The organism is uncultured Roseovarius sp. (assembly GCF_947489715.1).
Taxonomy (GTDB): domain Bacteria; phylum Pseudomonadota; class Alphaproteobacteria; order Rhodobacterales; family Rhodobacteraceae; genus Roseovarius.
On sequence record NZ_CANLER010000014.1, the window covers coordinates 1 to 57,671 of the forward strand.

At 53.9% G+C, this 57,671-nt stretch carries 54 protein-coding genes (1 of these 54 running past the window's edge); 28 read left to right on the top strand and 26 right to left on the bottom strand.

Going from position 1 to position 57,671, the window contains the following annotated elements:
- The first annotated feature begins 35 nt into the window (after positions 1-35).
- The 3 genes from Q1B27_RS22755 (at position 36) to Q1B27_RS22765 (ending at position 2,826) form a co-directional block, all read left to right on the top strand.
- Complete coding sequence (locus tag Q1B27_RS22755) at positions 36-887, top strand: DUF1403 family protein (RefSeq protein WP_299851988.1); 852 nt, start codon at positions 36-38, stop codon at positions 885-887.
- Between the two features lie 2 nt (positions 888-889).
- The gene (locus Q1B27_RS22760) at positions 890-1,483 is read left to right on the top strand and encodes an SMC-Scp complex subunit ScpB (protein WP_299851806.1); all 594 of its coding nucleotides are present in this window, start codon (positions 890-892) and stop codon (positions 1,481-1,483) included.
- A 170-nt stretch (positions 1,484-1,653) separates the two neighbouring features.
- Positions 1,654-2,826, top strand: coding sequence for an ATP-binding protein (locus Q1B27_RS22765; RefSeq protein ID WP_299851809.1), 1,173 nt, complete (start codon positions 1,654-1,656; stop codon positions 2,824-2,826).
- A 325-nt stretch (positions 2,827-3,151) separates the two neighbouring features.
- Here Q1B27_RS22765 and Q1B27_RS22770 read toward each other — a convergent pair whose 3' ends face one another.
- From Q1B27_RS22770 to Q1B27_RS22805, 8 genes are all read right to left on the bottom strand, one after another.
- Entirely contained in the window at positions 3,152-5,023 is a 1,872-nt protein-coding gene (locus tag Q1B27_RS22770) for a hypothetical protein (protein WP_299851812.1), read from the bottom strand.
- Between the two features lie 63 nt (positions 5,024-5,086).
- The gene (locus tag Q1B27_RS22775; protein ID WP_299851815.1) at positions 5,087-7,015 is read right to left on the bottom strand and encodes a hypothetical protein; all 1,929 of its coding nucleotides are present in this window, start codon (positions 7,013-7,015) and stop codon (positions 5,087-5,089) included.
- Positions 7,012-7,653, bottom strand: coding sequence for a hypothetical protein (locus Q1B27_RS22780; protein ID WP_299851818.1), 642 nt, complete (start codon positions 7,651-7,653; stop codon positions 7,012-7,014). The genes Q1B27_RS22775 and Q1B27_RS22780 overlap by 4 nt, the downstream gene beginning before the upstream one ends.
- A gap of 294 nt (positions 7,654-7,947) precedes the next feature.
- Positions 7,948-8,970, bottom strand: a complete 1,023-nt coding sequence (locus Q1B27_RS22785; RefSeq protein ID WP_299851821.1) for a reverse transcriptase family protein — start codon at positions 8,968-8,970, stop codon at positions 7,948-7,950.
- Positions 8,971-9,153: 183 nt separating this feature from the next.
- Entirely contained in the window at positions 9,154-9,507 is a 354-nt protein-coding gene (locus Q1B27_RS22790; RefSeq protein ID WP_299851824.1) for a hypothetical protein, read from the bottom strand.
- Entirely contained in the window at positions 9,474-10,286 is an 813-nt protein-coding gene (locus Q1B27_RS22795) for a hypothetical protein (RefSeq protein WP_299851827.1), read from the bottom strand. Before Q1B27_RS22795 ends, Q1B27_RS22790 begins: the two co-directional genes overlap by 34 nt.
- A gap of 150 nt (positions 10,287-10,436) precedes the next feature.
- Positions 10,437-12,218, bottom strand: coding sequence for an AAA family ATPase (locus Q1B27_RS22800; protein ID WP_299851830.1), 1,782 nt, complete (start codon positions 12,216-12,218; stop codon positions 10,437-10,439).
- Between the two features lie 274 nt (positions 12,219-12,492).
- A complete protein-coding gene (locus Q1B27_RS22805) occupies positions 12,493-13,383 on the bottom strand; it encodes an AraC family transcriptional regulator (RefSeq protein ID WP_299851834.1) in 891 nt (296 codons plus the stop codon).
- Positions 13,384-13,544: 161 nt separating this feature from the next.
- Here Q1B27_RS22805 and Q1B27_RS22810 point away from each other — a divergent pair, with 161 nt between their 5' ends.
- Both Q1B27_RS22810 and Q1B27_RS22815 read left to right on the top strand, forming a co-directional pair.
- On the top strand, positions 13,545-14,414 hold the full coding sequence (locus tag Q1B27_RS22810; protein ID WP_299851837.1) for an SDR family oxidoreductase: 870 nt from the start codon (positions 13,545-13,547) through the stop codon (positions 14,412-14,414).
- Between the two features lie 12 nt (positions 14,415-14,426).
- On the top strand, positions 14,427-15,239 hold the full coding sequence (locus Q1B27_RS22815; protein ID WP_299851841.1) for an SDR family oxidoreductase: 813 nt from the start codon (positions 14,427-14,429) through the stop codon (positions 15,237-15,239).
- Between the two features lie 402 nt (positions 15,240-15,641).
- On the opposite strand, the gene Q1B27_RS22820 is transcribed toward Q1B27_RS22815, so the two are convergent.
- Both Q1B27_RS22820 and Q1B27_RS22825 read right to left on the bottom strand, forming a co-directional pair.
- On the bottom strand, positions 15,642-15,914 hold the full coding sequence (locus tag Q1B27_RS22820; RefSeq protein ID WP_299851844.1) for a hypothetical protein: 273 nt from the start codon (positions 15,912-15,914) through the stop codon (positions 15,642-15,644).
- Between the two features lie 301 nt (positions 15,915-16,215).
- Positions 16,216-17,082 carry a LysR family transcriptional regulator gene (locus Q1B27_RS22825; protein WP_299851847.1) on the bottom strand — a complete coding sequence of 289 codons (867 nt, stop codon included), beginning with the start codon at positions 17,080-17,082 and terminating at the stop codon, positions 16,216-16,218.
- Between the two features lie 111 nt (positions 17,083-17,193).
- Here Q1B27_RS22825 and Q1B27_RS22830 point away from each other — a divergent pair, with 111 nt between their 5' ends.
- The 3 genes from Q1B27_RS22830 to Q1B27_RS22840 all read left to right on the top strand — a co-directional run bounded on the left by Q1B27_RS22830 (position 17,194) and on the right by Q1B27_RS22840 (position 19,956).
- Entirely contained in the window at positions 17,194-18,213 is a 1,020-nt protein-coding gene (locus tag Q1B27_RS22830; RefSeq protein WP_299851850.1) for a DMT family transporter, read from the top strand.
- A gap of 110 nt (positions 18,214-18,323) precedes the next feature.
- Positions 18,324-19,046, top strand: coding sequence for a DUF1194 domain-containing protein (locus Q1B27_RS22835; RefSeq protein WP_299851853.1), 723 nt, complete (start codon positions 18,324-18,326; stop codon positions 19,044-19,046).
- 205 nt (positions 19,047-19,251) lie between these two features.
- Positions 19,252-19,956 (top strand): methyltransferase, encoded by a 705-nt coding sequence (locus tag Q1B27_RS22840; protein ID WP_299851856.1) that lies wholly within the window; start codon positions 19,252-19,254, stop codon positions 19,954-19,956.
- A gap of 206 nt (positions 19,957-20,162) precedes the next feature.
- Here Q1B27_RS22840 and Q1B27_RS22845 read toward each other — a convergent pair whose 3' ends face one another.
- Positions 20,163-20,678, bottom strand: a complete 516-nt coding sequence (locus Q1B27_RS22845) for a hypothetical protein (RefSeq protein WP_299851859.1) — start codon at positions 20,676-20,678, stop codon at positions 20,163-20,165.
- Positions 20,679-20,732: 54 nt separating this feature from the next.
- Positions 20,733-21,236 carry a VPLPA-CTERM sorting domain-containing protein gene (locus Q1B27_RS22850; protein ID WP_299851861.1) on the bottom strand — a complete coding sequence of 168 codons (504 nt, stop codon included), beginning with the start codon at positions 21,234-21,236 and terminating at the stop codon, positions 20,733-20,735.
- A gap of 189 nt (positions 21,237-21,425) precedes the next feature.
- Between Q1B27_RS22850 and Q1B27_RS22855 the strand changes: the two genes are divergently transcribed.
- Together Q1B27_RS22855 and Q1B27_RS22860 are read left to right on the top strand one after the other, a co-directional pair.
- Complete coding sequence (locus tag Q1B27_RS22855; RefSeq protein ID WP_299851864.1) at positions 21,426-22,973, top strand: winged helix-turn-helix domain-containing protein; 1,548 nt, start codon at positions 21,426-21,428, stop codon at positions 22,971-22,973.
- 494 nt (positions 22,974-23,467) lie between these two features.
- Positions 23,468-24,280 carry an SDR family oxidoreductase gene (locus Q1B27_RS22860; RefSeq protein WP_299851867.1) on the top strand — a complete coding sequence of 271 codons (813 nt, stop codon included), beginning with the start codon at positions 23,468-23,470 and terminating at the stop codon, positions 24,278-24,280.
- 162 nt (positions 24,281-24,442) lie between these two features.
- Here the strand turns inward: Q1B27_RS22860 and Q1B27_RS22865 are convergent, their stop codons facing one another.
- Positions 24,443-24,898 (bottom strand): PACE efflux transporter, encoded by a 456-nt coding sequence (locus Q1B27_RS22865; RefSeq protein ID WP_299851870.1) that lies wholly within the window; start codon positions 24,896-24,898, stop codon positions 24,443-24,445.
- Between the two features lie 85 nt (positions 24,899-24,983).
- Here Q1B27_RS22865 and Q1B27_RS22870 point away from each other — a divergent pair, with 85 nt between their 5' ends.
- Positions 24,984-25,880 carry a LysR family transcriptional regulator gene (locus Q1B27_RS22870; RefSeq protein ID WP_299851873.1) on the top strand — a complete coding sequence of 299 codons (897 nt, stop codon included), beginning with the start codon at positions 24,984-24,986 and terminating at the stop codon, positions 25,878-25,880.
- Positions 25,881-26,447: 567 nt separating this feature from the next.
- On the opposite strand, the gene Q1B27_RS22875 is transcribed toward Q1B27_RS22870, so the two are convergent.
- From Q1B27_RS22875 to Q1B27_RS22900, 6 genes are all read right to left on the bottom strand, one after another.
- The gene (locus Q1B27_RS22875) at positions 26,448-27,569 is read right to left on the bottom strand and encodes an alanine/ornithine racemase family PLP-dependent enzyme (RefSeq protein ID WP_299851876.1); all 1,122 of its coding nucleotides are present in this window, start codon (positions 27,567-27,569) and stop codon (positions 26,448-26,450) included.
- Complete coding sequence (locus Q1B27_RS22880; RefSeq protein ID WP_299851879.1) at positions 27,566-28,765, bottom strand: DUF1611 domain-containing protein; 1,200 nt, start codon at positions 28,763-28,765, stop codon at positions 27,566-27,568. The genes Q1B27_RS22875 and Q1B27_RS22880 overlap by 4 nt, the downstream gene beginning before the upstream one ends.
- An 88-nt stretch (positions 28,766-28,853) precedes the next feature.
- A complete protein-coding gene (locus Q1B27_RS22885; RefSeq protein ID WP_299851882.1) occupies positions 28,854-29,720 on the bottom strand; it encodes a hypothetical protein in 867 nt (288 codons plus the stop codon).
- The gene (locus Q1B27_RS22890; protein ID WP_299851885.1) at positions 29,695-30,048 is read right to left on the bottom strand and encodes a hypothetical protein; all 354 of its coding nucleotides are present in this window, start codon (positions 30,046-30,048) and stop codon (positions 29,695-29,697) included. Before Q1B27_RS22890 ends, Q1B27_RS22885 begins: the two co-directional genes overlap by 26 nt.
- A 1,217-nt stretch (positions 30,049-31,265) precedes the next feature.
- Positions 31,266-31,490, bottom strand: a complete 225-nt coding sequence (locus Q1B27_RS22895) for a hypothetical protein (protein ID WP_299851888.1) — start codon at positions 31,488-31,490, stop codon at positions 31,266-31,268.
- An 89-nt stretch (positions 31,491-31,579) separates the two neighbouring features.
- Complete coding sequence (locus tag Q1B27_RS22900; RefSeq protein WP_299851891.1) at positions 31,580-31,969, bottom strand: hypothetical protein; 390 nt, start codon at positions 31,967-31,969, stop codon at positions 31,580-31,582.
- A gap of 237 nt (positions 31,970-32,206) precedes the next feature.
- Here Q1B27_RS22900 and Q1B27_RS22905 point away from each other — a divergent pair, with 237 nt between their 5' ends.
- From Q1B27_RS22905 to Q1B27_RS22970, 14 genes are all read left to right on the top strand, one after another.
- Positions 32,207-32,383: a hypothetical protein gene (locus Q1B27_RS22905; RefSeq protein WP_299851894.1), complete on the top strand. Its 177-nt coding sequence runs from the start codon at positions 32,207-32,209 to the stop codon at positions 32,381-32,383.
- 280 nt (positions 32,384-32,663) lie between these two features.
- Entirely contained in the window at positions 32,664-33,296 is a 633-nt protein-coding gene (locus tag Q1B27_RS22910) for a tyrosine-type recombinase/integrase (protein WP_299851897.1), read from the top strand.
- A gap of 1,220 nt (positions 33,297-34,516) precedes the next feature.
- Positions 34,517-34,798: a hypothetical protein gene (locus Q1B27_RS22915; protein WP_299851900.1), complete on the top strand. Its 282-nt coding sequence runs from the start codon at positions 34,517-34,519 to the stop codon at positions 34,796-34,798.
- A gap of 113 nt (positions 34,799-34,911) precedes the next feature.
- Entirely contained in the window at positions 34,912-35,136 is a 225-nt protein-coding gene (locus tag Q1B27_RS22920; RefSeq protein ID WP_299851903.1) for a hypothetical protein, read from the top strand.
- A gap of 341 nt (positions 35,137-35,477) precedes the next feature.
- Positions 35,478-36,467 carry a glycosyltransferase family 2 protein gene (locus tag Q1B27_RS22925; RefSeq protein WP_299851905.1) on the top strand — a complete coding sequence of 330 codons (990 nt, stop codon included), beginning with the start codon at positions 35,478-35,480 and terminating at the stop codon, positions 36,465-36,467.
- Positions 36,460-38,130: a hypothetical protein gene (locus Q1B27_RS22930; protein ID WP_299851908.1), complete on the top strand. Its 1,671-nt coding sequence runs from the start codon at positions 36,460-36,462 to the stop codon at positions 38,128-38,130. Before Q1B27_RS22925 ends, Q1B27_RS22930 begins: the two co-directional genes overlap by 8 nt.
- Entirely contained in the window at positions 38,127-39,311 is a 1,185-nt protein-coding gene (locus Q1B27_RS22935; RefSeq protein WP_299851911.1) for a glycosyltransferase, read from the top strand. Before Q1B27_RS22930 ends, Q1B27_RS22935 begins: the two co-directional genes overlap by 4 nt.
- 13 nt (positions 39,312-39,324) lie before the next feature.
- A complete protein-coding gene (locus tag Q1B27_RS22940) occupies positions 39,325-40,158 on the top strand; it encodes a class I SAM-dependent methyltransferase (RefSeq protein ID WP_299851991.1) in 834 nt (277 codons plus the stop codon).
- A gap of 4 nt (positions 40,159-40,162) precedes the next feature.
- On the top strand, positions 40,163-41,080 hold the full coding sequence (locus Q1B27_RS22945; protein ID WP_299851914.1) for a hypothetical protein: 918 nt from the start codon (positions 40,163-40,165) through the stop codon (positions 41,078-41,080).
- Between the two features lie 1,319 nt (positions 41,081-42,399).
- Entirely contained in the window at positions 42,400-44,121 is a 1,722-nt protein-coding gene (locus Q1B27_RS22950; protein ID WP_299851917.1) for an ATP-binding protein, read from the top strand.
- On the top strand, positions 44,118-45,455 hold the full coding sequence (locus Q1B27_RS22955) for a sigma-54 dependent transcriptional regulator (RefSeq protein WP_299851920.1): 1,338 nt from the start codon (positions 44,118-44,120) through the stop codon (positions 45,453-45,455). Before Q1B27_RS22950 ends, Q1B27_RS22955 begins: the two co-directional genes overlap by 4 nt.
- A 129-nt stretch (positions 45,456-45,584) precedes the next feature.
- A complete protein-coding gene (locus Q1B27_RS22960; RefSeq protein WP_299851923.1) occupies positions 45,585-46,577 on the top strand; it encodes a TAXI family TRAP transporter solute-binding subunit in 993 nt (330 codons plus the stop codon).
- Positions 46,578-46,651: 74 nt separating this feature from the next.
- Positions 46,652-48,835, top strand: a complete 2,184-nt coding sequence (locus Q1B27_RS22965) for a TRAP transporter fused permease subunit (RefSeq protein ID WP_299851926.1) — start codon at positions 46,652-46,654, stop codon at positions 48,833-48,835.
- Positions 48,832-49,266, top strand: a complete 435-nt coding sequence (locus tag Q1B27_RS22970; RefSeq protein ID WP_299851929.1) for an acyl-CoA thioesterase — start codon at positions 48,832-48,834, stop codon at positions 49,264-49,266. The genes Q1B27_RS22965 and Q1B27_RS22970 overlap by 4 nt, the downstream gene beginning before the upstream one ends.
- A 255-nt stretch (positions 49,267-49,521) precedes the next feature.
- On the opposite strand, the gene Q1B27_RS22975 is transcribed toward Q1B27_RS22970, so the two are convergent.
- Positions 49,522-50,910, bottom strand: coding sequence for a HAMP domain-containing sensor histidine kinase (locus tag Q1B27_RS22975; RefSeq protein WP_299851932.1), 1,389 nt, complete (start codon positions 50,908-50,910; stop codon positions 49,522-49,524).
- Complete coding sequence (locus Q1B27_RS22980) at positions 50,897-51,571, bottom strand: response regulator transcription factor (RefSeq protein ID WP_299851935.1); 675 nt, start codon at positions 51,569-51,571, stop codon at positions 50,897-50,899. The genes Q1B27_RS22975 and Q1B27_RS22980 overlap by 14 nt, the downstream gene beginning before the upstream one ends.
- A gap of 179 nt (positions 51,572-51,750) precedes the next feature.
- Here Q1B27_RS22980 and Q1B27_RS22985 point away from each other — a divergent pair, with 179 nt between their 5' ends.
- The 3 genes from Q1B27_RS22985 to Q1B27_RS22995 all read left to right on the top strand — a co-directional run bounded on the left by Q1B27_RS22985 (position 51,751) and on the right by Q1B27_RS22995 (position 53,331).
- Entirely contained in the window at positions 51,751-52,200 is a 450-nt protein-coding gene (locus Q1B27_RS22985; protein WP_299851938.1) for a CBS domain-containing protein, read from the top strand.
- Between the two features lie 22 nt (positions 52,201-52,222).
- Positions 52,223-52,474: a hypothetical protein gene (locus Q1B27_RS22990; RefSeq protein WP_299851942.1), complete on the top strand. Its 252-nt coding sequence runs from the start codon at positions 52,223-52,225 to the stop codon at positions 52,472-52,474.
- A 101-nt stretch (positions 52,475-52,575) separates the two neighbouring features.
- Positions 52,576-53,331, top strand: coding sequence for a carbonic anhydrase (locus tag Q1B27_RS22995; protein ID WP_299851946.1), 756 nt, complete (start codon positions 52,576-52,578; stop codon positions 53,329-53,331).
- Between the two features lie 97 nt (positions 53,332-53,428).
- On the opposite strand, the gene Q1B27_RS23000 is transcribed toward Q1B27_RS22995, so the two are convergent.
- The 5 genes in view from Q1B27_RS23000 to acdA are tightly spaced (at most 8 nt apart) and all read right to left on the bottom strand, a layout consistent with a single transcriptional unit that may run on beyond the window.
- On the bottom strand, positions 53,429-53,638 hold the full coding sequence (locus Q1B27_RS23000; RefSeq protein ID WP_299851949.1) for a hypothetical protein: 210 nt from the start codon (positions 53,636-53,638) through the stop codon (positions 53,429-53,431).
- The gene (locus Q1B27_RS23005) at positions 53,635-54,807 is read right to left on the bottom strand and encodes a CaiB/BaiF CoA-transferase family protein (protein WP_299851951.1); all 1,173 of its coding nucleotides are present in this window, start codon (positions 54,805-54,807) and stop codon (positions 53,635-53,637) included. Before Q1B27_RS23005 ends, Q1B27_RS23000 begins: the two co-directional genes overlap by 4 nt.
- Positions 54,804-56,024 (bottom strand): pyridoxal phosphate-dependent aminotransferase, encoded by a 1,221-nt coding sequence (locus Q1B27_RS23010; RefSeq protein WP_299851954.1) that lies wholly within the window; start codon positions 56,022-56,024, stop codon positions 54,804-54,806. Before Q1B27_RS23010 ends, Q1B27_RS23005 begins: the two co-directional genes overlap by 4 nt.
- Complete coding sequence (locus tag Q1B27_RS23015) at positions 56,011-57,633, bottom strand: thiamine pyrophosphate-binding protein (RefSeq protein WP_299851959.1); 1,623 nt, start codon at positions 57,631-57,633, stop codon at positions 56,011-56,013. Before Q1B27_RS23015 ends, Q1B27_RS23010 begins: the two co-directional genes overlap by 14 nt.
- 8 nt (positions 57,634-57,641) lie before the next feature.
- On the bottom strand, positions 57,642-57,671 hold the end of the coding sequence (gene acdA, locus Q1B27_RS23020; protein WP_299851962.1) for a 3-sulfinopropanoyl-CoA desulfinase. 1,188 nt of this gene lie beyond the right edge of the window; the window shows 30 of its 1,218 coding nt (coding positions 1,189-1,218); the start codon falls outside the window, past its right edge — the gene reads right to left on this strand; its stop codon occupies positions 57,642-57,644.

Below are 57,671 nucleotides of genomic sequence, written 5' to 3' on the forward strand. Positions count from 1 at the left end.
CAGCCATCTCGAACGGTCAAATCACCCTACCGCACTTGCCGGATTGGGTCACCTCGGGCCGTGCGGAAACCCCTGAAACTGTGGCGTTTTTGTCAGGCGCGGCGCTGGCCCACCTGCATCTAGTGGTACGCCGGGACGACGTGCCCCAGGGCTTGCTTCGGCAGCGCCTGGCGTTGCGCGCAGCGGAGGCCTGCGTGATGCGTGCGGGGCGTTCGGAACGGGCTGGGGAGTTGCGCGATGCGGTTGGGTTTCTGCAGCCCGGGGACCATCCCGGCCCGGCGGGTGAGGTCACCCTGTCCTGGCGGCGGGCCGTCGAGCGGCCGGTCTCGGTCAAGGCGCTGCACAGAGCACTGAACGGTGCGCTGCCTACCCTGGCGCCGGAACAGATCGCAATTTTGCTCGATGCGGGGCAGGGTGGGCCGGTGGCACGCACTGCGACTGTGTTGGAGACTGTTCTGGCGGAAAACCCGTGCGACGAGGCGGCCGCTCTGATCCTGGCGGAGGCGGTGCTAGTGCAGGCCTTGGGCTGGAACCACATTGTGCCGCTGCTGGCTGTGGGACTCAAACGCGGTGATCTGCGCAAGCGCGGCGAGGATCTGCGGCTGGCCTGTCATCGGGCGGTAATTGCGTCGGCAGCGGAGGTCATACCACTGGCGGCAGACCTGGCCCGTCGCGCGGCGCGGCTCAACGCGGTAGCGCCCAAGCTGCGCGCCAAGGGGGCAGGGGCAGCGCTGGAGCTGTTTCTGAACCGGGATGCCGTGGCGCCTTCTGCGTTCACCTCGCTAAACTCGGACCGCGCCTCCCGCCGGTTTTGCGACCGGTTGGTGGAACTGGGCGTCGTGCGCGAGCTGACCGGGCGCGATACGTTCCGGCTCTACGGGCTCTGACCATGGCCAAGGACCATCCCGATATCGAGTTCGACCGGGAGCTCGAAGACCTGCCACCTGAGCTGCGCTGGCGCGAATGGATGCGTCGGATCGAGGCGGTGCTGTTCGCGAGCGCGTCGCCGGTGCCGACACGTGACCTGGCCAAGGTGATAGGGCAGGGGGCCTCGGTGGATCAGTTGATCGAGGACCTTGAAGTCGAACTGACGGAGCGCCCTTATGAAATCGCCCGCGTGACAGATGGCTGGATGTTGCGGACCCGGCCCGCCTATGCGCCCGCGATCCGGGCGGCGGCGGATCTGGGGGAGCAGGATCTCGACCTGCGGGAGTTCGATGTCGCTGTCCTCGCTGCCATCGCCTATCACCAGCCGATCACGCGCGAGGGCCTGAAGGACATCTTTGGCAAGGAGATCAATCGCGACCTGATCGGTCGACTGCACGCCCGCGACCTCATCACCACCGGTCCCCGCGCTCCCCGCCGCGGCGCGCCCTACACCTTCGTCACCACCGAACAGTTCCTGGTGGCCTTCGGGCTGGAGTCCTTGCGTGATCTGCCGGACAGGGAGCAGTTGGAAGATGCAGGTCTGACGGAGTGCTGAGGAGCGACCTCAATGGTGTGCGTGCGGCCCAGTAGGCTGTCAGCATGAGTTATAGAAATGTTTCCTATAACTCATGCGAGCGGATTCGGATCAGTGTCAGCTTTCCATCCAATTGGATTCCAACAATATAAACCTTGCAAATCTTCCACTCAATGGAATAAATGCAAGGTATGATCGAGCGCACCCATAGAAAATCCGTCGAAGACTCCCTGGAGGACCAGGCGGGTGTTGTCCTTCTTGGGCCGCGGCAAGTGGGCAAGACGACGCTGGCGCAGGATATCGCAGAAAGCCGGGAAGCTGTCTATCTCGATATGGAGCGAAGCGCCGATCGCCGGATACTCGACGAACCCGATCTTTACCTTGACGAACAGGTTGGAAGACTTGTGGTGATCGACGAGGTTCAGCTTGTGCCGGACCTGTTTCAGGCCTTGCGCGGACAGATCGATCGGCGCCGCAGGCAAGGGCATCGAACCGGGCAATTCCTGCTGCTGGGCTCTGCCTCGAACACGCTGCTGCACCAGAGCGCGGAATCCTTGGCCGGGCGGGTCAGCTATCACGAGCTGACGCCGTTCACCCTGCCGGAGGTTGGCGCGGATGCGCTGTCGGCCCTCTGGCTGCGCGGCGGCTTTCCCGATAGTTTTCAGGCGAAATCTGACCGGGCCAGCCTGATCTGGCGGGAGGATTTCATCCGGACCTATCTGGAGCGCGACATCCCCGCCTTCGGGCTGCGCATTCCGGCGGAGACACTGCGCCGGTTCTGGACGATGCTCGCCCATGAGCAGGGCGGGTTGCTCAATGCGGCGAAACTTGCGGGCAATCTGGGCGTCTCCGGTCAGAGTGTTGCACGCTATCTCGATCTGCTTGTCGATCTGATGCTGGTGCGCCGCCTGCCGCCCTGGCATTCCAATGCCGGCAAGCGCCTGGTCAAATCGCCTAAGATCTTTATTCGCGATTCCGGTCTGGCCCATGCCCTTCTCGGGATCGAGACACAGGAGGATTTGCTGGGGCATCCCGTCATAGGAGGCAGCTGGGAAGGGTTCTGTATCGAGAACCTGATTGCGGCCGCGCCGCGCGGCACTGAGGCAAGTTTTTACCGGTCATCAGCCGGTGCCGAGGTCGATCTGGTTTTGAAACTTCCCAAAGGGGCTATTTGGGCCATCGAGATCAAGCGGACGACATCGCCAAAAGTAACGCGCGGATTCCATATCGCGACAGAAGAACTGGATACTTCAGAACGCATTCTTGTCTATGCCGACGATCGGGAGGTGCCCGGGCAAGGGGGTGTGCGAGCCATGCCTCTCATGGGGGCTATGGAACGGCTGACGTCAGTTCAGAATACTTAGTTGCCGGTTATGGGTTCTTGAAGAGCAGTGAATTTCACCGTTGCCAAAGCATTGCTGCAATTGCAGCGATCGACACCATGCGGGGAAAGCAGACCTTCGCTGCGGACGCCAACAATACTAAGCAATAGCTTAGAAACGGACGTTCACGCGCAAATTGTCCGACCTATTGAAAGCAAAAAACTGACCAATTGAAAGTGAAAGGCCGACTGATTGAAAGCGTCCAGCCGTCGGGCGGGAACCGGACATTCGCTGCAGTTGCAAAAACGGATCATACAAAGGCATTAGCAGTCAATCACACTAAGCATTTAGTAGCAGACATCGACGACTATTTCATTTTCGATGGTGTTTTCAACATGCCAGGAACCCGAAAAACTACAAGATGCCTGACGAGATCGCTGCCCTCTGGCACATATGAGTTGGTCCAGACGCACTCAACTAAGCTCGGAGGCGGTCCTGGACGATCGACTAACTCGAGAATGCCGAGCATTCCAAGCTTCGGGCCTGTCGCTTGGTATGCGACGGCTTGCGCCCGGTAATCCCGAGCGACGGCATCATTAACTACACCTTCGTGTCGTTTGAGTTCGATCACGAACTGCACATCACCGAAGTCGACGTAGAGGTCCGACCGACCGATCGCGATGCCGGGAACCTCTGTTAGGATATTGACAGCCGGCATAGTGGCTCGCAGCCAAACCCGAAGATCGCGTTGTAGGTCATTCTCAATCGCATTCGCACTCCGCAGGTATGCAACATTATCACCTGCCTGGGCTAGATCTGCATTCTGACGGTCTTCGCAAAAGATCACGGTCTTCTGCACGAGTTCGTCGAACGCCACACGGACATCGTCTCGATAGTCTGATGCATCAGCAAAATCTTCGGTTATAGCGCGGCAAATCCGCTGAACATCTGGACGCATCTTCCCTCGCCCTCCGCTCACTTTGTCGGTCAGCGCACTTTCCAACCTGCGGGCCATGTCTGCGGGTACCTGGCTCAAAAAATCGTGGTCTTGGAGGACAGCGCTGAGCTCAGGAAATGCACCGTCCTCCTCCACTAGTCGCGCCGAGAAACTCTCCTCGGCCCGTTTTACGAGCCGTTCTCGCAATGCTTCCGCAACTGGACGCTCCGTGGAAGTCCACTCTTCGTCGTCAAGAAGATCATGGAGATGCGCAGCAAGACCTTTCCGACGTATGAACGCGGCCTCTATCCGTGGAGCGAACAGCGTGTGAAGAGCATCTCCGATCGCGACCGTGCGCTCAGCGTCGTAGATGAAGAGCACCTGTTCCATCACCTTGGCCGCGTGACGCCAACTTTCGCGCCCGAGGTCTCCATCGACTGATCTGAGTAGACGAAGTAAGGACCACCATTCAGCTTCGCGATCCAAGCGAGGCTTAAGCCAATCTGGTGTTTGGCTCACCCCCAACTGATCGTAGCGTTCTGTTAGTAGACGCCCTAGTTTTTCGATCTGATCTGAAAGTCCATTATCGGTGTCGGTAGAAAAAGATAGGATGATATCGATTACAGCCACCTGCACTGCGGCATCGAGCCGGCTCGCATCGCGACGCAGGACATTCATGAACAGGCCGCGTGCGTCGCGAATGGCAATGTCAATCCCGACCACATCAACAGCGTTCAGAGCGTTGGCCAAGGCGACCATAGCCAGTTCGAACGCTGCATCGTCTGCAGCTTCGTCATTTGCCTGGAGTCGGATTAAAACGTCCCTGAGTTCAATGTCTCCCCATTGGTGGTAGGCCACACCGACGATCCGCGCAGCGTACTTAGCGAAGAGGCCATCATCGTCGCTCGTCAATCCATCGATCAGAAGCAAGGTCCGTAGTCTCGTTCGACGATCCTCCAGTCCAAGGCGAAACAGAGCTTCGAGGGCATATGCTGCGATTAGCGCATCTTTGCCCGATTGCCGCTCTTCGACCCGTTGGACCAAGGCCTCCACGAGCTTTGGTCGCGCGGACAGCCTAAGTTCCGGATCGGCCAGTAGCACATTCGCGGCATCACGAAAGACGGCTGGTTTGTCGGCCTTGAGAAAACCTTCCGCGACAAGGTCGAGCAGTAATGTTTGGTCCTGAGCTGACCCACCTCTGATGCACTCCAATAGTACGTCAAGAAAAGGGCTAGAAATGACAGCTTCCCGATCTCCAAGGATCGCTTCGACGCCGCCGAGTTCTTCGAGCGAAGGGATCATGCCACTCGCAACACTCGCCTCTAACGCAGCACTCACACTCATCCCGTGCGTCATTATCGGCAACTACCAGACATAGCTCTCGCCTCGTGCGATGCGGCATCGCTCTTTGCCCAACACACCAATGATCTCGTCCACGTTTGTACCTGCTACGATTACCTGTAGCTCCCCCATCTCTTCTGCGATCTTTCTTAGTTCGCCTAGAAGCGCTTCGAGATTAACCTTGGTAACCTCCTCCTTACCCGGTGAGTCGACAATCAGAAGGCCTGGATGACGGCCAATTCCCAGCTTCCGTCCGACTCGCAGAAGCGCAATCGCAGTCGCGAGGCGAAGTCTCAATTTCTCGCCGTCTGTCACCTTAGAGAAACTCGTCTTTGCCCCACCCTTTGTGATTTTCAGAGATGCATTGCTGTTTAGGTCGACCGCTTCGAGTGCTTCAATACCCAAGCGGCGACCGAGCGGTAGTATCTCGGCGTTCAATGCATCAAGAATGTCTTTTCGCCCCACATTGTAGGCCTTCGTTGTCTCCTTTTCTGCAATGGTTATCAGCGCTTCGTCAGGATCAGCCCTGGACTCTTCCGGCTCAACGCTGCGTTCTTTGAGCGCACCCTGCAGACGAGCTAAATCGAGTTCGGCGTTCTGTTTCGCAGTAAAGTCTGCCCCCTTTATCATCTCATTCAAATCTGATTGCGCCTGAGCAAGAGTTGCTGAGGCGGCTGCGGCTGCCGCGGTTGCTGACTTGCTAGCCGCCCTGGCGCGTTCTGTAGCAGCTTTCGACGCGGTTGCGCGGGCTTCTGTCGCTTCCAGGGTCTCGCTCACATCCTCGAAACGATCCTCTGGAATGCTTTCTGCACAAAGAGAACATGCCAGCTCAGCTGCTTCAGCTTTTACCCGAGCAGTGGTAACCTTGGTCTCGCATCGTGGACAGCACTCGGGATTCAAACCATTAAAGAACTCCGTAGCCACGATTGACTCGCGCAAGTTTCTAACGTCCCTTTCATCCTGCAATGCAGCCTCGCGCACTTGACTAAACTCTGATTCTGCGGCGAAAGCACGCGCCTGCAGCTCAGACAGTTTCCGCGTAGCCAATGCTACGGCCTCTCCTGCCTGCTTCAATGCTTCCGCAGTTGTTGTCTCTTCAGGTAAACCGGCGAGTTGCCGTCGCACCACTTCAATTTCGGCCTCCAAACGCGACTTTGCCGCTTCTGTTTCAGCCTTGGAGCTCTGTGCCGCACGATCCATCTTTTTGCGTTTTTGTCCGAGTTCCTTCTTAGCGGTCGTGACGAATGTCTTTGTGCTCGCCCATGGAAGTCCAACATACATTTGGAGCATACGCGCTGGCAGCCCGGCCATCAGCGCGTCACCTAGAAGAACCTTATGCTCGCCCCCGAGATAGAATACGTTGGAGAGTGCGAGCCAACCGTGCTCAACAACATCCCTTTCGTCTTCCTCGCCCTGCATCGCAGGAAGAACATCCAAGTCGAGCGCATCCATCATGAACCGTTCCATCACCAGAGCGAACCCTTCGTCGGATGTGAAGTTCTCGAGCGGGTGATGCGAGTTGTCCGGAGCGCGGCGCTCGAGCTGTCCCTTTGGTTCTCCGTTGATCAGATCGAAGGCGATCCTATAGCGCTGGTCATCCACAGCAAAGTGTAAGGATACATGCGAGAGCCAACTGCGCACATCTTCCTGTAGGTTTTTTGTCAAACCACGAAGGCACCACAAGATGATCTCTAGGACCGTCGATTTACCACGGAAATTATGTTCACTCGTTACGGCCCAGACTCCCGGTTCTAGTCCCGTCCATTCGAAGTCGATCGTGCCCGTCATCTCACCTTTTTTCTCGCCCGAGAATGCAATTCGTTCGATCACGAAAGATCGAGCTGGGCGCGCTGACCGGTCCGGAACGACACCCCATCGACGCAACCGTTTGCTTGCCTGTTCTGGAGAAAGGTTCGCTTTGTCTGCGATTATCTCAAGCCAGTTTCGGCTCATGTCTGCTCCTCGCTTTCAAGATTTCTAAGGCGTTCCAGGACGCGGTCCGAAATCGATCTAATAGGCTGTGATAAATCGGTTTCGGCGTACTCTTTCTGAAGGTACTGGCGATCTTTTAGCGCCGTGCCGCCGCGTCCACCCGCAACAGCGGCGACCAATTGTGCGCGATCACGGTACCAGGCTAGTTCCGGCGCTGCTTTGGCGAGCGACTTCATCGCCTCCAAACCTCTTTGAGTCAGTAGGTACAGGTGGCGTTGGACACGGCCAGGTTGGCCGATCCTTCTAATTCTGATCAGGTCTGCGGACCGAAGTATAGCTAGGGCGGTATCTAAAGGCTCAAAGGCGCCGAAATGATAGCGGACCATTGGCAAGTGGCGGAGATCAGGCTCTCGGTCGTCGAATATACGCCTTGCTGTATCGAGAAGTTTCTTTGAACCGTTATCTTCGTAAGAGTTCAGCAACTCGTTTGCTAAGTAATCGGGATACCGCATCCAGAAATCCAGCGCTTGCAACCGTGCTTGTCCGTCTAGGATCGCAACGATGTCTCCATCCCACTTGCCGGGTTCCGGATCTCTGCCACCAGCGACGATGCACGCCAGAAGCCGTACAGCGTTTTGTCGATCGGATGCTTTTTTCAATTCCCCCAGTGGCCTCCGCAATCTTTACTTATGCTATGGCTAGCAAAAAACGTTTTTTGACAATGATTTATCCCTGAAAGTTGCTCAAAACTTGTGATTTAGTGTTCGCTTTTAAGGTGTGCTTGTCAACAATGGGCTTTAGCTCTAGGTGCAAGCAAAAAGTAACCCGACTTCAATTCAACCCTATTCATGTTAATTAGTCCGATTGAACTGTCTTTTCTGAACATGTCGGAGTCGACGGAAGGGCACCGAAGACTTGTGTGTTTGATTATGTATTGGTCAAGTGTGCCGAACCTAATTGTCAAACGGCTTTGCCATTTGTTCAAGTTTTCGCTTCTTGCTCTCCAGATTTTTATCTTTGCCGAGTAGAAAGAGTGCGTGTGAAATGCGGCCCAATGTGTTGTTCAAACATGCCTGAGGGCTTCGCCATCCAGTCTGTCTCGCGTGGCCATAGATACCATACTTTTCAATGTAGTAGATATCCTGTCGCAATTGACGCAGAAAATCACGTCCTGGACTCATCCTAGAGTTCACAACAACGCCCGCGATCTTCTGTCGTGCGTGCTGCGCTATGCAACGAGTCTTTGCCAAGTTAATATTGAGGTCGTGATCGGAAAGCATTTTGTCGACGAACTGACGAAGGGAAGGAAAGTCGACTTCGCCACCCGAGATGGCGATGTCATCTGCATATCTGGTGAACCTCAGGCCGTGTTCTCTACAGTATACTAATAGTTTCTCATCACACTCTTTCATGAAAATATTGCTGAGGTACCCGCTTGTCGCCGCACCTTGAGGCAGACAACCGTTCTTGGTGCAGATACCACTTAGCAATCGAGACACAGCCTTGGTGTATCCTAGAGTTCTGAAGTAGTTATAGACCCAGAAGCTGGAGATTGAACCGAAGAAATCTCTTACGTCGCTCTTGAAAACAAAGGCCTGTTTTCGGTGAAACTTTGCATTTTCTTTGATCGAAGAACGTTTGCGGTAAGCTTTTGCTGCTGGATGTATTTCTGTAGTTTCCAAGATGTTGCTTAAGACCCATTTTTGCAGGTAGAGCAGCAGCGGCAATGGCGCAGATATGAGTCTTTTTCCGCCGTTGTGCTTACGCACCGAAAAATCTGTGTAGTACCGATCTGGAGCATTGGAGATCGAAAACAGTTCGTGCATTTGTATTTTAACAAGCAAAGAAAAATGCGCGGGGGACAAGATTACAGGCAGGCCTGTATCGGTCAGTTTTTTGATATAGGCTTCTACCGCTGCTCGGTGTTCATCCTTTACGCTTGCCGCATAGCCGATCTGTGGTGTCTTGGTGTTCATTGTGGGAAGCTCTCGAAGCTACAATAATCATCGGAAATCTTTTGATAGAAAGAATTCCGAACGAGGACTTGTCTGAGTTACCTTCTTCGAGTTCGCAGCTCTGCAAGAAATCGAAGAAGGTAATGGCTCGTTGATAGTCCGATTTCGGATGGCGACTCGCCAGCCCAGCTCGCAATCTCTCGACTACTCGCTAATACTAGCTTCACGGGCTATTTCGCCCGCAAGAGAGCTTCCTACAATAAACTCCTTTTTGATTTGATTGCGTTTCAGTCGTGCATCTTGTTTGAAATCGATCATCGGTGGCTTTTTCCCTCCGTAAGCTCGTTTTAGCAAATGTATACCCGTGTCAGTAAGCGCGAATTCCTTGTCTTTGCGGACAATCAGACCCGCCATTTGAAGTATTTTCAAGCGGTTTGCTAGTTGTGCTTTTGGTGCGAGCACAAGACGAAGCGGAATACGTTGCCGGAAATAAATGGCCCGCAATATGTCACGATCTTCTTTGCTTAGCGTTTTGGTCTTGGAAATGGTGCCGGCCACTTTTTTTTCCCTTCTACCCAAAAAATTGGAAGCGTGTTATTTGGCGTTGACTTCAAAGTTATCAGCGCTTCGCTGCCATCCCAACCCCGTTTGGCTCGCTCCGGACATGCAGTTTTACTTTCGAGTATATCGTACTCAGCGTACAACTCGTTCAGCAATCGGCCGCTTTTATATGCCAGTTGAGGCAGCGCTTTCGGCCTCGTGTCCAAAGTAATAATTTGGAAGCCTTCAGCGGCTAGTCTTTTGGCTGCCTCTTCTTGGATACACATCGTTGCAATATGCGTAACGTTGAAGTCTTTGCCAGAGTCTACAACTTTATCTCGCATTTTGAGAAACTGACCGCCAGTGCCTATGAAGTCATCCACACTGATATGCGGGCCATTGTGCGACTGGCACTTGTCCGATCTTAGGTCATCCAAGAGTTTTACCTGATTGTCCTCGAAGAAGGCAGTGAAGTTGCCCATATCGTAGTGCAATGCTTGCCCGCTCTTTGGTCGTTCTGCGTTGTAGTCTCTCACTGGTGTTATGATTGTCTCTGCATTTCCAACAGATTTTTTGATTTCTACCATCAAAGCCCGCGCAAATGACGTATAGTCTTTTACAATGCGATAGTCCTCAAGGAGCTGCAAAACTAGAGAGGCTTCGTTCCGGGGTAGGTGTGCGAGCAAATCGTAAATTGCGTCTCGTACTGATTTTGTTGGATGCGCTTCATGGTCGAACGCCTCCCAACTATTGGCAGTTACAAGGTCGTCCAACCATTCAACATGTTCTGCTTTCAACGGAACCTCACAACAGACGACATCGTCTAAGATAACCACTATCAAGAGTGGCTGCAATGAGCAGACCAGTCATTACGCACCCGAAAAGCGGCCTTTTACCTCACGCCTTTTTGCCATGCTACCTATCAGTAGACCGACAAAAAATTCCCTTCAGCTTATCGGCATCATACCGTTGGCATCCAAAATCATCTGCACCAATTCGGTAACGCGCGTTTTCAGATCAAGAACATCAAAGTCGACGGATTCGTCTTCACCGCAAATGATGTTCGCTGCTCCAACTTTATCACCAGCCTTGTATATATTGTCGAAACCAGGCTTCGCGCCCTTACGCTCAAAATAGAATGCGTGATCATAGGCACCGCCGGCTGAAGGCGCACCGTAGATCTGCGAGTGACGTTCCCTCAAGCTATCTTGCAGTCGCTCATGGGGCACATAGTTCTCAATTTCGCGCCCTTTAGTGATCCAGACTATGCCCCCATCCTTGGACATTTCCTCTTTCAATCGCCGCGCCGCTGGTTTCAGTGGAGCGCCTGGTTCGTCCTTATCGCTATCTATCACTACCGCAATATTACGATTCAGGTCTCGCAGTTTGATAAAATCTTCAATTGCGCTGTCATTCGCGCTCAAATGGCTAATCAGTCCGCCACCATAAAACATGATTGTAAAATGCACGCCTTCAATCAGGCGATCATCTAGTGCCTTCAACCAATGCTTCACATATATGCGATCCGAAGGCCCTTCGACCCAAATCACGGCATTGGCTTGTAGGATATCAGAAGCACGGTAGCCTAGATCATCACAAATTTTGCGCTGATCGCCTTTGGTGATAGCCGCTTCAACATAGCTCTGTATCCCATCATTTCGAACATGAAAAACCGCAGCTCCGGGCGTATCAATAAATGTCGCCGAATGGGTTGCGATGAAATACTGGTTTTCCGTGTGGTCTTGCAGATAACGGATCAATTTGCGTTGAAGTAAGGGATGCAAATGGATTTCTGGTTCCTCAATGCACATGATTTTGTGCTGATGGATAGTGCAAAATGCCGCGATCAAAATGACTTCGTGAATGCCAGTGCCAAGTGACGATAGTGGCAATACCTTTTGATCCATGTGCACAAGTAAATGTTCGCGATGGTTCGGGATTTCCAGCAGTGCATCAGGTTTGTCCGTTACTACTCGCACAAACTCATTGATCTTATCAAAGATGACTTTGCGTTCGCGCTCATCGAAATCTGGGTTTTGAATCTCTGCGAGATGCTTGATTAAACCTTTGCCGGACAGATCATCAAAAGCATCATTGCCATCGCCAAGCTGGCGTTTTGCAGGGATGAGCATACGTTCCGGGAATTTGGGTTCCAGGCTTTTTGTTACCTGCTGAAGCACGCCCCTAGCATTCCCTTCCAGGCTATCCTGTCGGACTAGGCCAAACAGTTGAGCCAAGTCGCTCCAACGGTGGGTATCTAAACCAAAGTCAAAGTCTCGGTTGTAGATATCCTCCCCTAAAATTGGCTTTCCGGTCCGGCTCGCTAGGTCCACCCAGATGCCAGCAAAGTAGAGCAGATGCTTTGTAATTTCAGAAGACACTCCTTCAAGTTCATCTCCAACCGCCAGTGCGCGATGCCCACCTCTTCGATATGCGTCTTGGGTTTTCCGCAAAGTTCTCAAAAGATGTGTTCTATAAGTCCGTTCCGACACTCCAATAAAACTTTGAAAACTACCCTCCGTTCCACCGCGATACGTATCGACGGATTCTGTGTTCGCTACGCCAACACCTAAAGGTAAGTGGTCTTTGATTAGTTTTAGGACTATCGACTTCCCGGCATTGTTGGAGCCCACAAAGAAGTTCATTTCAGAGAATGGTGCGATGTATTGGGTCTCGGGACCGATGCCCCGGTAGAACTGAATCGCGAGGCCCTCAAGGTATGCTGGCATGTTCAACTACATCAAAATTGCAATTCATTACATTCTACAATCAATGGAGGAGCCTGATTGCCGCGTCAACATCGATGCAATTGTTGCCGCCTGAATTCAGCTTCATTGCTAGAAGTAGCTATACTCTAAACGATATGAGTATTCGGAGAGACTAACATTACCGTCGCAATTGGAAAAAATGCTGCGCTCAGCACCAATGGCGGCTTTCGGGAAGCCAAACGGTGAATTCTGGGCACGGCCGAATGTCCGGTTAGGGCCGGTTCCCGTTCTTGCCTTAGTCGGTTAATTCAAGCTCGCGGTCTTGCCTTGGCGATCTACCGAACTTGCGTGAATACTCTCGCGAGAATTGCGCTGAGCTTTCGTAGCCAACGGCGAAGGCGACTTCTGAAACCTTGGAACGGCTTGTCCGCAGGTCATCTCTGGCTTTCAGCAAGCGCAGGTCTTTTTGGTATTGAAGCGGCGATGTTCCGGTCACGGCCTTGAATTGCTCGAAGAACGCGGAATTGCTCATCCCGATCCTTGCGGCCAGATCTCCGACGACGATGGTTTCCTGCAGGTTAGCCTGAATGTCCCGCGTTGCCAGATGGATGCGGCTGGCGGTGCTTTCATGCCAGAGTAGTCTTTGAAGAACCTGAGCATGTTGCCCGATCAGGAGTCTTGCATGGATTTCGCGGGACATGATCGGTGCCAACAGTTGCCGCGTCTCCTCTTCCTCGCACTGAAGGAAATAGCGGTGAAGTGCGTCTGTCAGACCTGGATCGGTGTCACACAAGCAGATCGAGAACGGATCGGAAGACGGTCCGTTCAATGCGGGTGGCACTGCGGGGGCCAATGACCTGAGAAGATCGAGATCAAGTGGAAAGACCAAGGCAGTGTAAGGGACCTCTGACGACGCTTCGATGATCCGTGAAATGACAGGTAGGGTATGGCTCACGATGAGGGACTTCCCGGCGCCGACAGTTAATGTTCGGGTGCTGGACCCGACCTGCTTTGCACCCTGCAAGATCAGGCAAAGAAGCGGTCGATAAACGGTCGCATTTAGGTCGGTTGTTGCGTGATGCCGCAGTAGGTGGGTGCCGCTTTGCGCATGATGGATTGCGCCCTCAGCGACGCCTGCCTGATCGAGCAGCACTGTAACATGTGACAACAGGTTTTGGCTGTTCATGTTGTTGGTCTCCAATGTGATCCTGTTGATAGCGCCTCTACCCACTGTGTCATAACGGAAATCTGCAGTTTTGGAGAATCAGACAAGTATTCTGGTTAAACAGGAAAGAATGAGACCCTCACTGCGACTATCGTGATCATATCATAACGGAGGAGACCGACATGCAAAAGGTCATGATCACTGGCATCGCAGGCGGGTTTGGAAAGCCAACCGCGCTCGCACTTTTCGGGAGAGGCTATCAGGTCGCCGGAAGTGTGCGAAGCCGGAAGGGGAAGAACGCCGATACTGTTGAGGAGCTTGAGGCGGCTGGCGCGTCCATCGTTGAAATGGACGTGACCGACACGGCCAGCACCGAGCATGGAATGGCGGAGGCCATCGAACGTCTTGGCGGCCTTGACGTCCTGTTCAACAATGCCGGTATCGGCTCCTACGGCATTCAGGAATTGATGTCGCCTGAGGACATGGCCCGCATGTTCGATGTAAACGTGATGGGTGTGCAGCGTGTCATGCGCGCGGCGTTGCCCCATATGCGTTCGCAAGGGCGGGGGACGGTTCTCTACACCTCCAGCCTGATCGGCAGGATTGCGACGCCATTTTACGGGACCTACTCAGCGTCCAAATGGGCACTGGAGGCGATCGTCGAATGCTATCGGACTGAATTGTCAGGCTTTGGGATTGAATCCTGCATCATCGAACCCGGCGCCATGCCGACTGCCTTCTTCGATGGGATGGTTGCTCCGAATGATCCGGAGCGCGAGGCGCAGTACGGAGAGTTTGCGGCGGTGCCCGCAATGTCAGCCGCCGGATTGGCCCAGATGCTTGAAGCAACGCCGGATCAACGCCCCGAGCGGATCGCGGAAGCCGTCGTCGACCTTCTGGAAAAGCCCTTCGGGCAAAAGCCGTTCCGCACCGTTGTGGATCATGTGGGCGTCGGCCCACAGATCGAGCGCTACAATGATGTGCTTCATGACGTCACCCGCAAAGTCATGACCAGCTTTGGCATCGAAGACATGCTGAAGCTCAACGCTTGAGGGAGAAACTACATGAAGACCATACTGATCACCGGTGCTTCGTCGGGCATTGGCGAAGCCACAGCCAAACACTTTCAAACCAACAGTTGGAACGTCGTAGCCACGATGCGAAATCCCGATGGCGCTGACGACCTCGCCGAACTGGACAACGTCCATGTGGTGCGTCTTGATGTCACCGATCCGGACTCTATCAAAGATGCCGTTGCATCAAGCATCGACCGTTTCTGCAAGATTGACGTCTTGCTCAACAATGCAGGCTACGGTGCCTATGGCGCGCTGGAAGCGTTCTCCATGGATCGTATCCGGCGTCAATTCGACACCAACGTGATTGGCCTGATGGAAGTCACGAAGGCCGTGCTGCCGCACATGCGGGCAAACCGCACAGGCACGATCATCAATATCTCGTCCATCGGCGGTCAGATCACTTTCCCGCTCGGCACACTCTACCACGGCACCAAGTTTGCGGTCGAAGGCTTGTCAGAAGCGCTACACTACGAGCTGGAACCGCTTGGCATCCACGTCCGCATTGTCGAGCCTGGAATGATCAAAACAAACTTCGGCGGAAGCTCCTTCGACTTTGCTATAGACGAGAGCCTCTCGGACTATGCGCCGATGGCCGAAGCCATGGGGCGGGTCTTTGGAAAACTGGCGTCCAACCCATCCGATCCTGAGACCGTTGCAGAAGTGATATGGGACGCCGCCAATGAGACCGGCGACCGCCTCAGGTTCCGCGCCGGAGCAGACGCCGTTGAACTTTTGGACAGACGGAAAGTACAGGACGACGCTACCTTCATCGGCGGGATCAAACAGCTAATGAGGGAATAAGGTTTGGCGAAATCGCAGCGATGGCAACGTCCGCTTTCGGGAAGCTGCGCAGCGGCATCGCTTGTCACGACGAGAGTCCGGAATGGGCCGTTGCCGTGTCAGTCAAACGGTCTCCTGAAGTCTATCCTCCGGATTCGACCACTTTGCTCTCTAAGCCAGTCCTTTCCTTCTGGGTCAGTGTATTCCACCTCTACACTTGGATGTCCGAATACACGGCTCTCTAACATCGCGTAGTCAACAGTCTCACTTATCGTCTGACGAGGGGGGACGGTGCCAAGAACGACTTCGATGTCAGCGAAAGGCTCGCCGAAATTCTCCATTTTGTAAGCTCTTATAACACAATCAAGAAATGGGATCATCGTTGGGTTCTTGACGCGTAGGATCCAGCTACCGTTTTCTTCCTCACACCAACCAGTCAAACCAATTTCGGATTGCCCTGTGATAGCTCCAAAAAAACGGTCTCCTCATGTTTTTGCTTCCATCCATCAAGAGTTGAGACAGGGAAATCGATGCCTTCATTTTTGTCGATAAGTGCAGCGCACGCAGCGCAAAGCCAGATTCCGTTACTTGCTGATTTCCGTTGATCGGGGTCTTGTTCAGAGTTGTAACGAGGCCCGTTTTCTTGAGCTGCGCAAATGTGTGCAGCAACTCCTTGGGAGATTGATCTGGTTTCATCTGCGGCTGAGGGACCGATCGTAGTTTTCTTACAATCTGGGTTGCTGCATCTGAAAGCTGCGCGTTCTCCCAAAATCCGCTTTGTCGTAGGACTAAAGTCGTCTCTCATTTGCTGTTTTCTCGCGTAGGTCCGGGTGTGCTCAAGATTCTTGGTTATCGACCCGTCGAACACAAGTCTCAACTTGAACCGATTTAGCAACGTCCGCTATTCGAAAGCTGCACTGCCGCAACTACTCTGATTGCCAAGGTCGGCTTCGGGCCGGAGGAACCGCAATATTGAGCTCTGCTTGGAAACCCGGCGTCAAATCTGGTTTTCGGCTTCTTTGGCAGCTATTTCACGCAAGCCAACGATGGCTATTTCCAATGCTGGTTTGTCAATTGGATCAGCATTGTAGACCAGGTAAGCCGGGCGCTTCAAAACCGGGGCACCCTCCATCAGATAGAGTTTTTTCTCAGCAATCATTCCCTGAACGACACGAAGCGGAAAATATCCCGAGCCACCGTTTTTCAGGATGTATTGTAATCCCAACGGGCCCAAGCCTACAGTGATTGCAGCGGTTTCCATGTTTGGGAATGCCTGGGCATGAGCGTCCAGAAATACATCACCCCAATCGACAAATACATAATCTTCAATCCAGCCCGTTGTGAGTTCGCGCTGTTTCGTGCTGACGAGAACCAGTGCTTCTTCCAGCAAGGTTTCGACAATGAGGTCGGATGTATGACGAGGTTGATACATCACGCCAATATCCAGCAACCCATCAGTGAGCATTGCCATTTGGGCGGGTGAGTAATCCGTCTGGATGTTCAAGGCGATGTCGGGAGCCTGACATCTCATCCATGCCATCCAATCAAGAACCAGTCGTTCCCAAAGACTGACCTGAGCACCCACCGAAAGCATGCTGCGGAATTCGGGCCGGAGAGTAACGGTATGCAAGGATTTTTGCCAAAATGACTTTATGTTTTTTGCATAGAAGAGAAACTGTTGTCCCGCAGCTGTCAGACGGCATCCTGAATGGTTTCTGATCAACAGAGAGTGTCCGACAAGCTGCTCCAGTGCTTTGATGCGAGCGCTCACGGTTGACTGAGTGACATTCAGTGTTTGTGCAGCGCGATTGAAACTTCCGGTTTCCGCAAGTTCAAGGAATGTCTTTATCTGATCCAAGGTCATTCGTTCACCATACGGCTCAATCGTAATTTTCGATTGATCCTATCATATCTATTTGTTTTCCAGATGTACTTTACTCGTGCACACTCCGAGGAACAACACAACCGGGGAGGCATGAACGTTTTGTCCACAACGACGACAAATACTGCTCCACCAAAGGTGAACGACGTCAGTGGTGATGCTGATAATCCGCTTCAGGGTATTGTCCTGATTGCGTTGGGGATCGGTACGTTTAGCCTGCAGGATGTCATTATCCGGAGTATTGGCGACACCTACCCTGGGTTTGAGATCATGTTCATCCGTGGCCTTGTGGCGATCGGGCCAATATTTTTGATCGTTCTGTACAGCGGAGGCGTTCGAACACTCAAAGTTCGGCATTTCGGGCTAAATGTCCTACGTGGGTTGTTGTGCTTGATCTCGTACACTGCATATTACATGGGCTTGCAGGCACTGCCTCTGGCTGAGACGACCGCAATATTCTTCATCTCTCCCTTGATTGTGACGATGCTTTCGGCGCTAATTTTGCGAGAGACAGTGGGCATTCGCAGATGGGGCGCAGTTCTGGCGGGATTTGCCGGGGTGTTGTTGATTGTGCAGCCCACTAGCGGCTCGATATCGCCTGCGATTTGCCTTCCTATTCTCGCGGCTTGTACCTATGCGGCCAGCATCATTATCACCCGACGGATTGGAAGGTCTCAAACAGGCGCGTCAATGGCCTTCTACGCCATGCTGGTATTCGTGGCCGTCAGCGGCATTGCCGGATTAGCTTTTGGCCAAGGCCAAATAGATACGGCTGTGCACCCAAGCATGGACTTTTTGGTGCGAGCCTGGGTTGTGCCAACCGCTTTGGACGCGTTGATGATTGCGGTGTGCGGCGTGATTGCAGCATTTGGGTTTTATTGCCTGGCACAGGGGTACAAGGTTGCGCCTGTCAGTGTGGTTGCGCCGTTCGAATTTGTCTCAATGCCACTTGCAGTATTTTGGGGATTTGCAATTTGGTCGGAAGTACCAACTACGTTGGTGTTGGCGGGGATCACAACAATTATTGTCAGCGGCATTTATGTGCTGAAACGTGAGGGCTTGCCTGGCAAGAAACCTTTGACCACGGGCCGTGGCGTACGGTTCAGTCTCTGAGACGAGGGTCTATTCCATAAATCTTACGCGCGTAGTTGCAAGCGACCAACATCGAACTCGGGCATGTCATTGGAAGTGATCTTTGAAATCTTTCTTCGAAAGGAATCGCTATGAGACATAGTTTACGCCTGCACATTTTTGCGCTTCTGGTAATGGCTGCTTTCCTGCCTGCCGCCACACAGAAGACAACCGCTCAAACGCGCGAAGAGTTTGAACTTCATCTCGTACTCGCATTCGATGTGTCAGCCAGCATCAACGATTCCGAATTTGCATTGCAACGAAATGGAACCGCCAATGCGCTGCGCCATTCTTCAGTCCGCAATGCGATTTCAGAGGCGCGTGGGGGCATTGCGATATCCATCGTGCAATGGTCAAGCATTCAGCAACAGGTACTTGCTATGGATTGGGTTGCACTCAAGAACGACGACGACGTAATAAAATTTGCAGATGCCGTTGGAAACATGCCACGCATCTTGCCTGGTGGCGGCACCATGGTGCACGCAGGGTTGGAGTTTTCTGAGCGTCAGTTTGATGCAGCGCCGGGCGTCGCAAGGCGGCATGTGATCGATTTGTCTGGTAACGGCCGAAGTGACGACTTCGAGCAGATGCTGGCAACACGTGAACGTCTCGTGGGTCGAGGCATCGTTATCAATGGGCTCGCGATCGAAGAGGATTACGACGACCTGTCCGATTACTTTAGCGCATCGCTGATCGGCGGTGCTGGGGCATTTGTCGTTACGGCGAATGGTCATGAAGACTTCGGCGATGCGATGCAGATAAAGTTGTTTCGTGAAATCAATGGTGCAGTTTATGCTAAGCTTTTCCCTCAATGAATTTGGTCGCGGATGGTATCGCTGGAATCTGTTTATCCAAAATGCTGCGCTGTGCACGAACGTCCGCTAACGGGAAGTCGGATAGGTAAAATCGAGCAGAGCTGAATGTCGGGTCTGGGCCGGGATACCATTACCACGAAGAACATTTATTCCGTAACCTGGCTGCTCCCTTTAGGATCGAAACAGATTGTATAGGATTAAGACCATGGGACGTCTTGAAACCATTCGGGCAGCGGCAACCTGGAGAGATATCTTCCAAGGCCAATTGCTACACCTTGGGCTCATTGTACTTCTCGTCTCTGGCGCCTTTTCTCTCCTGGTAGCAAATAGTTCGGACCGTACATTTTTTGGCTGGAATGCTCAGGAATGGGCAGTTTGTTCGATAGTGATTGCTGTTGTCCATCAGGTCCTGGTTGCAGTGGTTTTCCGGTTTGAACTTTACAATGGCTTGATGACTCGGATGTTTCGAGATCGAGCACTAACCGTATGGGGTGCGGTTTTTTTGCCATTGCTCGTTGCGCGTCCCATCACAATCATCATTGTCGGGTGGCTCGATCAGGCACCTATCTCCAGCTTTCGCAGCATTGAGGTTGTTGTGGCTATACCGGCGATATTAGTTGCCATCGTGACCATGCACTCGGTGATCAAGTACTTCACTATCCGACGTGCTATCGGTGCTGATCACTTCGATGATGAAATCATCGCCATGCCACTCGTCAAACAAGGGATGTTCAAATACACATCCAACGGCATGTACGGTCTGGTGTTTCTGGGTCTCTGGGGCATCGCGCTTGCCTTTGGATCATGGAACGCCTTCATCGTGGCATTTTTCCAGCACGTGTACATTTGGGTTCACATGGTTCTGACGGAACAGCCCGACATTGATCGGATTTATGGGCACGGTAAATAACAGATCCAAAGATTCTGAGTTTTGTGCCGATGACGGTTCATTACACCAAATCGTCCTCGGCTTTTCCTGAATGCTGCACCTTGAATGAAGGGCTGCTTTCAGGAACATGATCGATAGAATTCAAGTAGAGTTGAATGTCGGCAATGGGCCGGACTAACGGAGTGGCAGGCAGCCTCGGGTAGGCGGCAAACGGTACGAACATGAAACTATGCCGCGCGAGACTTTCTGCAGCGCAGGCCGACAATCCCGACAAATCCGATAAGCCCGCTTAAAAGTAGCGCAGACCCTGCAGGCAGGGGGATCGCGGCGACCGGGCGGTCCGTAAAGACCGGGACGGAGCCTGTGACTTCGAAAAATGCTCCAAATGGAATGGTTTGCTCCGATGTGACGCAATTGTCGAAGAGGCAATCAAAGTTGGTGAGAAGTCCGCTCACCCCAGTCCCGATGACCGGGTCCGTGTACGAGAACGCCATGTCGGTCAGGGCACCCGCTGAGAATGTGAATGCATTCGACAGAGCACCGCTGGAATCGAACAAGTAACTGTCAAAGGCACCATTGAAAGTTACCGACGAAGCACTTGATACGCCATCCGCATCGTCCAAGCCAAAGAAGGTACCGAACACGCCTGCAAACGAGAAATCCAAATCAATCGATGCTGCGAAACCGGGGCCTGCCATGACCGATCCAAGAACTACCGCTCCGAGAAGTGATTTGATGTTCATGAATTTCTCCTTTGTGAATTGACGATGTGCACCCAATCGGTGCGGTCGTACTGCCTAAAATTGCTGAGTTACCCGCCGGAAGCCGGCAAGCCCGATAAGCCCGCTAAGAAGTAAAATAGCCCCTGCAGGCACGGGTACTGCTGCGACTGGGCGGATCGTGAAATCAGGGGCGAAACTTGTGAAGATAGTAGTAGTTCCCAGTGGGATGGTTCGCTCCCGAGATGTGCAACTGCCGATAAGGCAATCAAAGTTGTCGAGAATTCCGTCCGCCTCATCTCCGATGACCGGGCCCACAAACGAGAACGCTATGTCAGTTAGAGAGCCAGCGGAGAATGTAAATGCATTTGACACAGAACCGATGGGAATGAACAAGTAACTGTCTTCGAGCCCATTATAAATCACCGACGAAGCACTTGATACGCCATCCGCATCGTCTAAGCCAAAGAAAGTACCGGTCCTGCCACCAAGCATGAAATCCAGATCAATGGGGGCCGCTGTTCCGGGCGTAGAGATGACAAGTGCAAAAGCTGCCGTTCCTAAAAATGATTTGAAATTCACTGATACCTCCATCCGGAATTGACGATGTGAATTGCCTCAAGTTGCCGAGGCTGTTTCCACCAATTGAACGCTGGCAGAATTTCAGTTTTTCGCGGCACCTCCGAAGCTCTTATTCCGGAACTGAGTTCTTCTGTTCACGCCAATGGACCTGATCATAGGGTAGTCCCCCTTTGAGCAAGTGTTGCGTTTGTGTTGATTCAGTTCCCCGCGCTCCCTACAATTTTAAATATCATGCAATTTTGGACGTTTACGCCAAACGAGAACCGCCTCGAATCCAGAGATGAAATCGCCCACTTGACTGGCCGGGCAAGCGCAGTCTTGAAGCTGCTGGCGAGCAGACCAAACGAAGTGGTGAGCCAAGATGAAATCCTCAAATTCGTCTGGAAAAACATACATGTGACACCGGACCTTGTTCGTGAATATGTCTTTGACCTGCGTCAGGCTCTTGGGGACAGCGCGGTGAATCCCACCTACATCGAAACGGTTCGAGGTAAAGGGTACCGGTTGATCCAGGGCGTGGAATTTGCCAGGCAAAAGGCAACGGAGCCAGGGCCCACACAGCGGGCCAGGATCGCGGTGTTGCGCCCCGACTGCATGATCGGAGGTGAACGCTGGCAGCGTTTCGCCGATGGCATGGCCGACGAATTGATCACTGACCTTGCGAGGTTCAGCGACATTGCAGTTATCGCCCGGACGTCATCTTTCGCCGCAGATAAATCAAAGCAGATCACAGAGATCGCAGAGGCGCTGAGATGCGATTACGTTCTTGAAAGCAGCCTTTCAGTTGGGCGCGGTCAACTCAAAGCACAATTCCAGCTCATTGACGGACGATCCGGTATACATGTCTGGGCCGATTGCATTGAACGCCCGATCGGCTCCATGCCCGAATTGTCGGGTGAAATCGCATTGTCAGTCGCAAATCTGATAGGAGGTATCTCCGGCGCCGTAATGAGGGCTGAACGGCGTTACGCGGTCCGCAAACCAGCTTCTGAACTCGACGCATATGAAAATTACGTACTCGCATGTCATTTTGAGGATTTCTACGATCAGAAGTCCATGCGCCGGGGTCTCATGCACGCAGAGCAGGCGATCGAACTTGATCCGGAGTTCGCACGTGGTCATCTTTTGCACGCCCTGTTCTGCGACAAAGGGGAAAGCATTTCTGATGAGACGAGCCGCGAGGAATGGCTGTCAAAAATGGCGGACTCAGCTGAAGCAGGGCGCCGGATCGATTCCAGAGACTCATTGATTTTATCGCAATGCGCCCGAGCGTTCGCTTCGACAGGGCGCAGTGAGGAAGCCAGAAATGTAGCCGTACGTTCTGCAGATATGGCAGAGAATGATTCACACGCCGCAATTAATGCAGCATCTGCACTTACGCTTGTCGCCGGAGAATACGAACTTGCGGACCAAATGATCAAAACCGCGTACAAGCTTTGTCCGACGCCGCCTGAGTTTTATGCGTTCGCGCATGGAAGGAACTTGTTGTTTTCGGGGCGTGCATCCGAAGCAGAGGTCGTCGCCAGCGCAGGTCCAGATTTTGAGTCAACTTACGTCATCCGCTGTCTGGCTCAGAGCCTACAAGGGAAGGTACCAGAGGCCGAGGCAACGTGGCAGAAATTGCTCAAGAAATACCCGTATTTCAGCTTCGAAAATTACCCACAATCTATGGGTATGGTTTCGAAATCTACTACCGACATTTTTGACGAGGCGGTCGAAAGACTCAATATCAAGTGAACGCGAATGTGTCTGTGTTTTCGCGATCCGGATCGGTTAAAAATCGCATTTATTCCAGAAACTACATCTTAATCCGTTCGTCAGGCCAAAATGCTGCGGCATCGATCGAGGTCTGCTTTGCGGAAACTTGAAAGGGTCACAACTCGTACTGGCGAACGTCGGCTTAGGGCCGTCCTGAATATCGGATCCGGTTAAGCAATCCGGTACTGCTGCATCTTCTCCGACGGCCGCCAAGAGTCCCAAACTTCATGATGCTGCGGCCAGGATCAACTGGCGCAAACTGTTACGAAGCTGCCATTCAAGTTTGCTAATCAACGGTATGTGAATGAGGGATTGAGTTCCGTCTAATCCCGTAAAAGCTTCACTCGGTGGCAAAGAACTTGAGATAGGAAAAGTTCGCTTTCGATACCAGTTGCCCAAGACCCACCCGCAACGTCATGACCAGCTTTGGCATCGAAGACATGCTGAAGCTCAACGCTTGAGGGAGAAATTACATGAAGACTATACTGATCACCGGTGCTTCGTCGGGCATTGGCGAAGCCACCGCCAAACACTTTCAAACCAACAGTTGGAACGTCGTAGCCACGATGCGAAATCCCGATGGCGCTGGCGACCTCGCCGAACTGGACAACGTCCATGTGGTGCGTCTTGATGTCACCGATCCGGACTCTATCAAAGATGCCGTTGCATCAAGCATCGACCGTTTCTGCAAGATTGACGTCTTGCTCAACAATGCAGGCTACGGTGCCTATGGCGCGCTGGAAGCGTTCTCCATGGATCGTATCCGGCGTCAATTCGACACCAACGTGATTGGCCTGATGGAAGTCACGAAGACCGTGCTGCCGCACATGCGGGCAAACCGTTCGGGGACGTTGATTAATATTTCGTCTATTGGTGGTCAGATCACATTCCCGCTTGGCACGCTTTATCACGGCACCAAGTTTGCGGTCGAAGGCTTGTCAGAAGCGCTACACTACGAGCTGGAACCGCTTGGCATCCACGTCCGCATTGTCGAGCCTGGAATGATCAAAACAAACTTCGGCGGAAGCTCCTTCGACTTTGCTATAGACGAGCGCCTCTCGGACTATGCGCCGATGGCCGAAGCCATGGGGCGGGTCTTTGGAAAACTGGCGTCCAACCCATCCGATCCTGAGACCGTTGCAGAAGTGATATGGGACGCCGCCAATGAGACCGGCGACCGCCTCAGGTTCCGCGCCGGAGCAGACGCCGTTGAACTTTTGGACAGACGGAAAGTACAGGACGACGCTACCTTCATCGGCCGGATCAAACAGCTAATGAGGGAGTAAGGTTTGGCGAAATCGCAGCGATGGCAACGTCCGCTTTCGGGAAGCTGCGCTGCGGCATCGCTTGTCACAACGAGAATCTGGAATGGGCCGGATCAATCCAGCCTTAACGTTTTGCTCGACAAGCACTCGCAATATCCTGATAGGAAACTCGAGACTCTGGTCTCACGTTTCCAACGGGCTGGTTCGACGAACCAGCGGGAAAAACCTGTCGTAGGCCAAAGTAAAGACATAGGTGTAAGCGACAACAAAGGACGTGACGACAATGTCTGTTACCAATGCGTCCAGCAATCCAATGCCGAGCCACCAAATGTATATTGGCAACGAGGTAACGGTTAGGGAAATCTCGAAACCGAAGGCATGCAGAATCCGCCCGACATGTGACCGTTCACTAGACACTCGCCCGGAGCGGGCGTCAATTTTGTCGAACAGCCAATTGTAAACGAGATTTAGCAGCATTGCTTTGCCGGCGAGAACGGCACCAAGCACGCCGATTTCTGCAACGGGTTTATCGAAAAAAGCCGCTCCTACAGGCACTAAAATTGCCATCAGCAACAGTTCGAAGCAGATTGTATAGCGCAGACGATCTTTTCCAGACCTCAAGATGACTTTATCCGACATATGAGACTCCATTGTTGGAATTGCTTCTATCGAAGATATTTAGTATTAATAGTTAATTAGTATCTGAATATCAGATAGGTATTTCATGCCGTCACCCGAAAGCTTGCAGGCGTTTGTATTTGCTGCAGAGCTTGGTTCTTTCTCTGCGGCTGCGCGAAAAATGAAGAAGGCGCAGTCAGCTGTATCCACTGCAATAGCCAATCTCGAAATCGACACAGACCTTCAACTCTTCGATCGCAGTAGCAGGTCCCCGACACTGACGCAGGCCGGGCAATCTTTGCTGCCTTACGCGAAGGGCATTTTGCTGGGAAACCAGGAGTTCTTTGCAAAGGCGACGTCGATGTCGGAAGGGGTTGAGGACAAGTTTTGCATAGCCATCGAGCAGGGGATCAATCTGAAGCCGGTTCTGGATGTATTGAACGCTTTCTCAGGTGCATTTCCGGATGTCTCGCTGGAAATCCTGTCTACCGGTCCCAACGATACGGCGGCCTTGCTAAAAGAGGGCCGCGCACTTCTCGGCCTTATGACAGAACAGGAAAGTTATCCCGCAGGCTTTCAATTCCGCGGCGTGGGGCATTCGGCATTAATCCCAGTTTGTGGCGCATCCCATCCTCTGGCCAATTTGAAACATGTGGCTCACAGAGATCTGCGGCAATATCGCCAGTTGGTCCTCAGAAGCCGCTCACGCAACATCCCGGGTCAGGTCGGGGAAATCAAGAGCGCTTCGGTTTGGTATGCGGAAAGCCCACACATGATTGTAGACCTGGTCTTGCGCGGTTTGGGATGGGCCGAATTACCATTGCCAGTTGTCAGAGAATTGCTGAGGGCAAACAAGCTGGCTCAGATTGAATACACGTTCCAGCAAAGCGACGCGCTAGAAGGTATTGATCTAGTCTGGACAGAACATCGCGTTCTGGGCCAAGCAGGTCAATGGGTTCAGAACCAGCTTCTCAACATCTCGCAAGATGTATGGAAAGGATGAGCGCTCGAAAATGCTGCGCCATGCATCAACGACTGCTTTCGGGAAACCGTTGGGTGGATTCTGAAAGCTGCCGTATGGCAGCTACGGGCCGTGGGCGAAATGGCGGGATAGGGAGCCTTTGCGTAGGTCCGATTTCTTTGATTGGCAGCATTGAGCCCAAAGAAGAAGTGCTAATTCTATGCTGCGTGTGCTCGGAGCATAGACTTTGCTGCAGTGGCGTAATATTTCATGTTGCCCTATCAAGGGAATAAAGAAGCCGTTCATCCAGTCGCATCTAAATTCGAACTGCGGGATATTCCGCCTCACATCAGCGCAGCGAATGTAAGTGCAGAAAGCGAATTCACGATTAGCAAACTCAGCGTTTGCTGGGCGAGCCGAAGGTTGGTGGAATGCCATCTCGCCATTGCTTGCTTCCTTTGCAACGACGGCAAATTCTATCTCCGAACCCTGTGCTGTCAAAAACTTGGCGGCATCTCAAACAAGTGCGGCCTTTGGGGACATCATTGATTGCCTGAACCGTCGAATTTACCTCCAGAGTTTGTTTGGTCGCTTTTTCCTCCATTCGAGCTAAACCAGGGCTAAGTCAGAGCGATTGCGTTTCGCGAGTTCAGGTATGGGTGAAGCCCCCGAATGACGCATTATCTTTTCTATGCCAGGTGCGCTCATACTTCGCATCAAGGCGCTGTATTTTAGCTGAAAGCTGACTTCGCTTCCGACCTGTAACCCTTGGTCATACGCTTCGACGACCAAATGGTCGCTGGTTGCACCAACCGGCACAATGCCTGGTGGAAACACCAGACCAGAAATATCAATATCCTGATGTCCGATTGCGAGTATCGAACGCTTCTTGTCGCAACAATCAGGCACAAGACGTAACCCGGAGGAGGCCGTTTCAGAAATCAGCGCAGTCGGTGGCTCTGGTTTGGATTTGGCTTCAATCACTTCAGCGGTGAGCGTGAATGCATCTCGGTACAATCCTCCGATTTGTTGACCCGAAATTGGGTCAACGCCAAGCAGGATGGCCTCACCCAATCTCAGATCATTGATACGACCAGTTTTTTGAGAACTCATGGCCCATGGTAAGTTCGCGGAATTTCCGCCTGAAACCGTTTCAATAAATGGACCACATGCGCCTTCGATGTCGTTTGCCAGCATTGAAAAGTCCAGCATTGTCTCGTTGTCTGGGACCATGCCGTTGAGGCAGGCGTAGTTGGCACCGATACCCTTCAGGGCGACACCCGGCATTCTGGTGACCTGTCGCGCTATTGTTTCAAGATCGCCGGGTTCGATCCCCTCGCGCATATCGCCCATTTCGACCATCAGAATGATGTTGTGAACCTCGTTCTGCCGTAACGAAGCTTCGGCCAGAGACGCGATCACGGCAATTTCGGTATTGTAACTGGCGCCGCAACTCTTCGTAATCCGGTCTATCTGGCTCAACATCGGTGTGCGGAGCATCGAAATCGGGCACGCAATGCCCGCCCGACGCATCCGTTCCGCATTCGCGATGCGTGTCTCGGCCAATCCGGTCACGCCACCATGCAACATGGCATTCGCAATATCAGGGTGGCCGCAAACGGCCTTGGTTACACCAGTTACACCGATACCCCGCGGCTTCAGCCTGTTGACAAGACATTGGGCATTCAACCGGATTTTTTCCAAATCTACGTCGATGCGCGGTGCGGTCATCCTGCGGCCACGACAGGTTGTTTCTGCAAATGGGGATAAGCCATTAGCACAATGGCGATCAACTCTTCTACTGGCTGGCTCAAGGCATCTGTGACCGACAGGCCAAGTTTCGTCCTATGCTCCTCGATGGCCTGCCCGGTTTCGTCAGCCGTCATGCCTTCGTGATTGAGTGTACAACCGATCACCTTGGTATCCGCAAACGCTTCGATGAGGGCGATTTCATCTGATGGGTCTGGCATCGGCATATCTGGGAAATCACAACGATGAGCCCGTCGCGGGGCATGCTGGAGAATGACCGCCTGGGGCTGACTGCCGCGCAAAATGAAGGCGGAAGTGCAAAAAGCCGGATGACTCAATGCTCCCTGGCCTTCGATCAAAATGACTTCGGGCTGCTCAATGACCGACGCTTCGACGATGGTCCGTTCCAGCTCGCCACAGCAAAACTGGGGCGGCACCGCGTCCATCGCAATACCAAATCTTGCGCCTTGCATCAGACCAGTCTGACCCGTGCCGACAAGTACAGTCTTGATGCCTTTCTCATTCAGCGCTCGGGCAAGCACCGTAGCAGTCGTGCGTTTCCCGATCGCGCAATCCGTCCCCATAACCGCGATCCGTATCGCCTTGACCTCCGCGATACTGCCGTCAAACAGGCGCATGTCTTTGCTCGGGCGCGGTTTGCGGATGTCCCGAATGGTGACGTCTCGCGTTCTGGCGGCGGCGGCAATCTCTTGATCATCGCTGAGATATTCGTGCAATCCGCTGACGATGTTCATGCCAAATTCGATCGCTTCCAGAACGATGCCTCGATCTTTCAACGATAGCCTTCCGGTGGATGGGGCCATACCGTAGATAAAGGTGTCGGGGATGGTCGCCTGGTGCTCGACAGCCGCTACAAGATCGCAGAATACTGGGACGTAATTGATAATATTGTCGAGGACTTGCCCGCTATCCAGCCCTTGGTTTTTGCTGTCGATAACTGACACGATACGATAGGCCTGCGAATGTCGGACAAGCCCGTTGGCGGTCTTTCCGTCGATCTCTCCGAAATTGCCTTCGCAATAGACGATTGCGGTTGGTGCCTCTGAGATAAATTTTCTGGGTGGTTTAGGCGTATTTCGTGGAGCTGCGGGTGCAGGAGCTTGCGCCCCTCTTGAATTTCGTTTTTTTGAATCTGAGATTTTTAGCTCGATGTCCATGTTTCGTCCTTTTGATCGAATTGCACGCGCGCTGAATCTCGTTCTCGGGGAACTTCGCGCTGTGTATTGGGTGATTGGACCCAGCGTGTCAGTTGTTCAGACGGCAACGGCCCTTTGAGCGTCGGAAGTTCTTGTTGCACGACCACCGATTGCCAGATCGATCGAGATGCGCGTTCCCCGGAAGGATTATTTTAATGCAGTTTTCAGAAATCGCCTCAAATCCGCGGTCGCATTTCCAACCTGAACCATAGCTTGCATCGTAGAAGTAAGCGTTTTGGGGTATGACAACGGCCTCGCATTTGCCGTCTGCCTCTATGTAGCCGCGTTCGCAAGTCCAGGATGCGCCGTAACCTTTTGAATTCAGATAGGCGTTTTCCGGTACCTCGATGGCAACGCATTCATTTCCGTTGGCCTCGTAGCCCCGATCACATTTCCAATCTGAGCCGTAGGTATTTTCTGACAGGTAGGAGTGATCCGGCAACTCGATTTCTTCGCAGGTCTTACCGACCTTCCGGAAACCGCGCAGGCATTTCCACTGCTCCCCGGATGAATCGAGATAACCCCCTGAAGGAACAGTAACTTCTACACAGATATCCCCATTCACTTCCTGAAAGCCGTGCTGGCATTCCCACCCCTCACCGTAAGCTTTATTGGTGAGATAAGCGTTTTGCGGCACAATAACAGCGACACATTGATCCCCTGCCAGTCGATAGGAGAGATCGCAGTTCCATCCCTCGCCATAGTTTTTGGCGTGCGCATTGCCAGGGATCGATCCAGTCCCCGATTGTGAAAAAGACGGCGCTGCAAATGCCAGCAGAGCGCAAATTGTGCCTGCAAAAAGCATCATCAAACCTTTCTTACGGAAAATTGGAGGACGCACGCAGATTGCAGCGCCTAATGCCATGTTGCGTGACAGCGTTCCCTCATCGTTATGACGCATCCAGTTCAAGCCCATCTATGCACGCCTCCGCCATGTCGCGGTTTGGCACTTCGGTACCCGGTGGGGTCGCCCAGCCGGTTTTCATCACCGCCTTGCTGCGGTTGTAGCCTTTTGCCTCCTGAATGGTCGCCAGTTTCGAAACGCGCAGTGGGTCTGCCTCAGACAATTTTCGGCAAACGGGTGCCATGGCTTGCGCTACTTCTTTGGCGGCCTGAACTTTTGCCATCTTGTTCGCACTGCCGCTGGTCATCCAACCGCCCCAGCCAAAGCCAACGATAGATACGGCAATGGCGCCTACTATGGCGCCATAGACGCCGGGTTTGGTCCATTCTGGAAAAGTCATTAGTTTACCTCCTGCGGAGAAAGCGCCGCCTCGCTGTTTTTTTGTTGGTTTAAGCGAGACCGGTCTCGCTCAAGAACTAGTTCCAAATCCTGCTGATCTACTGGCCGCAATTCGATCCGGCCTGTGCCGTCGGGCCCTTCGAGCCGTATATACGTGGCTGTCCGGCGATATGCCGCAAAGCTGAGGTTCGCGAGAAGTTCGTCCTCCGCGATTATTTCATAGCTACCCGCAGGAAACTCATCGGAATAACCAGGCAAAACGAATGGAAAAACAAACGTCACAGTCGACGTCGTCGTGCACGAGGTCACTGGCGACCCTTTCAATGCGTCAAGTCCCTGGCAAGGGGCAAGACTTTTGATTTGTAATGATAGCGGATTGCCACCAATCGGTCAGGCTCTGCTTCGAGCCTACGGATAGATGCAACTTTGTAAGTCGTACCTAATCATTCGAGCTACTGTTTTCAATCCACAGAAACCAAAACGCTTGCGACGTTTTACCTTAAACCCCTCATTCCATTCTAACAGATTACCGCTCAACAAAAATTCGTCATGTCTTGGCAATCAAGCGTTTGCTGACGAACTGGCTCCTCCACCTGAAGTCGACATCCTTCGAAGATAATTGGGGCGAATTAAGCAAGATATCGGTGAGATTACGTCTCCGGCCGACTGTCGAAATCCTGCAGAACGGGTCTTTTGTCTGGTTAGAGGCTATAGCGCTCTGAATTGTTTGATATACTTGATTTTGCTTCCAGTGCCGATCCTGATCGCCAAACCGGACCGCAACAGATGGGCCAAGTCATCGCGAATGTTACCCGGTGTCAGGTCTGGAAACAATTCGCTGAGCTCCGACCTACCTAGCGGTCTATTTGACAAGATATCAGCCATACGTTGACGGCGCGCCTCAACTCTCGGGCTTTTTTTCGCGCTCGGATACCTTTGGATCGGCATTTTGTTTAATCCGCAACTGGCAACTGCCTCAAGAATTCGTACGCCAATCATCATTTCATTTTGCGATGCAAGCCTGGGCAATTTGAATGCATTACTTATCAGAGTCCGCGTTTCGAGTACGGTCATGATTGGAACTTCTGCGAACGGCTTCAATTTCTAGTTTCCTCGAGTCAATTCCGCATCAGGTAAACGAGCTAGGCACAGACACTGTTGTGAGCTACTAAAGTAGCCCGCAGATTTTCAAACAGTGATCTTGGTGTTGTCTTACGCTCAGTCGAAACTCAGAAATCTATCAAAAACAAACCGGCCTTTCAGGGTAATTGCATATGTAGTCCCCGTATTCGGCAAGGCGGCGGCTCGTTCAATGAAACCCTTTGCCACCAGATCTTCGGCATGAAACGTCGCACGGTCGTCAGCCTCGTTGGTTACCAACGGGAAAGTATGAGGGCCCGCTCTGATGAGCAGTTGTAGCAACGCCATGTCCACTGAAGACAAGCCTCTATCCATTGCTGCTATTTTCACCCGTTGGTTTAACCTTGGAAGTTACATGATCCTTTCTTCAAACCATGTTTTGCCGATTACCCCTAGCCTTCGACTTTGTCAGGCTGGTCTTTGGAATGCTCTTTGTTCTTGAACTCAGCGGTGGGGTTGTCCTTGCTTTTTGTTTCTTCCGCTGCTTTCTTTATATCGGCTTCTTTAGAAAATAAGTCATTGAATGACATGGATATATTCCTCATTGATTGAGATTTAGCAAGCTGGATCAGAGTGGAATTTGTAGGAAAACTATACCTGTTGTTGCCAGCACGATTGCCGCGACAACGGCAATCCGGAATTTGTTGCTCGACGATAGGAATGACGATTGCTCTGATTTCAAACGCCTTCCCAATTTGTCGTTGAGTGTGCAATTTCCCAATTTGATCAGCCTTTTCCTCGTGGAAGATTACCCGGGCTGCAAAACTTGGGTGTGACAACATGATGATCCCTGCGCCCAAATCGGGAACAGAAAATATGCTACATGTTTCGAAAGGCAGTGGTTATTCGCCATCGGCAGCACCGCAACGACGATTTTCTTAACCACAAGGTATCGCTACACCCAACGCATCCAGAAGTCAAAACTAACACGAACGCGCAGTTCGGTCCTTTAGAAGAAGGGGCGCTTTGTAGCACAAAGTTTGTTGCTCAGAAGCATGGCGAAGACTAGGCTCATTACTATGAAACATATCCCCAAAAAAACCACAAATGATGCTCTTATTCAGGAATTTCTGAGCAAGGGCGGTAAAGTCAGTGTCGGTAAGACCAAACCGATGCCAGCTGAACTAGGCCTGAGCAACAATGTTTGGAACAACAAGCCAACTAAAGAAGAAAAATCCGCGCGCGATAAGAAGTAAAGCCGTCCGGCTTTCGCCAATACTACAAGGGTAGATAGCGGCAACAGCTTGCTTGGAACTTTAAGGAAAGTAGATATCATTCAGCGGAGTCACGGTACCGTGCGCTGCGTGCGAACATTGCATGAATTGGCACTTCTCCTATGGCCTTAAACCAGTCGAATGTGCGCGGCACTATCCCGCTGCAATAAGACAACGAAGCTGACGTTGCAGCGCCAGGTAGAATGCTGCCGTCAGCGCTGTGCTGTTGTTTGGGTTCGGAGGGATGGATGGAGGGCAAATCATGCCAAGAGTCCAACTTCCTGCCGTAACCCCGAAACGCAGAGCCTGGAACAAAGGTCGCCTAGTTGGGCAAAAGCGCCCACTTCTCCCAAAGCAGGTATGGGCAATCCGTGCCCGGTTAGAACTGGCGGGCAATCTGCGTGATCTGGTTCTGTTCAACGTGGCCATCGACAGCAAATTGCGCGGTTGTGACTTGGTGAAACTCAGAGTGACTGACCTTGTCGGCACCGGCCGCGTTCGAGAGAGGGTGTCTGTAATCCAAAGTAAGACAAACCGGCCCGTGCAATTCGAGCTTACTGAGAACACACGCGATTCTGTGACCAATTGGATCGCATCGCCGGTGATGGTTGGCTGCTGTTTCATGTTTCCCAGTCGATTTCACGACCGTCCGCATATCTCAACGCGTCAATATGGTCGGTTGGTACGAGGCTGGGTGGTCGCAATCGGATTGGAGCCAAGCGGCTATGGTACCCACTCGATGCGCCGTACCAAAGCTGCCGAAATCTATCGGAAAACTGGAAACCTTCGCGCGGTTCAACTTTTGCTTGGGCATAGCAAGGTGGACAGTACTGTGCGCTATCTCGGAGTTGAACTAGAAGATGCACTCAGCATCGCCGAACAAATCGAGATCTAAAGAACATGACGAACGGTTCCAGCCGTTCGTCATTTCGAAACGGTTGCACTCAACACGACAAGCAGTACCAAGATTTATCCCTCTTCACCGATTATTTGTAATGCAGCGAATGTCGGCATCAGGTGGCATGCAAAAATGTCGTAGCAGGCGAACGTTGTACCGATACACATGGAGAAGGCCTGCTAACCCTCACTCGTTACGAGTGCATTGGTAGCTTTGGAAACATATCAAAATTCGCCAACGTTGTAATACCAACATCAAAGGACTATGTAGCTAATACAAAAGTTGTGGTTTTCTGCGGCCTAAAGCCCATCGCCTGCCAGAGCGAACTCCAACAATCCATCATAAAATTCGGCTGTCACGTCCAGTAGCTGGTATCTGATAATTGAGGAGGATGCCGATGTTATCGCGCAGACCCACATCTCTTGTGAAATTTGTTCAACACAGGGCATGTGAACGTGGTTTTATCGAATAGGGCGGCATTTGCGAAGCTGTCATGGTCCTTATGAATGCCAATTTTGACAACTTGATTAACGGCAAAATCTGGCAATACGAGCGAGGATCTACAGCCTCTGGGGAAGTGTCTTGATCGGCGCAAACAGCGATCATCTTGTCATTAGCACGAAACTGTCAACGCTTTGGGTGAGATCCGAAACGACGTTTCTGATGAACTACAAAGCATTAATGCATGCAATGACCGCTCCCGACGTCGAAACAAAACTACCCAGTGAAAGGCCCAAGAGACAGTTGCGACACACCGATGGCAAGGTCGAATATCTGACACTGGTTGAAAAACCTCGCTCGGACTTACCGACCTGAAGCCACAAAGGAGATTGAAAGTTGGCAAAGCTAACAAAAACATCAGTGTTCAAAGCACAAGACTCCAAACCGGAAACGCCGATGGACAAAACGACACGTATCGCTAGGAAAATGGTCTAGGACGAAGCTGAACAACGACAAGTTAAGATTGCCCGTCTTCGCAAGGCCCGCCTGGAAAGAGAAGCAAACACACAACCAAAAACAAGTGCGAAAGCACACGGGACAAGTACATCTATTGCAGTCACAAAGCGATGACACAGAGTCGCTGGTCTCGTGTTTTCGGATAATTTCGAACCTCACCGCTCGTATCCTAGTCGAGCGGGACGTAAACAAAAAAAGTCGTTCGAGCCGTGCCTCTCCAAAGCTCAGCAATCGGCCCCACTCTTTCCAAGGAATTATCCATGTCAAATTCAGACGAGAGCGCAACAAAAATTCACTATATCTGCCAAACATATGTGGAGAAGAAGGCAGGGAGTGATGGGCAAGCAGGTTTGAAAATAGCTAAACAATTAGAGCATTCCACTGCGTCTGAGGCACAAAACAGAGCCGAAAGGGAGGCTCAATTCGAAGATTGCGCGGGCGCTGATGCCTACATGATCAGTGAGGATTCGAACAGTGGCGAAGTTGGATTGCCAAGATTCCTCGTCAGGCTAGGTAATGTCCCGGAATTCGATGATTTCTAAAGTTTAGCAACTGTCCTATGCTCATCCTATGAATTATGCTTGGAGCGCGACACTGTGTCATAAGGCGCATAGCATTTGTTACCAGTAGAAAAGCGGTGATTGGCGTTAGCGCGATGAAAGTCAACTTTTTCTACGCCTCGATTGTAGGTGCTGACCTCAGTGAATGGGCAATTTGGAAATCGCGCCTCAGACTGGATTTGAATGGCAGGTTTGGAGACATCGGCCGCAGCGCAGCGATGAGTGTGCTGCGCCTGCGAGCAGATGCTGCGCCAGCAAACACCCGAAAGCGCAATGGCCGCAAAGTCCGCATCGCTGTCATCTATTTGCTTTGTAGCTAAGGTCGGTAAGAGCCCTCAGCCGACATGCCATATTTTTGCTGCTAGCGCACAACGAGAGATATTTTCTGCGCTAGCATTAAGATCTGATTTGCGGTGCAGCAGAAATTGTGGTCGTTCATGCAGCGCGCGGCGATTCTGGAATCACGAACCGCGGGAAAACCGTGCCTACGCGAGTGCGGCGGATGCATGTGCAGAAATGCGAGAAAGCCGCTCGCGCATGACCCGATCCGGTGCGGTGTGGCGATTTTGTTGGATTTACGCAACAATAACCTCGTTGAGACATAATTTCGCCTCGAACAAGGGGCATTTCCGGCCTTGGAACTAACAACGTGGACATGATCATGAAACTGGTTGTTCAAATACCGGCGCTCAACGAGGAAGAAACCCTTGCCGAGGCGATCGCCGCCATTCCCCGTTCCATTCCCGACATCAGCGCAGTCGAAGTGCTGGTCATCGACGATGGCTCCACCGACCGCACCGTTGAGATCGCTTGGGCTGCAGGGGCCGATCACGTCCTGCAGATGAGCAGCCATGTCGGCCTCGCCCGTGCCTTCAGCGCCGGGATCGAACATGCGCTTGCGCTGGGCGCCGATGTGATCGTGAACACCGATGCCGACAATCAATATTGCGCCGATGATATCCCCGCGCTGATCAGCCCGATCCTGAAACGTCAGGCGCAGATCGTGGTCGGCGCCCGCCCGATCACCGAGATCGAATGCTTCTCACCGCTCAAGAAAGCGCTACAGCGGCTGGGCAGCTGGGTCGTGCGTCTGGCGAGTAAATCGGAAATCCCCGACGCGCCCAGCGGTTTTCGCGCCTATTCGCGCGATGCCGCCGCCCGGCTCTGTGTGATCAACACCTATACCTACACGCTGGAGACGATCATCCAAGCCGGCCGCAAACATATCCCTATGACCTCGGTGCCGGTCCGGGTCAACACCGTCACGCGCCCGTCACGGCTGTTCAACGGCGTCCGCGAATATGTCACCCGCTCGGCCCGCACCATCCTGCGGGTTTTCGTGATCTACGCGCCACTGCGGTTCTTCCTGTCGCTTTCCGCGATCTTCGCCCTGCCCGGGCTTTTCGGCGTCGGCCGATTCCTCTATTTCTACGCCACCAATGGCGGCGCCGGGCACGTGCAATCGCTGGTTCTGTCGGGTGTGCTTATGGCGATGGCGACGATCATGTTCGCCGTCGGCATCCTGGCCGATCTCATCGCCACCAACCGCAATCTGCTGGAAGACGTTCGCGCCCGCGAGTTGCTGCGCGCCTCGCGCAAACCGGCCGAGGTGATCCCGCTCAATCCGGCAGAGGCGGCGGAAAATGTATAACCCAACTCTTGGCGAACAGATCGCCGGGCGACCGGGGGGCATCATCCTTGATCTGATCGTGCGCACTGCCATTGCCGTTGTCTTCGCACTCCTCCTGGTGCTGGCCTACACCCACAATGTGAACTGGGACGAATTCTATTTTCTCTCCCACGTCCACGCCTTTCTCGACGGGCGGCTGGACCGGCCGATGCAGACTTTCTTCGTGCATGCCTTCACCTGGCTCAATATGCTTCCGGGGCAGGAGATGGAGCAGATCTTTGCCGCGCGGCTGGTGATGGTTGGCTGCCTCGGCGTGACCACGTTTTCGATCCATCGGGTCGCCCGGCATTTCACCGACCGGCGCTGCGCCGAAATCGCTGCTCTAGGCTTTCTGACCTCGGGCTTCGTGCTGGCCCATGGCGCCAGTTTCCGCGCCGACCCGATCGCCGCGGCTTTGCTGACCGCGTCGATCGCGATCCTGCTGACCACGCGCCTTTCGGCCCTGCAGATGCTGGCAGCGGCGGGGCTGAGCGCGCTGGCGGTTCTGGTCACGATCAAGTCGGCCCTCTACCTGCCCGTCTTTCTGGCCGTGTTGATCTGGCGGATCGACGATCGCGGCGCAGTGTTGCGCATCATCGTGGCGGGGCTTATCGCGGGCGGAATTTGCGTCTCGCTCTTCCTCTGGCACACGTCAGGCATTCGCGTCGCCGAGGGCAACGAGACCGCGGCCAATGCCAAGGACGCACTCAACACCACGCTTCTGAAAAGCGGTTTCTTTCCCCGGGCGACGGAATTGCTCAGCTGGGCCATTTTCAGCATCCCCCAGATCATTCTGATAGGGGTTGCCCTGGCGGCCAGAGGGAATGCGTGGCGGGCGCTCGTGCTGGTGCTCTTCGCCGCGCCGCTAATTTCCGTGATGATCTACCGCAATGCCTTTGTCTATTTCTTTCCCTTCGCCGTGCCGCTCCTGATGGTGGCAGTGGCGATTGGAGCACAAAACCTGGCAAACTCGCGGCGGCTGACCCAGCTTGTGGTGGTGATGCTGGCAGGCTTCGGGCTGCAGGTGGTTCAAACCGTCCCTGAGCGCGCCGAAACACAGCGCGCAACCATCACCGAGATACATCGTCTCTTTCCCAAGCCGGTGACCTATATCGATGACAGCCACATGATTGCCTCCTTCCCGAATGCCGGCTTCTTCATGTCGGGTTGGGGCATTGCACGATACCAGGCAGCAGGACAGCCTGTCTTTGCCGGGATCATTGCCGAACATCAGCCGCCCCTGCTGATCGCCAACAAGACCGCGTTGTCGCAGACCATGGACCCATCGCCGGAAGGGGCGGTCCCGATCCTGCTGCCCGAGGATCATGCGATCCTGCGCCAGTCCTACGTGCATTACGCCGGGGCGATCTGGCTTGCCGGGCATTCGGTCACGCTGACTGGTGACACGGCGACAATTCCCGTGCCATTCCCCGGCACCTACCGGGTGCACTCCAGCCAGCCGGTGCAGATCGGCAACCGCACTGTCGCCGATGGTGCGGTGCTGAATATCGGGTCGGATCCTTTGACAATCGACGGGCCAACGGGCACGATGGTCACACTGATCTGGGATACGGGCGTGGCCCCGATCGCCCCGGACGGCCTGGGCCGCGACATCTATGTCGGCTTCCGGATGTTAACCCTATGAGCGCCGATCTGTCTCTCACCCCGCCGCGCTCCCCGACTGCCACTGGCGGACCGGAGCCGCGCGGCGGACGGGTGGTCTTCTGGGGCACGTATGACCTGAGCAAACCGCGCACGCGCATCCTGCGTGACGGGTTGAAGGAACTGGGTGTCGAGGTGGTCGAGATCCACGCCGAAATCTGGCCGCAGCATGCCGATAAAAGCCAGATGAGCATGGCGGTGATGGCCTGGGCGCTGGTCCGCGCGCTTCTGGCCTATCCGCTACTGATCCTGCGCTACCTGCGGACACCCTGGCATGAAGCGGTGTTCATTCCCTATCTGGGGGTGCTGGATACGCTGGTGCTCTGGCCCTTTGCCCGGTTGCGACGGCAGCGGATCACCTGGGACATGTTTCTTTCGCTTTACGATACGGTCGTCCACGATCGCCAGATGGTGTCGCGCAAATCCCCGACCGCATGGGCGCTCTGGGGCACCGAATGGCTGGCCAGCCGAGCCGCAGACCGCGTCCTGCTCGACACGAAATCCCATGCCGATCACATCGCGCGGATTTTCAGCCTGTCGCCGGGCAAGCTGGGCGCCGTGCCGGTCGGGGCCGAGCCGGGATCCTTCCGGCGTCTGCCCCCTCCCGAACTCCATGACGGGCCCACGAGGGTGCTGTTCTACGGCCAGCTTATCCCCCTGCACGGGCTTCAGACCATTCTGGCCGCCGCCACCTCGGAGAAGGGGCGCGCAATCGACTGGCACCTGATCGGTACCGGGCAAGAGCGTAACCTGCTCGAATTTGCGCTTGCCGGCGAGGCGCATCCCCACATCACCTGGCAGGATTGGGTGCCTTACGAAGAGTTAACTGGGGCAATCGCCCTGACCGATATCTGCCTGGGCATTTTCGGCGCCTCGGGCAAGGCCGCATCGGTGGTGCCGAACAAGGTCTATCAGGCGCTGATAGCGGGCCGTTCGGTCATCACAAGGCATTCACCCGCTATGACGGAAACCTTTGGCGATGCTGCCCAAGGGATCAAGCTGATCCCCCATTCCGATCCCGAGGCCTTGCTGCAAGCCATCGCCGACTTGCGGGCCGAGGGCTATCCGGTGTTACCTGAAGGCAAGCTCGACATGGCGCAACCGCATCAGATTGCCCAGACCCTCTGCCAATACCTGTTTCACCCATCGCTTCAAGCCGGATAGACCCGTGACCGATATGACCGATACCAACCTTACCGCACCCAACCACCATGGCGCCATCATCCGACACAGGCATTTCGGCCTGGCCATCCCGGCCCTGCAATGGGTGCCGGCCCCGCGCTACCTGATGCGGCGCGATGTCATTCTGAACCTGGCGCAGGGGTTCGCGCCCGGACGGCTTCTGGAAATCGGATGCGGGGCGGGCGCCCTGCTGGACGATCTGGCCGGCATGGGATTCTCGGCGGTGGGCGTTGATCAGTCGCCGTCGGCCCGGCGCATCGCCACATCGCTTCTGGTCGAAACTCCCGCCGCCGAAATCCGCGAAACCTGCGACGGGTTGGCGCCGGAAAGCTTTGATCACCTGACTGCTTTCGAAGTGCTCGAACATATCGAGGATGACCTGGCCGCGCTTTCCGACTGGGCGCGCTATCTGAAGCCGGGCGGTGCGCTGATGGTTTCGGTCCCCGCGCATCCCGAGCGCTGGAACCCGGCGGACGCCTGGGCCGGGCACTACCGGCGTTATCGGCGCAGCGATCTTGTGGAGCTAGTCGAAAAGGCCGGGTTCGAGGTCGTGAAGGTGCAGTGCTACGGCTTTCCGCTGGCCAATATCATGGAACGCCTGAGCGCCCGGATCTACGACAACCAGACCGCCAAACGCGGCGGCAACCAGATGAAGCAGGACGAACGCACCGGTGCCAGCGGCTCGGACCGCAGCCTGCTGACCAGCATCTGGCCGATCTACAGCTCGCCGCCCGGAACGCTGGCGATGCGGTTGCTCTGGAAGATCCAGAAGATGTTTTTGAACGGCGACCGCGGGATCGGCTATCTCGTCCTCGCCCGCAAGACCTGACTCGATGGCCGCCGCCCTGCGCTATATCGGAACCGCCGCCGCGCTGATCTTCATCGGCGTCATTCTGGTGCGCCATGCGGGCGACATGCCGGTGTTCGACCTTGGCTCCGGCAGTACCTGGCTTGCATTGTCGGGCGGGTACACCCTCTATTTTCTGTCGCAGATCGTCGGCGCCGCGGCTTGGAGGGCGACGCTGAACATCCACCACACAGCCCTGCCGCGGGCCCGCGCCGAAAGCCAGCTTCTGGTATCTCAGATCGGGAAATACATCCCCGGAAACGTGGCCCATCTTCTGGGGCGGTTCGGGCTGGCGCGCGCTGATGGGGTGCAGTCTGCCGTCATCGCATCATCGCTGCTGCTGGAGGTCGGTTTTCTGGTTACTAGCAGTGTTCTGATCGTCGGCGTGCTGCTGCTGATCAAGCCCGATTTCATCGCCGCGATTACGACGAACGTTCCCGAGACCTGGCTGAACAGATCGGCCGTGATGATTTTCTTCGCGCTTCTGGCCGGTATTGCCATCGGCCAGTTCCTGATATGGCGCAAGGCCGGGAAACCAAAGCTCGTTTTTTCAAAATGCGTTGCCCCGCTGCTGCTGCATGGCTTCAACTTCATGCTGTTGGGAGTATCACTCTGGTGTGTCGCGCGGGCAATCCACTCGGAAGGCGACGTCAGCCTGCTGCAGTGCACGGCGATCTTCACCACTGCCTGGGTCACTGGTTTTCTGATACCGGGCGCACCGGGTGGGGTCGGCATTCGGGACGGGATCATCGCCTTGGGCCTCGGGCTTTTCATTGGCCAGGGCGCCGGTCTGGGCGCAGCGGCCGCGCATCGCGTAATCTCGGTTCTGGGGGATGTCAGCGTCTTCGGGCTGGGACTAGTCTTGCGCCGAAACCGGCGCAACGAAGTGCAGAAGTCTGCGTAGGAACCCCGTAACAATTCTACTTGGTTGCAACATAGGGTGGATTTTTACCATTAAAGGACATCCGACTAGAAGCCAGAGGGTTTATCCAAGAGCCTTATACAAGAACCCGCACAATAGGTGATTCCAGTTGCAGTTTCTACGACGGACCCGCCGCTGAGGCGAGCGCATCGGAAGTTCTGATTGTCCTGGGGTCCCGGTATTGGCGGCTTGAAACTTTCTGCAGTTCGCGTGAGCGACCACAATCTACACCGCAATGCAAATAATAATTTTCAGCGGTGCAGCGAAAATTAGGCACTTCTGAAATGAGCTCGAACCGCCTTGCGGTGGCGCAGCGATCCGCGATGCTGTCGCGCACTGAGACCGGCCAATCGCCAGATACCGCACTTACCGGCGAACTGTCAGCAAATGCACAGGTTTCTCGAATTATCACAATGATGGTGTGCCGTTCGTTATCTGGCAGCGGGCATTCCGGCAGGGGGCAGTGATTCATCGCTCGGAGCCCAGATTACCGGATGCTGCGCTTTGTACGAATGTCGGCTAAGCCCGTCGGGCGATACATTTGATCTCAACAATGGCGCCCCCACGAACAAAGCCCGCAACCTCGATTGCCGTCCACGTAAGAAAGGGCTCTTGGACATACTTGGCTCGAATGCTCTTGAACTGGTCGAGGTGGTCACGCAGTCCTACGTGGTAGCTCGTCATCTCGACGAGGTGCTGGAAACCCAGTCCGCCTACCTAGTGAGGCCATGGCTTTGTCGTGATTGTTTCTATCGCGCAACGGAGGCCTCGAGGTTGGTCTCCGCGGCATTCTGATTGGGGCTGCATTGTTAGTGTAAATGAGGATAATCGCTGTACGAACCTGCGTTGTCGTGGTTAGCCAATTGATGAGACTCATGCTCAAAAAAGTTGTTTGTTTTTATAAGGCGTTTGGTAATGTTGTTCGTGAGATGGCTACCTTTACTATGAGATGGTCACCTTAACCTTGAAACCGTTTTCGACCTTCCGGAAACTGAAAAATACAATGAATATAACAGTTTATAGATATTCATCCTACGATAAGCTTTACCAAATTAGCGTATATGGGCCGCAGTACAGATGAGTCTCATCAATTGGCTAACCATGACATACGGGGCCAGTTTTTGGTCTCTAATCTCTGTCTAAGACTATCAGGTTTGTGATCATTCCCGTTGATGACGACGGGCGCTCGTCTCAGCGAGGAGACCCTGCGGAAATCCGCAGAGACGATAATCTGACTCCTATTCGCGCCATTTACACCCCGCATCGTCCTGTACCACAGTGTTCATCAGGGAGAGCCTTTGATGGAAGAGACCGACATTGATAGTCCGAACGGGCACATGCGCAAAAGCGTGCTGGGCGCTTTGATCGCGACTGTTTTAATCGCAACCCTGGCAACTTTTCTCGGAGCACATCGATATTTCGAACGGCTTGAAACAACGGCTGCGTCCAGCCGGATGGAACTATACCTGCGTTCCTTGAATGAAACATTACGTCAGCACCAACACATGCCCTTCGTGCTGGCAGGAGATCCACGCTATTCCAGCGCCTTAGACCCTGGCGCAGTAGAGCCAGAAACCAATGCCCGGCTTTCGCAACTCGCGAAGCAGGCTAAACTTGAAGCGATCTATTTGATGGATGCCTCGGGCGCGGTGCTGGCGGCATCAAACGCTGGCCTGCCGAACAGCTTTCTTGGGCAGAACTATGGGTTTAGACCATATTTCAAACAAGCACTTGCGGGTCAGCGCAGTGACTATTTTGCAATCGGGGCAACCTCTGGACGGCCTGGGTATTTTGTTGCCGAGCCAGTGGCCTTTTCCTCGGGGTCACAACAAGGCGTCATTGCTATCAAGCTTGATGTCAGCGAATTGCAGCGCTCTTGGGAGAGCGGCGATGAGACAGTCGTCGCGATTAACAAAGACAACATCATTGTTCTCGCCTCGAACCCGGACTGGCTTTATCGACCTATCATTGACCTTACGCCCGACGTCCGACAGGCGATCCAGCAAAGTCGGCAATTCGGGAACGAACCGCTCCCGCACCTGGATTGGACCGAAAGCGGCGATACAAAAATCACGATCGAAGGGACTGCTTATATTGCAGCTAGGGGACAGTCGGATTGGCGGGACTGGTCTGTAGTCTACCTGCATCCCGCATCCAAGATTACACGTCAAACCCTAGTGGCGACGGTAGTGTTCGGGAGCTTGATTGCGCTCTTGGTAGGCTTTGCAACGTTCCTGCGCTCACGCAGAATAGCTCTGGCATACGCCGCATCAGAACGCCGACGCCTGGCGTTGACACAAACAAATCGCCAACTTGAGCAGGCGCAGGCCGAGCTAGCGCGGAGTGCGAAATTATCGGCACTTGGGCAACTTGCAGCCTCTGTCACACATGAGTTGGGTCAGCCCATCAGCGCCTTTCGCAACCACCTTGCAGCCGCAGAGATTGGCGGTGAAATAACCTCGCCCAGCACCGCCAAAAGCCTGAATAAGCTGGTCGAGCGGATGGAAGCCATAACAAAACAGTTCAGATACTTCGCCCGCGGAAGAGCAGGTGACAAAGCGCGCGTTGATTTTGCTGACATACTTGGCGAGGTCGGAAATCTTCTAGGCGCCGATTTTGAGGCCTCAGGCGTTGGCTTGTGCATCACCCCTTTGGTGTCTCCCACTGAAGTGCAAGCCAACAAGGTGATGCTGGAACAGGCGCTTACCAACCTGCTGACCAACGCTTTACATGCAGTTGAAAACGAACCCAGCCCCGTGGTCAGCGTTGCAGTGACATCTGCGAACAATCGGATTGAGGTCCGGATTTCCGACAACGGCCCGGGCCTTGACGGGGTTGATCTCGCGGACCTTCAGGAGCCATTTTTCAGCACCAAGCCGTCCGGTATCGGGATGGGTCTTGGTCTGGCAATCGCAACTGAGATTATCAAAGATCACGGTGGAGAATTGACTCTTGAACCGTCTGCCGAGGGGGCGGAGTTTTTCTTTTCGCTGCCCGTTTTAGCGCGTGGAGAGGCAAAATGAACAAGGCCCGGATACTTGTCGTGGATGATGATCGGGAGATGCGTGCGTCCCTGAGCCATCTTTTGGAGAGTGCTGGTTATGACGTCCTACTTGCACAGGACGGCCCTCACGGTCTTGACGCGGTTCGCTCCGGTTCGCCTGATGCTATCCTGAGCGACGTTCGCATGCCCAGTATGGACGGTCTGCAGTTTCAGCTGAAGGTCAGGGATATCAACCGGGTTCCTGTGATCCTGATCACCGCGCACGGAGATATTCCCATGGCCGTCGCCGCGCTGCAGGATGGGGCGTATAGCTTCGTCGAAAAGCCGTTTGAACCGCGTCGATTGCTCGGAATACTAAAAAACGCGGTCCAGATGAAGCAACTGATAGATAATACTACGATGCTGAAAGATCGTTTGGCAGAACTAACTGATTTGGAGCGGATACTGATAGGCAACAGCCCGAAGATTGCCGCAGTCAGGGATATGATTTTTGATTTTGCGGCGAGCAAGGCAAGTGTCTTAATCCTTGGTGAAACAGGATCAGGCAAAGAACTGGTGGCACGCGCCCTGCATGATCTGGGCGAAACGCCGTCAGCCCCCTTTGTCGCTGTAAATTGTGCTGCAATCCCGCCGGAGCGCTTTGAAGAAACCGTTTTCGGGACACGCGAAAATCCAGATGGGCTGATGAGTGGCGCAAATGGCGGCACGCTGTTCCTGGACGAGTTGGGTTCGATGCCCTTTGATACGCAATCAAAACTACTGCGCGCAATCGAGACCAAGCAATATCAGCGCATCGGAGACGCGCAGATGCAATCCGTCGACCTACGCGTAATAAGTGCCGCTACTGAAGACATTTTGTCAGATGCAGAGGGCCCGGGGTTTCGCGAGGATTTGCTTTTTCGCCTGAATACCTTGGTCATTACACTTCCAGATCTGTCTGATCGCGGAGAAGATGTGTTGTTATTGTTCCGCCATTACCTGGTTCGCCTCAGCCAGCTTTACGAGTTGCCAACGCCTGAGCTCACCCCCGATGATATTGCGGCGTTGATGTCATACCATTGGCCCGGCAATGTGCGAGAATTGCAAAACGTGGCAGAGCGCCGTGTCTTGGCCGAACGGCGCGGAGGTGGATCTGTGCGCCGGGCAATTGCGCTTCAGAGCTCTCAGTCATCCGTCCCAGATACGCTGCGCGAAGCTGTAGCCGCGTTTGAGCGGGAACTGATCGGACGCGCCATCAAAGAGGAAGATGGGCGTATGGACAATGTTGCCGCTTTGCTGGGTATAGGACGGCGGACGCTGAACGAGAAGATCGTGAAACTGGGCCTCGATAAAGACGCTCTGTTAAGCGGTTAAGCGCGGCCTGCGGAAAACCGCAGGCGCAATTCTTTCAAACGCGCGAATTGTTTCATACCGCGCTAGACGGGTGTTCTCCATGAAGGGATCAGTTCGACTTTCGAACTAGAATCCTAGGGAGGAAAACCGATGAAAATGTTGAAAGCGCTGGTTCTGGGCGCAGGTCTTATTGCGTCCGGTCATGCTTACGCTGAAAACGCCGACTATGTGTTGAACACAGCGTCCACTGGCGGCACGTACCACCCGGTTGGTACGGCGATCTCAACCTTGTCAAAAATCAAATTGTTGCCAAAGGAGAATTTCTCGCTGACGGCAGTGAACTCGGCTGGTTCGGGCGCAAACGTACAGGCTCTTTCAGCGGGCACGGCAGATTTCGCGATCTTGCAGGGCCTTTACGGCTCCTACGCTGTAACCGGCACTGGCCCAATCAGCGAACCGCAAACAAACCTGCGCTCTGTCTCGATGCTTTGGCAAAACGTGGAACAGTTCGTTGTTCCCATCGACAAAGCCGCGACCGGCACGGTCTCTGACCTCAAGGCGTTGACAGGTATGCCGGTCGGCATGGGCAAAGAGAACTCCGGTACAATGGGATCAAACAAGGTTCTGTTATCCGGCTTGGGCCTCGCACTTGAAGACTTCACGCTTGTGTCCGCAGGATACGGTCCGACAGCCGATGCGCTGGCAAACGGTCAAGCGGTAGCCGCTGGCATCCCCTCTGGCCCGCCCACTGGTGCGATCACCAAGCTTATGGCGTCGAACGAAGGCAAATTCACCATCCTCGATGTGACCGATGAAGAAGCCGCTGCCATGAACGATGGTCGCAATCTCTGGGTGCCTTACACAATAGCGGCAGGCACATATCCAGGTCAGCAAAAAGATGTGAACACGATTGCGCAACCAAATTTCCTGGCGGTGAATGCAAGTGTGGACGAAGAGCATGTCTACATGCTGACCAAAACCATGTTTGAAAACCTGCCCTTCCTGCAGTCGATCCACCCTGCCACCAAGGCAATGGCACTGCAAAAAGCGATGGCTGGCCTGCCAGCGCCTTTGCACCCCGGTGCCGCGCGCTATTACACCGAAATGGGTCTGGATATTCCGGAAAACCTCATCGCGCAGTAATTCGAAACTATGGATAGGGGCCGCCAAAACCTCAGCGGCCCCGGTTCATTCAGCGTCCGGGAGGGGACTTTGAAATGACTCAGAAACCAGAGTTTTCGCGGTCACCACGTGAAACCCTATTGGACATGCCACAAGGCACGTGGAGACCTCGTCAGTTCGTCCTGATCTTCGCGCTTATCTTTGCGATCTGGCATATCCTGACAAATGTCTACCTGACTGAACCGGGCCTTTGGCAGAATGCCATACACTTTGCGGGTTTTGCATTTATCGCATCTGTCACGCTTAGTCCTTGGGGCAAAAGGTCGGATGAAACCTGGGCCTGGGTTGTCGACACCCTATATGGCCTTGTTGTGGCCGCAGCTGCGTTATGGGTCGCATACGCGGAATCTGGCCTCTACGAAAGATCGCTTGCTGTGACGGGCCAGGGATGGCAGTTCACGCTTGTCGATTGGGCCGCGGGCCTATTGCTGATCTTTGCCTGTATTGATCTGTCACGCCGTGTCGCTGGTTGGGTCATCCCAATTCTGATTGTCCTGGCGCTCAGCTATATTTTGTTTTTTGGCACAATGCTGCCCGGCGTCTTTCGTGCCGCCAGCCTTCCATTGGATGATGTGTTGTTCCGCACACTCTACAACGACGAAGGCATGTTTGGCATCCTCGCGCAGATCTCCGTCGCGAACATCACTTTGTTCATGATCTTCGGTGGGTTCCTCGTTGTCTCTGGTGCAAGTAACTTTGTTATCGAGCTATCCAAGATTGTCGCTGGTCGGATCAAGGGTGGGGCCGCGTTCGTCGCTGTGATCTCCTCTGCGTTAACCGGCACAATCTCGGGGTCTGCGATCGCCAACACAGCCTCCACCGGAGTCATCACCATCCCATTGATGAAGGCCAATGGTTTTCGCCCCCAATTTGCCGCCGGAGTTGAGGCCGCGGCGTCTACCGGGGGACAGCTGATGCCGCCAATTATGGGCGCGGGCGCCTTTGTTATGGCCAGCTATACCTCCATTCCCTACGGCACGATTGTTGCGGTGTCAGTTGTACCCGCCATTCTCTATTTTCTCTCCGTCGCCTTCATCGTGCGCATCGAAGCTGTTAAATACGATACTGGTGCCGAGATGGATCTGACTGTTGACCGAGGCAAGCTGATCTCCGGCGGCCTGGTTTTTGTGATCCCGCTGGCTGTGATGATCTGGTTGCTATTGGCTGGCGTGACTCCGGCATACGCGGCCTGTTGGGCAATTGCGGCTGTGATCGTGACGTCCTGGGCCACAAGTATTCTGGCCCGGTTCGGCAAGAAGGGGTCGTTCAAACCTGTCGACATGGGTGCCGCAAAGATATCCGAAGCCCTGACCCGCGGCATCAGGTCTGCGGTGATGACGGCAATCTTGCTAACCGCCATCGGGATTATGAACAATGCCATTGTGACAAGTGGAGTCGGCAACGGGTTCTCGCTGATGATTGCACAATGGTCGCAAGGGTCGATGGCCCTGGCCATTCTGCTGATTGGTCTTGCCTCTCTGGTTCTGGGCATGGGGCTGCCGGTTACCGCAGCTTACATCATTCTGGCTATTCTCACGGCACCGGCGCTAGCGGGTATCATGGCCGATGGTCTTATCGTCGAACAACTGGTCACCGGTATTGCTGATCCAGCAAAGGCAGGATTGTTTTTCCTTGTCGAGCATCCTTTGACCGCACAGGTCTCTGAAGGAATGACTAGGGCCGAAGCCTGGGAACTTATATCAGCGGTACCCTTTGAGATCGCGGTGACCATTCGCCCCGTCTTGGTCGATCCAGCTTTGCAACTAACTCTCCTGTTGACCGCGCATCTGATCATTTTCTGGCTTAGCCAAGATTCCAACGTGACGCCCCCCGTTTGTTTGGCGGCGTTTGCGGCCGCCGGTATCGCCGGGTCACGCCCGATGGCGACGGGTTTCGAAAGCTGGAAGATCGCCAAGGGTCTCTATGTCGTTCCGCTTCTATTTGCCTACACGCCCCTGATCTCGGGTGACATTGCGCAAGTTCTGCAGATCGGATTCTTCTCGCTCTTTGGCATCTATGCGACTTACGCCCTGATTCAGTGGTATGCGGAGGGCCCAATTGGTTGGTTGAGCGTCCCGTTCTTCGTCGCAGGTGGCATCGGCGCTTATTGGCCATTGGCTTGGGTTCCCAATATCGCCGGATCTTTTGCGATTACCACCGCCATCATTCTTTCAGCCAAGGCGAGGAGAGCTGAAATAGCAAAGGTGAACAGCGCATGATCAAAGCAACAGCCGACAGGCTCTCAAGTGCTAGAGATCGCAGCAAACATGGGCGACAGCAGGAGGAAGGCATACTGGTCATTCGCACCATTGCAATGCCCGCAGACACAAACCCCGCTGGCGATGTATTTGGAGGTTGGTTGATGTCTCAGATGGATCTTGCAGCAGGAAATATGGCTGCCCGCGCGTCTCAGGGCCGAGGTGCGACAGTGGCCGTTGAAGCCATGCAATTCTTGCACCCTGTCAAAGTCGGTGACGAGGTGACTATTTACGCCTCTTTGCGTAATATTGGACGCACTTCGATACGAGTCCACGTTGATGTCTGGTCCCGTTCAAGGTTCGAAAAAGGGTCTCAGAAAGTGACGGATGCAGATTTTGTCTTTGTGGCGCTGGATGAACTTGGGCAACCGCGCGAATTGCCGGAGGGATAGCAACGTTAGGCTCGGGATGGCTCGGTTGATGCAACGAAATTACGCATTGGAATTTGCTGAGAGCAGCATCGTTTGATGACCGGTTCGCCGGTATCCACAGGGCCGCCGAACAACTGATGCTGTAGCATTCGCCAGTGCCCCATTGATAAAGCAGTCCTAGACCCCAAATCCCGCTCCACTAAGCGAGTAGATAGCTTTGTTACTATTTCGAAAAACGTAAACCGAAATGCTTGGGTTTCGCATTTTAGTTGATTCCTACAAATCTTGGCCTTTTCTGAATTCCGCGGCGATCGGGAATGCGACAGCAACTCTAAGACCAGGATGATTGTCATAGGCTCTGACAGTTGCTCCATGGTGTGTCGAAATTGCTCTTACAAGAGCGAGGCCCAGACCGTTTCCGCCCGATGTCCGACTACTATTTGTACGGAAAAAAGGATCGAAGATGTGGGCTCTAAATTCGTTCGGAACACCTGGGCCATCGTCGCCAACAATCAGTTTTGGAGTTACGCCCTCCAATCTTGTCACAAGTGTTACTGTTGTTCCTGCTGGGCAATGCTCGATGGCGTTGTTCACCAAATTGTAGGCAAGTTGCAGTAACATTTTGTGGTCAGCCCAAACCACAGTTTTTCTTTGCGCTTCGACAATAAGTTCAAGACGAATGCCTTTTTCCTCAGCGACAGCCAGAAAGGTTTCATGCATCTCCTCGGCGATGTCCTTGAGATCAACCAGGCTATAGTGTGTGCGTGCACTGGACGTTTCGATCCGAGTAATCCTAAGGATGGTGTCGAATACTGTTCCTAAGCGTTGCAGTTCAGCTTCCAGCTCTTCAAGGGACGTGCGCGGGTCTTCTTTTTGGTCGAGTTGGGCGAGCGCATGCTGCAATGCCATAAAGCTATGAGAAAGTGGAGTTTTCAGATCGTGGGCAATAGCAGCGACGGTGGATTTGGTCGTTGTCATCAAAGCAGAAAGCTGTTCGAGGTGCTTGTTTACTTGGAACGAGATTCTGTCGATCTGGTCGTTGTCTGTAGACACAGGTAATCGCGCCGTCATCTGGCCTTTTGACACCTGGTTGAGTGTACGCTCAATGATCTGCAGCTTGATAAGGCTACGACGGCTGAGCAAGTAACCTAACGCTAACGTTGCCAAGAAAATGACAACGCCAAACAATAATAACCCTTCGATCAAAGTCATCAGCGCGGCGTTTTTCGGTTCTAGCGATCGTCCAACAACAGTTTGGAATTTGCTGTATCGTGCTGCATTGAGGAGGTTCCCATCTTGCATGCCAGGGAAGCCGCGTCCTTGGGTTGATACGATGTGCCATCCTTCGAAGTCCGGGGCCGACGTAATGTTGCCTGCGAGAAAAAGTCCGGTTTCGTCAAAAAGGCCGATTAAATACCTGCGCGTGGATAACGGATTTTTGAGATGTTCGACGGCTCTATCCAAACTATCACGCCCGCCGTTTTTTAAGATTTCGTGCAGAAGGAACTGTTCTTCTAGAATTTGCTCTTCGATGTTTTGCTGGAGCGCGTTCTCGACGCGCTGGTAGGAAAACCAGCCAGCTGCCGATAGCACCAATCCAAAAAGCATTGCAGCATAAAGTGCTGCTCTAAAGGGCGCCCCGGCAAAAACGCTACCTTGGTCCATGCATGGAGTATCCTGTGTTTCTGATTGTGTGCAGCAAAGGAGTGTTGAATGGTTTGTCGATCTTTGTCCGGAGGCGGCTGATGTGGGTTTCTACAACCGTGGAATTGGGGTCAAACGTGTAGTCCCAAACCCGTTCCAAAAGCATCGTTCGGGTGACGACGCGGCCTGGGTTGCTCATAAATACTTCAAGTAAAGAAAACTCTTTGGTTTGCAACTCAATAGTTATCCCCTGACGTTTCGCTGTTCGCGTCAGCAAATCTAATTCAAGGTCGTGCACGACAAGGGTTGTTTGTTCAGGAGATCCCCGGCGCCGTGACAAAGCTTGGACACGCGCCAGAAGCTCTGAGAAATGGAAGGGTTTGACGAGATAATCGTCACCGCCCGCAGACAGTCCAATGACTCGATCATCAACATCGCCAAGAGCTGTGAGGAAGATTACGGGTGTTCCTAACCCCGCGCCACGCATTGCCTTCAGGACTGAAAGCCCGTCCATGCTCGGAATCATTCTGTCTAGGATGACAACGTCACAGTCATTGTAGAGGCAGAAGTTCAGCGCATCGCGCCCATCATCGAAAACCTCAACCTGATAGCCGCTTTCCTGCAGTCCGGTACGCACGTAATCCGAAGTTTTTTTGTCATCTTCTGCAAGCAGGATTCTCATTAAAACGGTCACCTTTTCTTGATTTTAGATGAGACGATACCCGCCTGGGACCATTCAAAGAACTTACAAATTTGTAAAGCTCAGGACAAACCCGCGTGAAGTCCGTGTGGTTGGGTGCAACCAGACTCGGCCGTGGCGTCGAGTCGGAAACGCTTCGATAGCTTGAAAGGCGATGAATCATGGCAACAGTTTCCGCTCTTATTGGAGGGCTTGAAACCTCCTTTTTCACGGAACCAGATGAAAACCTCCATGACTTTGCGGGCCGCCTGCTGGACCGACAGATGTTTGGTGCGATCGTGCGCGACAAAGACGGCGAGGTCGTCGGAATAATCACTGAGCACGATATGGTGCGCGAGGCATTTTTGAAAAACGCCCATCTCTATGACATCACCGTCGGTCAGGCGATGACCGAAAATGTCATTATGTGTCAGTCCTCGATTGGTCTCGGCCGAGCGCTCGCACTCATGGGCCAGCACAGGATCCGACACTTAGTTGTGAAGGAGGGAAATGCCGTTCTCGGTTTTGTTTCGATTAAGGACGTTCTCCAAAAGATCCATGCGGACGAACAACTCGAGATCTCGGTTCTACGGGACCTGGCGGGCATCAAACCTACAGTTGTTGCTGACTGAGACATTCAAAGGGGGAAGTCCCGTGACCGAAGACTATCTGATCGACGTCAGATCGGGTGACATGCGTCGCTTAATCTACAAGAGCGTCGATGGCGGTTCGCATCCACAATCACTGGCCAAAGCTCTTAACCTTTCGCAGAAACTCTCACGCGTGATCTCTCATCTTGGCCATCAGGCGCAGAGGCATGAGCGCGATCCTCCAAGACGAGATTTTGGACTGGACGGCGGAGCGTTTCACGCAGCTGGCGTCTTTAAATTCTGGCGGTTTCGTTAATGAACGACGGAAGGTCCGAGACCGACAGCTTCTTCTATGGAACTCCAAAATAGATCGGTGCTTCAAGCGCCACCAAACACTCAAGAAAAAGGAAAATGATAATGCAACGAAGACAAGTTTTGCGCGTGTTGGCAGCATGTCCAGTCTGCGCGGCGGCAGCAAAGTCTGCGATGGCAGGTACAGGCCATGAGTGGGGTTACAACGGTGATGTCATGCCAGACAATTGGTCTGAACTGTCCGAGGATTATCACGTGTGCGGAGCGGGGCGGCAGCAGTCGCCCATTGACTTGGCTGACGCGACGCGAGCTGATGTTGATGCAGTGACAACGCGCTGGCGCGCGGTCTCCGATTTCGAACTGGTTAATAACGGCCATACGCTTCAAGCCAATATGCCTAAAGGCAGCGTCTCGATTGTGAATGACAAGCCCTATGATTTGCTTCAATTCCACTTTCACCACCAAAGTGAACACACAGTGGATGGCGTGCGTTACCCTATGGAAGCTCATTTTGTGCACAAGTCGAACGATGGTGATCTGCTTGTGCTCGGCATTTTTCTTGACGAGGGTCAAGAAAATGACGTTCTGGCACCACTTTGGGCCGTGGCACCAACTTCAAAAGGCATAGCAAGAGTGGCAGCAGAGTTTCATCCACAGGATTTGCTGCCGCGATCTTCCTCACACTTCACCTACGCAGGCTCTCTTACTACGCCGCCATGTAGTGAGATTGTAACCTGGGTGGTTTATGAAGAGACCGCGCAAGCATCAAAGAAGCAAATTGCTGATTTCGCTGAAGTGTTTCCACACAACTATCGGCCGTTGCAACCTTTGAATAGGCGGCAGATTCTCCAAGGGTTTTAGGCGAGCTGCGACAAGCAATTGCGAAACTGACCGTAAGAGAGGGCCTGATTCAATCCGGCCCTCTTTTGGCATGTAGGAAATTCACAAAGTTAACGTCTCACACAGTTAATTCGCAAAATGCCCAGATGGCAAAGAGAGAAAGCTCTTGTGACAATACCCATATCTGCGATGAACTGCACTCGAGAACAGATGCGATCAACTCTCCTGTTGTCGGATCTAACACGGCAAGGCTTACGTCGCCGGTGACCCACTCGCCAGCCACAAACGCGCTGAACTCAGGGAAGCCTCCGACCATCTCGTTAATCATTCCAGTTCCCCTAGGATCTCGTCCGTGTGCTCCCCGAATTTCGGCGGCGGGCGATGATAGCTCACCGGGGTTTTGGAGAACCGCAGGGGGTTTCCGATCATGTCAACCTTGCCTGAAGCGGCTTCGGCGCAGGGAACACAGATCTGCATGTTCCTTGCCGTCACCTGATCCGATCCAAAGACGCGATCGAGTGAATTTACTGGGCCAACCGGAACACCAACGGCTTCCAGACCGGCGATCACGGCGTCCATCTCATAGCTCGCAAGCGCCTCAGTGATCAGATCAACGAGGGCGTCGCGGTTGGATAGTCGAGCAGGATTGGTCACGAAACGCGGGTCCTTTGCCCATTCCGGATGCCCGATCCATTCCGCGAAGCGCGAGAACTGACCATCATTCCCGACCGCGATCACCACATGGCCATCCCGGGTTGGAAAGACCTGATAGGGCACGATGTTTGGATGGCCATTGCCCCGCCGTTGAGGCACGTCGCCGCTGGTCAGGTAGTTGACACCTTCGTTGATGAGCCAGGCGATTTGCGTGTCCACAAGCGCGAGATCGATGTGCTGGCCTTCGCCCGTCTGGTCACGGTGCCGCAAGGCCGCAAGGATGCCGGTTGAGGCATACATACCGCACATAACATCCGCGATGCCGACAGCGACTTTCATGGGCTCACCGTCCGGCGCGCCAGTCAGCGACATGATCCCGCCATAGGCCTGTGCCATAAGATCGTAGCCAGGTTTGCTGGCGTTCGGTCCAGTCTGCCCGAAACCGGAAATCGAGCAATAGACAAGACCTGGTGACGCGTTGGACAGGCTACCGTAATCCAGACCGTACTTCTTCAAGGCGCCAGTTTTGAAGTTTTCGACGAGAACGTTGGACCGTGCCGCGAGTTTCCGGACGGTCTTTTGCCCTTCAGCGCTGGCGAGATCGATTGCGATGGATCGCTTGTTCCGGTTGGCACAGACGAAATAGGCGCTGAGGTCCGACGCTTTGCCATCGACGCCAGTGACAAAGGGTGGCCCCCAGCTTCTGGTGTCATCGCCGTCTGTGAGTGGATTTTCGACCTTGATGACATCCGCCCCCATATCCGCAAGAAGCTGCGTGCAAGTGGGGCCGGCCAGGATACGACTGAGATCGAGGACCTTTAGGCCCGAAAGCGGCCCGGTCATGCTGCGGCCCTCAACGATCCCACTGCCGCTCTGATGCGGGCGCAGGCGGATCGAAGATCATCCTCCGACGCAGCTGTGGAAATGCGGATGTGAGGCGAAAGCCCGAAGGCCGTACCAGGAACGGTCGACAGGTGATGTCTTTCCAGAAGCCAGGTGCTCACAGCGGTGTCGTCCGTCAAGATGACCCCGTCAGGTGTCGTCTGACCAATGAGCCCTTCAATACGCGGAAAGACATAAAATGCTCCTTCCGGCCGGAGGCAGGAAACTCCGTCGATCGCGCTCAATGCATCAACGACGATATCACGGCGTCGCTGAAAACTCGCCGCGCGGTCTGCAAAGAAGTCGGCCGGGCCTTCCAAAGCAGCGACAGATGCGGCTTGTGAGATGGAGCAGGCATGCGTGCTACTCTGGCCTTGGACCGCATTCATCGCCGCAATCAGGGATGCGGGACCAGCGCCATAGCCGATCCGCCACCCGGTCATCGCAAAAACCTTTGAGACGCCGTTGACCAGCAATGTTCTGGGTTTCAGATCGGGGGCGGCATTCAGGATCGAAACGAAACGGTGATCGTCGAACATCAGATGCTCATAGATATCATCGCTCAGCACCCAGACATGCGGGTGAGCCCGCAACACCTCCGCAATAGCCGCGAGTTGCGCTTTTGAATAGGCCCCGCCCGTCGGGTTGGACGGAGAATTCAGCATGAGCCATTTGGTCTTCGGTGTAATCGCCTTTTCAAGGCGGTCAGGGGTCATCAGAAACCCATCTTCCTGCGGGCAGTCGACGATGATGGGTGTGCCGTCGGCGATGGCCACCATGTCGGGGTAGGACGACCAATAGGGTGCCGGAACAATCACTAGATCGCCTTTTGAAAGCGAGGCCATGAAGGCGTTGTAGATGACCTGCTTTGCGCCGCCGGAAACGGTGATCTCTTCCGGTGTATAGTCGAGTGCGTTGTCACGCTTGAGCTTGTCGCTGATCGAGGACCTGAGCGCTGGCGTACCAGCAACAACCGTGTAGCGAGTCTCATCGTTGTGGATGGCTTTGATCGCAGCGGCCTTCACGTGATCGGGCGTTTTGAAGTCAGGCTCCCCGATCCCAAGATCGATGATCGGATGCCCCTGCGCTTTCAGGGCGCGGGCCTTGGCCACAAGTCCCATGATCATCGAGGGCGCGACTACGGCAAGGCGGTCGGCACGCATATCAGATCCGTCCATCATAAACCTCCCGATCAATCTCAGCAGCAATGACTGTGAAGCTGTCCGCGGTTTGTGCGGTAGCAAGAGCGTCCTTCAGCTCTACCGCCGACCCAACCGTATGTCCCACGCCGCCAAAGGCCTCAGCCAAGCGGGCAAAGTCATGTTTCGCAAAATCGACGCCTGCGTTTTTGAGCTGCCGCCCGCGTTGTTTGATTTCGATCAGCGCGAGGCTGGCGTCCACGAAGACCACGAAGATGGTCTTGAGACCGAGTTCCACCGCCGTCGAAAGCTCGCCGGCGACCATCAGCATGCCGGCATCCCCAGAGAAAGACACAACAGTGCGCTCGGGTTTGATCAGGGAGGCGCCCATTGCAAGAGGAACCGCGCAGCCCATTGTGCAGAGCGCAGATGACTGTAACAGGCCTTTCGGGGCGTAGCAGCGCCACTTCTGTGACAACAGAATGCGGTGCGCGCCGGAATCGACCGTCGCGACGGTCGATTCCGGCAGCATGTCGCGACAGATATCGATGACCACCCCAGGACCCCACGCGTCCGTCTCGGCAAAGGCGGAGGTCAGCCTGTCACGCACTTCGTCTGTCTTGCCGCCCGACCAGCTTGGCATAGTCGCGATACCATTTGACAAAGCATCCAGCGTCAGACCAACATGGCTAACGAACTGAAGGCTCGATTGGTGCATGTAGTGGGTGTTAGGCTCGGCTGCGATGTCGATGACATTGACTGTTTCAGAGTCCCAGACATCGCGCCACCCAACCCGCATTTCAATCGGATCATAACCAGCACAGATGATCAGATCGGCCTGCTGTACGAAGGGTAGCAGGATATCATCGTTCTTGGGCGACAGGCCCGCACCGCCAAGGCAGAGCGGATGATCTTCAGCGACGATGCCTTTGGCTTTGTAGGTTGTGATGACCGGCACGTTATGCGTTTCGCAAAAACGCAAGATGGCGGCGCTTGCATTGTCCTTGAGCGCATCCAGACCTGCGATCATCACGGGTCGCTTGGAAGACGCCAGCCACGACCGGGCGAGCGTGAGATCATCTTCCGCAGGAACAACTGAACTCACTTTTACACGGCGGCGCATTTCGACAGGACCGGGCTTCGCATCGGCCACGGAAATCGGGACGTCGATGTGAACGGGACCGTCCCGTCCATCCGTTGCGATCGCAACGGCCTTGTCGGCGATTGTATCAGCGCCGTCTGCCGTCAGCATGAAGCTCGCCTTCGTGATGGGACGGAATACGGACTGATGGTCCAGAACCTGGTGGGTATAGGTCAGGGCTTCGGTTGCATCGACACAGCCTGTCAGGACGATCAAGGGGACGCGGTCTTGTTGGGCGTTGGCAACGACATTAACGCCGTTGACAGCACCCGGCCCGACAGTCGCCACCAGAATACCCGGTGCGCCTGTCATGTGATGCGCGCCTTCGGCCATAAAGCCGGCGGTGTTCTCGTGTTTGCACAAGATGAACTTAATACCGGCCTTTTCGAGCGCATCGACAATCGTCAGCACTTCGCCGCCCGGCATGCCAAAAGCATGCCTACAGCCAGCCTCGTAGAGCCGCCGCGCGACGAGGTCGGCGGCCCGAAGGTCTTTTTCAGTTTTCATGGGATCTCCTATTCAGCTGCGTAGCGCGCCGTATCTGT

Bases quoted from the DNA above. Each gene is read 5' to 3' on its own strand.
- Q1B27_RS22760 (WP_299851806.1), top strand. From the start codon at position 890: ATGGCCAAGGACCATCCCGATATCGAGTTCGACCGGGAGCTCGAAGAC.
- Q1B27_RS22765 (WP_299851809.1), top strand. From the start codon at position 1,654: ATGATCGAGCGCACCCATAGAAAATCCGTCGAAGACTCCCTGGAGGAC.
- Q1B27_RS22770 (WP_299851812.1), bottom strand. From the start codon at position 5,023: ATGATCCCTTCGCTCGAAGAACTCGGCGGCGTCGAAGCGATCCTTGGA.
- Q1B27_RS22775 (WP_299851815.1), bottom strand. From the start codon at position 7,015: ATGAGCCGAAACTGGCTTGAGATAATCGCAGACAAAGCGAACCTTTCT.
- Q1B27_RS22785 (WP_299851821.1), bottom strand. From the start codon at position 8,970: ATGAACACCAAGACACCACAGATCGGCTATGCGGCAAGCGTAAAGGAT.
- Q1B27_RS22800 (WP_299851830.1), bottom strand. From the start codon at position 12,218: ATGCCAGCATACCTTGAGGGCCTCGCGATTCAGTTCTACCGGGGCATC.
- Q1B27_RS22805 (WP_299851834.1), bottom strand. From the start codon at position 13,383: ATGAACAGCCAAAACCTGTTGTCACATGTTACAGTGCTGCTCGATCAG.
- Q1B27_RS22810 (WP_299851837.1), top strand. From the start codon at position 13,545: ATGCAAAAGGTCATGATCACTGGCATCGCAGGCGGGTTTGGAAAGCCA.
- Q1B27_RS22815 (WP_299851841.1), top strand. From the start codon at position 14,427: ATGAAGACCATACTGATCACCGGTGCTTCGTCGGGCATTGGCGAAGCC.
- Q1B27_RS22820 (WP_299851844.1), bottom strand. From the start codon at position 15,914: ATGAAACCAGATCAATCTCCCAAGGAGTTGCTGCACACATTTGCGCAG.
- Q1B27_RS22825 (WP_299851847.1), bottom strand. From the start codon at position 17,082: ATGACCTTGGATCAGATAAAGACATTCCTTGAACTTGCGGAAACCGGA.
- Q1B27_RS22830 (WP_299851850.1), top strand. From the start codon at position 17,194: ATGAACGTTTTGTCCACAACGACGACAAATACTGCTCCACCAAAGGTG.
- Q1B27_RS22835 (WP_299851853.1), top strand. From the start codon at position 18,324: ATGAGACATAGTTTACGCCTGCACATTTTTGCGCTTCTGGTAATGGCT.
- Q1B27_RS22840 (WP_299851856.1), top strand. From the start codon at position 19,252: ATGGGACGTCTTGAAACCATTCGGGCAGCGGCAACCTGGAGAGATATC.
- Q1B27_RS22845 (WP_299851859.1), bottom strand. From the start codon at position 20,678: ATGAACATCAAATCACTTCTCGGAGCGGTAGTTCTTGGATCGGTCATG.
- Q1B27_RS22860 (WP_299851867.1), top strand. From the start codon at position 23,468: ATGAAGACTATACTGATCACCGGTGCTTCGTCGGGCATTGGCGAAGCC.
- Q1B27_RS22865 (WP_299851870.1), bottom strand. From the start codon at position 24,898: ATGTCGGATAAAGTCATCTTGAGGTCTGGAAAAGATCGTCTGCGCTAT.
- Q1B27_RS22870 (WP_299851873.1), top strand. From the start codon at position 24,984: ATGCCGTCACCCGAAAGCTTGCAGGCGTTTGTATTTGCTGCAGAGCTT.
- Q1B27_RS22875 (WP_299851876.1), bottom strand. From the start codon at position 27,569: ATGACCGCACCGCGCATCGACGTAGATTTGGAAAAAATCCGGTTGAAT.
- Q1B27_RS22880 (WP_299851879.1), bottom strand. From the start codon at position 28,765: ATGGACATCGAGCTAAAAATCTCAGATTCAAAAAAACGAAATTCAAGA.
- Q1B27_RS22885 (WP_299851882.1), bottom strand. From the start codon at position 29,720: ATGGGCTTGAACTGGATGCGTCATAACGATGAGGGAACGCTGTCACGC.
- Q1B27_RS22890 (WP_299851885.1), bottom strand. From the start codon at position 30,048: ATGACTTTTCCAGAATGGACCAAACCCGGCGTCTATGGCGCCATAGTA.
- Q1B27_RS22900 (WP_299851891.1), bottom strand. From the start codon at position 31,969: ATGTTGTCACACCCAAGTTTTGCAGCCCGGGTAATCTTCCACGAGGAA.
- Q1B27_RS22905 (WP_299851894.1), top strand. From the start codon at position 32,207: ATGAAACATATCCCCAAAAAAACCACAAATGATGCTCTTATTCAGGAA.
- Q1B27_RS22910 (WP_299851897.1), top strand. From the start codon at position 32,664: ATGCCAAGAGTCCAACTTCCTGCCGTAACCCCGAAACGCAGAGCCTGG.
- Q1B27_RS22915 (WP_299851900.1), top strand. From the start codon at position 34,517: ATGTCAAATTCAGACGAGAGCGCAACAAAAATTCACTATATCTGCCAA.
- Q1B27_RS22920 (WP_299851903.1), top strand. From the start codon at position 34,912: ATGAAAGTCAACTTTTTCTACGCCTCGATTGTAGGTGCTGACCTCAGT.
- Q1B27_RS22925 (WP_299851905.1), top strand. From the start codon at position 35,478: ATGAAACTGGTTGTTCAAATACCGGCGCTCAACGAGGAAGAAACCCTT.
- Q1B27_RS22930 (WP_299851908.1), top strand. From the start codon at position 36,460: ATGTATAACCCAACTCTTGGCGAACAGATCGCCGGGCGACCGGGGGGC.
- Q1B27_RS22935 (WP_299851911.1), top strand. From the start codon at position 38,127: ATGAGCGCCGATCTGTCTCTCACCCCGCCGCGCTCCCCGACTGCCACT.
- Q1B27_RS22940 (WP_299851991.1), top strand. From the start codon at position 39,325: ATGACCGATACCAACCTTACCGCACCCAACCACCATGGCGCCATCATC.
- Q1B27_RS22945 (WP_299851914.1), top strand. From the start codon at position 40,163: ATGGCCGCCGCCCTGCGCTATATCGGAACCGCCGCCGCGCTGATCTTC.
- Q1B27_RS22950 (WP_299851917.1), top strand. From the start codon at position 42,400: ATGGAAGAGACCGACATTGATAGTCCGAACGGGCACATGCGCAAAAGC.
- Q1B27_RS22955 (WP_299851920.1), top strand. From the start codon at position 44,118: ATGAACAAGGCCCGGATACTTGTCGTGGATGATGATCGGGAGATGCGT.
- Q1B27_RS22960 (WP_299851923.1), top strand. From the start codon at position 45,585: ATGAAAATGTTGAAAGCGCTGGTTCTGGGCGCAGGTCTTATTGCGTCC.
- Q1B27_RS22965 (WP_299851926.1), top strand. From the start codon at position 46,652: ATGACTCAGAAACCAGAGTTTTCGCGGTCACCACGTGAAACCCTATTG.
- Q1B27_RS22970 (WP_299851929.1), top strand. From the start codon at position 48,832: ATGATCAAAGCAACAGCCGACAGGCTCTCAAGTGCTAGAGATCGCAGC.
- Q1B27_RS22975 (WP_299851932.1), bottom strand. From the start codon at position 50,910: ATGGACCAAGGTAGCGTTTTTGCCGGGGCGCCCTTTAGAGCAGCACTT.
- Q1B27_RS22980 (WP_299851935.1), bottom strand. From the start codon at position 51,571: ATGAGAATCCTGCTTGCAGAAGATGACAAAAAAACTTCGGATTACGTG.
- Q1B27_RS22985 (WP_299851938.1), top strand. From the start codon at position 51,751: ATGGCAACAGTTTCCGCTCTTATTGGAGGGCTTGAAACCTCCTTTTTC.
- Q1B27_RS22995 (WP_299851946.1), top strand. From the start codon at position 52,576: ATGCAACGAAGACAAGTTTTGCGCGTGTTGGCAGCATGTCCAGTCTGC.
- Q1B27_RS23000 (WP_299851949.1), bottom strand. From the start codon at position 53,638: ATGATTAACGAGATGGTCGGAGGCTTCCCTGAGTTCAGCGCGTTTGTG.
- Q1B27_RS23005 (WP_299851951.1), bottom strand. From the start codon at position 54,807: ATGACCGGGCCGCTTTCGGGCCTAAAGGTCCTCGATCTCAGTCGTATC.
- Q1B27_RS23010 (WP_299851954.1), bottom strand. From the start codon at position 56,024: ATGGACGGATCTGATATGCGTGCCGACCGCCTTGCCGTAGTCGCGCCC.
- Q1B27_RS23015 (WP_299851959.1), bottom strand. From the start codon at position 57,633: ATGAAAACTGAAAAAGACCTTCGGGCCGCCGACCTCGTCGCGCGGCGG.